Here is a 57,272-nt window from a genome sequence, read left to right on the forward strand (position 1 = left end):
ACTGTTCGATCAGACAAAACAGGCGAGATGCCCATGCCGGGTTACGGCCGATCGGGCCTGGAATCTAACGGGCTATCTCCGCCTGCCGTCACTATGCGCGTGACAGATCGACAGATACAGGAATCTCAATATGAGAGTCACATGTCGAGATTCCGGGTTCGCTCGCGAAGAGCGAGCGCCCCGGAATGACAGCGTGGTTCACTCATCAATAATCGCCACCGCCCTTGTCCAGCCCGCCGATGCCTTCTCGATCTTCACCGGGAAGCACGACACCATAAAGCCGGTCGACGGCAGTTGTTCGAGATTGTGCAGCTTCTCAAGATGGCAATAGCCGATGTGGCGGCCGGCCTTGTGGCCTTCCCAGATCAGGCTCGCATCTTTCGTCTCGGCATATTTCTTCGCTGTGTAGACAAACGGCGCATCCCAGCTCCAGCCATCAATGCCGGTGAGGCGCACGCCGCGCTCCAGCAAATACATGGTGGCCTCATAGCCCATGCCGCAGCCGGAGATGACGTAATCCTGCTGACCGTATTTGACGCCGGCAGATGTGTTGACGACGACGATCTCCAGCGGGCTCAGCGTATGGCCGATGCGCTTGAGCTCGTCCTCGACGTCCTTGGCCGTCGCGACATAGCCGTCCGGAAAATGCCGGAAGTCGAGCTTCACGCCCGGCTGGAAACACCATTCCAGCGGTACTTCGTCGATGGTCCATGAGCGTTCGCCGCGATTCATGGTGGGATGGAAGTGATAGGGCGCGTCGAGATGCGTGCCGTTGTGAGTCGAGAGCTGCACCAGCTCCACCGCCCAGCCCTCGCCGTCCGGCAGATCCTCGGCCTTCAGCCCGTCGAAGAACTGCAGCATCCGCGGCAGGCCCTGCTGGTGATCGACATAATTGATGGTGGGATGATTGCCCGGCGGATCGGCGGGAACGTCGTTCTGCAGGGGAACGGAGATATCGATGAGTTTGCGGGCCATGGCGTTTCCTCGGGGTTTCTTATTTCTGTTCGTCATTCCGGGTTCGCTCGCAAGAGCGAGCGCCCCGGAATGACAGTATGAGGTGGATGCGTAGCAACGTGACGACGCTGCCTCACACGTCCTGCCGCACCACCTTGTTCTTCAAGACGCCGATCTTCTCGACCTCGAGTTCGATCTCGTCATTGTGTTCGAGATACCAGCCGAGTTCGAGGCCGCAGCCGTTGCCGACGGTGCCGGAGCCGATGAATTCGCCGGGCATCAGCGTCTCGTCCTGCGTCACATGGGCGATGATCTCCTCGAAGGAGAACAGCATGCCCTCGCTGGTCGAGGACGAGCGCACCTTGCCGTTGACGCGGCATTCCATCTTCAGTCTGTAGGGATCGCCGATCTCGTCGGGGGTGACGATCCACGGGCCCAGCACATTGCCGCCATCGAAACTCTTGCCCTTGGCCGGACCGAGGCGACCTTCCATCTCGAGCCGCTGCGCATCGCGTGCCGAGAAATCATTGAAGATGGTGTAGCCGAAGATGTGATCCTTCGCCTTGGCCGCAGAAATATTCGCGCCCCTGGTCTTGGTGACGATGCCGAATTCGAGTTCGTAGTCCATCACCTTGCTGTAGCGCGGCCACTTCACCGTCGTATTCGTACCGCGCACGCTGAAGCGGTTGGTGATGTAGTAGATCGGCTGGCGGCGATAGACTTCGGGCAATTCGCCGAGCGGCTCGGCTTCCAGCCGCGCCAGTTCTTCCATGTCACCCTTCGCACGGGCAGCCAGTTTCAACTGGCCGCGCGGCGACTGCCGGATATGCAGCGGAAACGACATGCCATCGCGCATCTGCCGTGGCTCGGGCAATGGCGCGAGAATGTCTGTGCCTGCGACGTTCACGGACAGCGAGGCGTCACTCCCGTGTTTCTCGAAGGCACTGCGCGCCGCATCGAGTGCAGCCTCACCTGCATCGATCAACGCCAGCATCGAGTCGAAGGCCGGATTGCCGCCGTCGCGGGCCGCGGCGCTGGCGAGATCGAACAGTCTGCCGTCATTGGCGTGAACGATACCGACCCTGGCTTGGCCATCCTGCTGACCGCCGGCACGAAATGTCGCGAGCTTCACTGGCGTCTCCCACTTGCTTGTTCTTCGATAAAATATATGATCAAAAAAAATATCGATAAACAAGAGGCGATCGCAAAGATTGTCACGATCGAAAAATGCTCGGGTGAGGGAGACGACCATGACCAAGTGGACGGTGGCAGCCCTATTGGCCACGCTCGCAGTGACGGGCACCGCGCATGCCCAGACCAAGCTTCAGATAGGTTGCACTGCAACAACGGACTGCGCCTCGGCGATGGTCGCGGTCGATGAAGGCATCTTCAAGAAGCACGGGCTCGATGCCGAAATGATCCCCATCGGCATCAACTCCAATATCCCGGCGGCCATTCTGTCCGGCTCGATCCAGATCGGCGGCCCGACCTCCACCGTCTTCCTGCAGGCTGCCGACGGCGGCCTCGATCTCGTCGCGGTTGCCGGTGCAACGGTGATGAGCCCGACATCGAACGCCAATATCACCGCCTTCGTGCGTAACGGCATCACGATCAAGGAGCCAAAGGATTTCATCGGCAAGAAGGTCGGCGCACCGGGCCTCGGTGCGTTTCTTCACGTGCTGTTCGTCAAATGGCTGGTCGACAAGGGTGTCGATCCCAGGAAGGTCAATTTCGTCGAAGTGACCTTCCCGACCATGCCGGACATCATCAAGTCCGGCGGTGTCGATGCCGTGCTGACCGCCGAGCCGACGGTATCGCGCATGCTGGCCACCGGCAGCGGCAGCATCGGCGCACGCTATGCGTCGGAGCTCGAGCGCACGGAGCCGATCATCTTCTATGCGGCCTCGCGCGAATGGGCCGAGAAGAATCCCGACACCGTCAGGAAATTTCGTGCTGCCATCGCCGAAGGGGCGGCGATCGTGAACAGCGACAAAGACAAGACTTCGGCCGCAATCGCCAAATTCACCAAACAGACCATCGAACTGGTGAAGGCATCGCCGCCGAACAAATCGGAGCCGGTGCTGAAGCCCGAACAACTGGCATGGTGGATCGACGTCATGTCCTCGCAGAAAATGCTGGAGACCAGGCTCGATCTCAACAAACTGATTCTGAAATAGGTCGAACTGAATGGCGGGCCAGCCCCTTAGCAATACAATCGATGTATCCGGCTCGGATACGTTGAGCGAGCGTGCAGCGACACTGCTTCAGCATGACATCATTGCCGGCAATCTCGCGCCAGGCACGCGGCTTGGCATCGTCGATCTCGTGCAGCGTTACGAGATCGGCGCCACGCCGATGCGCGAAGGACTGTCGCGCCTGATCTCACGCGGCCTGATTATCGGCATCGGCCAGCGCGGTTTTCGCGTCGCCGACATCAGCCGAGAGGATCTGGCCGACATCACACGGATGCGGAGCGTGGTGGAGATGGAGGCGCTGCGGCTGGCCATCGAACATGGCGACGATGCCTGGGAGGCTGGCATCCTCGGCGCGCTTCACCAGATGCGCAGGCATATCGACCGGACCGGCGATGAATTCCGCGAAGGCGCGCCGGATTTCGACAAACTCCATAAGGGATTTCACACCGCATTGCTGGCGGCCTGCAATTCGAAGCGCCTGCTCTCGGCGCATTCGGAGCTTTACGATCAGGCCTATCGCTACCGCAGGGTGATGATGCGCGGCTTCGACAGCGGCAGCCGCTTTGTCGCAGCCCATCAGCTTCTGGCCGATCGCGTGCTTGCGCGCGAAACCGGTCCTGCGCAGGCCATGCTGACGTCGCATCTGCACTCGACGCTCGCTTTCGTCTATCCGCCCGGACAGGGAGATTGAGTGCGATGACATCCATTGCCCTCCGCAAGGACATCCCGTCGGCCGAGCTCGAAAAGTCGCAGATCGCGTTTTCCCATGTCACGCTGGATCTCGGCGGCAAGACGATCATCGAAAACGTCAGCCTCGACGTGAAGCCCGGCGAATTCCTCTGCATCATCGGCGCCTCCGGCTGTGGCAAGACCACGGCGCTGCGCCTCGCGGCCGGCCTGTACCAACCGACATCCGGACATGTCAGCTTCGACGGCGAACCCATGCGCGCGCCGCGGCGCGATGTCGCCATCGTGTTCCAGGATTACGGCAAGGCGCTGCTGCCATGGCGCACCGCCGCCGGAAATGTCGCGCTGGCGCTGGAAACCATCGGCATGCCCAAGGCCCAGCGCCCGGCGCGCATCGACGAACTGTTGAAGAAGGTCGGCCTGCCTAATCACGCCGCGAAATATCCTGCCGAGATGTCCGGCGGCATGCAGCAGCGGCTGCAGATCGCACGATGTCTGGCGCAGGAACCGAAAGCACTGCTGATGGACGAGCCGTTCGGCGCGCTCGATGCCATGACGCGGCAGGGTCTGCAGGACGAGGTCCTGTCACTGCTCGATGCCAGCAAGGCCACGGTGATCTTCGTCACTCATGATCTCGAAGAAGCCATTTATCTGGGCGACCGCGTGGTCGGCCTGCTGCCGCATCCCGGCCGTATCGGCATCGATCTTCCGATAAACCTGCCGCGCCCCCGCGATCAGTTGACCACGCGCGAGAACCCGGAATTCCTGCGCCTGCGCCGCGAATTGTTCGATTTCATCAAGGCATCGGAAGCATGAGATCCGAACGCCTGAAAGCGGCGATCCTTCCGATGAGCCTGCTCATCATTCTGGAAGCCTGGGCACGCTCCGTCGATATCCACAGCGACGCGCTGGCGCCACCGAGCGCCGTGGTGCTGGCGCTGTTTCAGGCGTTCGGCGACGGCTCCATCCTGGCGGCGACGCGCGACACGCTGGCTTCGGCCTTTGCCGGCCTCGTGGTCGGCGGCGCCATCGGATTGTTCTTCGGAATTGCACTCGGTATCTTCCAGCCGCTGGATCGGCTGATGGAAGTCACCATCGAATCCCTGCGGCCGATCCCTTCCATCGCGCTGCTGCCGATCGCGCTGATCGCGCTCGGATTCGGCTATCGCATGGAAATTGTGATCGTCGCTTTTGCCTGTGTCTGGCCAATCCTCATTCTCAGCCGCGCTGCGGTGCGCAGCATCGAGCCGCGACTGATCGAAGTCTCCCGCGCGCTGCGGCTGTCGCCAAGCGACCGCGTCCGCAAGATCATCATTCCCGCCGCACTGCCGCGCATCTTTCTCGCCTTCCGCCTCGCCGCAGGCATCGCGCTGATCGTTGCCGTCACGGTTGAAATCGCGATCAATCCCATCGGGCTCGGCGCCGGAATCATGATTGCGCAGCAAGCATTGCGGCCGGACCTGATGCTCGCTTATCTGCTGTGGATCGGCCTGATCGGCTATGCGCTCAATGCCGGATTGCTGGCAGCGCAGCAGCATCTGTTTGGCCCCGCAGCGCTGGCGGGAGAGGTCCGATGAACTGGGCACTCACCCTCTGGCGCCTTGCCAGCTTCGCCGTTGCTGCAGGCCTGATCGCGCTGTGGCAGTTGATCGCCAATCTGAAACTGGTCTCGCCGGTGTTCCTGCCCGGCCCCGACCGGGCCTGGGCCGCGCTGATGCGCGGCTTCAGCAACGGCACGTTGCTGGACAAGACAATCGGCACCCTCGAACACATGTTCTATGGCTGGCTGGTGGCATCGGTCGTCGGCATCGCACTCGGCGCCATGATCGGCTCGTCCAGGGCGATGCGCAGCTATGTCGCCCCGTCGCTGGAGTTCCTGCGGCCACTGCCCGTATCGGCGATCATTCCCGTCGCCATCGCTCTGTTCGGGCTGACCCAGGGCATGGCGCTGTTCGTCATCGCTTTCGGCGCGATCTGGCCGATGCTGCTTGCGACCGTTCACGGCTTCGGCGCAGTAGAGCCGCGTCTCTATGAGGTCGCGCGCTCGCTGCACATGTCGCGCCTCGCGGTGATCTTCAAGATAGCTCTGCCATCTGCGAGCCCCGACATCATCTCCGGCATGCGTCTGAGCCTGACCGTGTCGCTGATCCTGGCGGTGGTCTGCGAAATCCTCGCGGGGCTCGACGGCCTCGGCCATTGGGTGCTGCTCTCGGCACGCGCGTTTCGCTCGGCAGATCTATTTGCCGGCGTGATCCTGCTCGGCGTGATCGGCTATGTGACTGCGCTGGCGATGTCGATGATCGAGCAGCGACTGCTACGGTGGCGGACGAGCGGGCATTAGGCCACACCTTTGTCATTCCGGGGACGGATCGACGCCGCAGGCGGCGGGACGGAGCCCGGAATCCCGATGTGTTCATCGCCCTCTTAGGTCCGGGGTGGAGAGAGGTGAAGAACACGTCGAGATTCCCCGCCACTCCAACTGGAGTGGCTGAGGTTCGCTCGCAAGAGCGAGCGCCCCGGAATGACGAGCTATTTCGCAAACACCTTCGAGATTGCCGCCTGCGCGTCGCTTTGAATCTGCTTGAGGTGATCCGCGCTGCGGAAACTCTCCGCATAAATCTTGTAAACGTCCTCGGTGCCGGACGGCCGCGCAGCGAACCAACCATTGGCGGTCGAGACCTTGATGCCGCCGAAGGACTGATCGTTGCCGGCCGCCTTGCTCTCGGTCTTGGTCACCGCATCGCCGGCGAGCTCGGTCATGCCGATCTGCTCCGGCGTGACTTTCTTCAGCACATTCTTCTGCTCGGGCGTGGCCGCGGCGTCGATGCGCTCGTAATAGGGCACGCCGAATTCCTGCGTGAGCTTCTCGAAGCGCTGGCTCGGATTTTCCTTGGTCACCGCGGTGATCTCCGCAGAGAGCAGGCCCAAGATAAGTCCGTCCTTGTCGGTGGTCCACACCGTGCCGTCCTTGCGCAGGAACGACGCGCCGGCGCTTTCCTCGCCACCGAAGCCGAACGAGCCGTCAACGAGACCGCTCACGAACCATTTGAAGCCGACCGGCGTCTCGACCAGTTTGCGGCCGAGCTTGTCCACCACCCGGTCGATGATGGCGCTGGAGACGATGGTCTTGCCGACCGCCGCATCCTTGCGCCAGTGCGGCCGGTGCGCGAACAGATAGTCGATGGACGCCGCGAGATAGTGGTTCGGATTCATCAAGCCGCCGGTGCGGGTGACGATGCCGTGGCGGTCGGCATCGGTGTCGTTGGCGAAAGCGACATCGAACCGGTCGCGCATGCCGATGAGTTTGGCCATCGCATAGGGCGATGAACAGTCCATGCGGATCTTGCCGTCCCAGTCCAGCGTCATGAAGCGAAAGGTCGGATCGATCGCGGTATTCACAATCGTTGCGTCCAGTTTGTACCGCTCGATGATCGGCTGCCAGTAATGTACGCCCGCGCCGCCGAGCGGATCGATGCCGATCTTGACGCCTGATGCGCGGATCGCCTCCATGTCGACGACATCGGCGAGGTCGGTCACATAGGGCGTGATGAAATCGTAGCGCTTCACGAATTCGGATTTGCGCGCACGCGCGATCGGGATGCGCTTGACGCCGGCCATGTCGTTCTCGAGGAAGCCGTTGGCAGCTTTCTCCATGATGCCGGTGATGTCGGTATCAGCCGGGCCGCCATTGGGCGGATTATATTTGAAGCCGCCATCTTCCGGCGGGTTGTGCGACGGCGTGACCACGACGCCATCGGCCAGACCGGACGAGCGGCCCTTGTTGTAGGTGAGGATGGCGTGGGAGATCACCGGCGTCGGCGTATAACCGTCGTCCTGGTCAATCCGCACATGCACGCCATTGGCGGCGAAGACTTCCAGCGCACTGACCAGCGCCGGTTCAGCCAGCGCATGGGTGTCGATGCCGATGAACAGCGGACCGTCGATGCCGGCGCCCTTGCGGTAATCGCAGATCGCCTGGCTGACCGCGAGGATGTGGTTCTCGTTGAAGGAATTGTGGAGAGCGGAGCCGCGATGGCCGGAGGTCCCGAAGGCGACGCGCTGGGCGGGGATGGACGGATCCGGCTTGCCGGCGAAATAGGCCGTCACCAGCCGCGGCACGTTGACCAGCAGGGATGGATCGATGGTTTTGCCGGCCAGCGGACTCACATGAGCAGCCATTTGTTCTCCTTCGCACACCAAGAGCCCTAAAGCGGCGCAACCGTCGCCGGGGTCAGGACTCATGGCATGTTTTGAAAGACAAATCAGCTGTTTGCGAGGCGCCGAGCGGTCCGCTGCAGGCTCAGGATTGCCCGAAGGTCCGGCGCGAGACCCAGGCCAGCGGCAGGGCGAAGCAGACGAACATCGTGACCACGGCGGCGGCGACCAGCATACTGTCGAAAGGCATATCTCTTCTCCTTGAGTGACGGAGAAGAGTGTGAGCGCGGCAGGACACGCTCTCCTTGAGCTGCATCAAAATGCAGCGCCGCATTACGCCGCGGCGAGCTGATCCAGCCGGTCGGTGGACAGCAGCCGTACGCCATCGGGCACCACGACAACGGTCTTTTCCTTGGCGAGCTTGGTCAGGGTGCGGCTGACAGTTTCGATGGTCAGGCCGAGATAGTCAGCAATGTCCTGCCGGCTCATAGGCAGCGGAACGTTGACCGACTTCGAGCCGATGCGGCCATAGCGCGCCTGCAAATTCAGCAGGAAGGCGGCCACCTTCTCGTCGGCGGTGCGGCGGCCGAGCAGCAGCATCTGGTCCTGCGCGAGCGAGAGCTCATGGCCGGCAAATTCATGCAGGCGACGCAAGAGATGCGGCTTGCCATCGACATAGCTGAGAAACTGGGCGCGGGAGAAACGGCAGACGCGCACCGACGTCACGGCCTCGGCGGCGACGCCGTAGCGGTCCATCAGCGCAAGTCCGAGGAAGTCACCGGGCAGCGCGAAGCCGACGATCTGGCGACGGCCATCAGGTAGCGACTTGTAGAGCCGGACGATGCCTTCGGTCACGTTGAACACGCTACCGGCCAACGCGCCCTGATCGAACAGCATGGCCTTGGCCGGGAAATTCTTGACCTGGCTGAGGCGATCGAGCTCGTCGAGTTCCGCCGGTTCCAATGCGCCGCAGACGCTGAACAGGCGCACCTTGCAATCGTCGCAGCCGTTGGTGCTGCGGCCATGCCTGCAGTCGCGCTCTCCGGCACAGATCTCGGCCGCTGGTTCCGCGAAGGTCATGGCACTGTCCATTTCTGGTTTGGTCACATGTGGCAGGTCTTGAAAATCACTCTACACCATTTGACATGGATCAATCGTGGACGCTTTGACCCATATCAATGCCGGACCAGCCCATCCCCGCCAATTTTGCAGGCCATGCGGGAATCCGGCGATGAATGAGGAATATCAGGCGCAACCAATGACTTGGGCAGACGCCCGAGCCGCCTATCCGCTCGTCTATTTGCATGATGCCAGCGTTACACTGGATGCATGGCTGGATTTCGTGCGCCGGCGAACCGATGCCGACGGCGGCGACAACGGGCTGATCGTGATCCGCGACCGGCGCGATATCGTCCATGCGCTGTTTGTCTATCGGGTCGATCTCGACCTGCGCGGCTGCAACCAGCTCTGTATCGCGCAGCTGATCGTGGCCCAGATCCCCGGCTCGCAGATCGACCATGCCGTGGTCGCCTCGACCAGCCAGGTCGCGGCATCACTGGGCTGCCCGAGCATCGTGATCGAGCAGCCGTTCCAACTGATGCCGGGCGTCACGTCGCGGACGCCGACAGCAGCGTAGGGTTAGCACTCATACGGCAGAATCGATCCTTTGCCTTCGCATCGCGAATGCATGCCGTTCCCAGGGTCAAAGGATGAAGTCGCTTGCCTTCAGACTCACCACATTGACATGGACCTGAAAGTCGGCGCTGCCGTCGCCGTTGACGTCGCCTTGCAGCAGGTGATCGGCATAGCGCAACTGTCCCGCGATGTGCCCGAAGGCGGCGCCGCCGATAAAGGCAAAGGCCTGCTGGCCCGCAGCATTGCTATCGGCATCGACCGCCGAAAGATCGATCCGGTCCCCGGTGCCGAAATCCGTGATCCGATCCATCACGCCGGGCGTGCTGTCAGTGACCGCCGTGAATACGAAGCGATCGGCTCCGGCGCCACCGGCAAGAACATCGGCACCCGCACCGCCGGCGAGGATATCCTCGCCCGCATTGCCCCAGAGCTGATCGTTGCCGGCACCGCCATGCAGAATGTCATTGCCCGCGCCGCCGGTCAGCGCGTCGTTCCCTTCGCCACCATCCAGCGTGTCATTGCCGTCTCGGCCGTCGAGAACGTCCTTGCCGCCGCCGCCTGATAACATGTTGGCCGCGCCATCGCCGTTCAACGTGTCATCGAAGCGGCTACCAATGACGATCTCGATCGAACTGAAACTGTCACCGGCGGCATCGCTACCGCTGCCCGTACCGAGCGTCAGATCGACATGAATACCGGCAGACGATGTCTCGTAGCGCACGGTATCGATGCCGGACGCACCCGCGAAAGCATCGCCGCCCTTGCCGCCGACGAAAATGTCGTTGCCCTCACCACCCCACATGCGGTCGTCGTCATCGCTACCGAACAGAAAATCATTGCCGGCATCGCCGTAAAGAAAGTCGTTGCCGCCATCGCCATGCAGGACGTCGTTTCCCGCCGCACCATGAATCGTGTCCCGACCGTCACCGCCGTGAATGATATCGTTATCCGCCGTGCCGGGCAGCACGTCAGCGCCCGGCGTACCATTGGTGATCGTGTTGAACGACATGATGCGGCCGTGGATGTCATCGGACCCGAGGGACGGCACATAGGCTGTCCACGTCGCAAATAATTCTCCATTCTCCAACGAGATCAGGCTGGGCAGCGCGTCGACATTGTCAGTCGCAGAATTGACCACGAAATCCGGTCCGGTCACCGATCCATCGGCATTCACGATATGACCGAGAATGCCGTTGGTCCCGGCGCTGAAATCGCTGCCCTCCCAAATCACCAGCGCGCGGCCGTCAGGCAAGGCGGTTACCACAGGAGAATTGGCATAAGCGTCGTTCGACGCGTTGATGATGATGTCCGATACACCCACGGACCCATCGGCATTCAGAATCCGGCCATGCACATCGTTTGAAAATGTACCGACCTGCTGCTGCGTCCATGTGAGCAGGATACGCCCATCCGCGAGTTCGGCGGCGGACACGCCGCTCTGGTCCGTGCTGGATAGAGGCAGCAGCGAGAAGTCCGGCGACGTCGATGTTCCGTCGCTGTTGACAAAACGGCCCTCGACATGGGCGCCGGCATCCGGGGAGAGGTCGGTCCAGAACGCCAGCGCGCGCCCATCCGCAAGCGCGATCGCATTCCCACCGAGCTGACTGCCGGCGAGATCGCTATTGACGATGAAGTCGGCGCCCTCAGGCGTACCATGCGCATCGAGGATGCGACCACGAATCTCGAGCGGATACGGATTCGTGCCGCCAGAAGAGTCCTCGTTCGAGGTCCAGGTCAGTAGGATGTGCCCATCGGCCAGCGTCTTGGCATTCGGGCCGGGCTGCCCCAGCGCCGTCGGCGTCGTATTGACGATGACGTCGGGGCCGCTCACGCCATCGGCAGTGACGATGCGTGTATGGATGTCGGAAGCCGTGTCGGATGCGAACTCGCCCCAGGAGACCAGAGCGGAACCATCAGCAAGCGTGACGATTGTCGGCAAGATGATGTTGCGCGGCGAGACGGTTGCGATGACGAAATCGGATTCCGCTGGCACACCTTCCGCATCGAATACGCGACCGCGCAATTCGAAGCCGCTGGTGAAGCCATCCGCATCTCTCAGCTCTGAACCCCAGACGACCATCATGCGGCCATCAGGCAGCGTGGTCTGTGCCGAATAGGCCTGACCGAAGTCAGTCGTGCTGTTGATGGGAAATTCAGGTCCGACAAACGCCATGATGCAGCCCCCAATTCATTTCGCCGGAGCGTGAATCTTTAATCGGACGAATCTGGGGCTGATATTTGTCGGGCTCGCGTTGTTCGCCCTCGCATTGAATCAATTGCATCCCATCACATGCGTTCGGCGCGGCTGCCTTGTCCCAATGCAACGCGCACGCTTGCGATCACGTCGATCGCCCGCTCTGTCTCATCGCACATCGCGATATCCTGTTTCCCACACGGAGTTTGAATCACGCGCAACGCGGACGGCTGTGCGCGCGCGTGGTCATATCATTCTTGCAGCGATCTCCTTCGATCGGCGGACTGACGGCGATGCCGGAGCCCTGCTAACCATCTGGTGCGACCTGAACGGCGTGCCGAAAGCGCAGCAGAGCGACGTCGTGCAAGCCGATTGCGACGTCATTCGGCTTGAGTCGGTTTCAAATCGATAAACTCGATTGCAAGCATCAATAATATTCGTTTGTCAAAATTCATGGCGGTCCTAGGCTCGAACGAACCCGAAGAGCGATGCCGCCCCTCGATGATGCAGGAGCCGACCATGAAAACGATCATCCACCCCGACGTATCGGTCGCTCTCGCGCTGTTCGCCTTTGCTGCGGCGATCATCGCACGCCTGACAGTCACCAAGCGTTCCCGGCATAGCGCCGATCAGATCGCGGCCATCGTTGCGACATCGGGATATCCGTCCGGCGCCTAGCCGCGCCTGAGCAGTATCACGTCCGCCTTGCTGGACGTTTTGGTGCCCTCGCTTGCCCTGCAGGCGCGGGCTTTTTGTTGGCCGCGTCACGCGCGAGGCGATGCATGAGTGCGACCGCTTCGGCGATGATCGCATCGTCGCGATCGCCGGGATAGACGACAAAGGCTGGCATCGAAAATTCCGGCGCATCGACGACGGCATGCAGCCGACCAGCCTTCAGCTGGGGTGCAACGATACGGCGCGGAAAATATCCGGAACCGCCATTCTCCAGCACATGCTGCAGCCCGAGCCAGCCGATATTGGCAGTGAGCGATGGCCCGGCGAAATCCGGAAACAGCGCCATGTGGCGCGCATAGAATTCCGGACCCCAATCGATATAGACGTAACCTGGCTGCGGCTCCGGCGCACTGTGCGAGCTGGTCGAGACCAGAATGAGCTGTTCATCGAACAACTGCTCGACCTTGAGACCGGGCCGGCTCTGCGGCGTATACATGACGCCGATATCGATCCGGCCTTCGACGAGGCCCTGCATCAATTCGGGTTCGAGGGCACTCTCGGCGCGGATCGCGATATCCGGATGTTTCGCGCGCATCAGCGGCAGCCAGTGCAGCAGATGCTCCTCCCACAGCCCGATGCGACCGCCGACGGTCAGCGTACCGCTGAAGCCTTTCGCAATGCCGACGTCCTGCCGCGCATGTTCCACCGTTCGCACGAGCGTGGACGCGTGTTTCTGAAACTGGCGGCCGGCTGGCGTCAGCGTCGCCCCGGCCTTGTTGCGGACGAACAGCGTCACGCGCAGCAACTGCTCCAGTGTCTGGATCCGCGCGCTAACCGTGGACTGTGTGACATGCAGCTTCTCCGCCGCAGTCACGAAATTCCCGGCGCTCACAACCGCAAGGAATGTTCTGGCCAGTTCGGTGTCCATGCGAGCGCTCCCCGGCTACGCGCCCTCGTCGAGCGCGACCATCTCGCGCTTCCGACGCAGTGCAGGCAACAGCGGCGCAATCAGAAGCACCACTGCCAGCAGCAAACAGGCCGCCGAGATCGGCCGCTCGATGAAGGTCATGAGATTGCCCTGCGACAGGATCAATGACTTGCGCAGATTGTTCTCCAGCAGCGGACCAAGCACAAAGGCCAGCACCAGCGGCGCGGGCTCATAGCCGAACTTGCGCATGAAGTAGCCGATCACGCCGAAGCCGATCATGACATAGACGTCGAACACATTGTTGCTGCTGCAATAGACACCAATGATCGTGAACAGGATGATCAGCGGGAACAGCACATTGTACGGCAGCTTCAGCAGCTTCACCCACATGCCGATCAGTGGCAGGTTCAGCACCAGCAGCATGAGGTTGCCGATATACATGCTGGCAACGATGCCCCAGAACAGGCCGGGGTTCTGCGTGATCAGCAGCGGGCCGGGCTGCAACCCGTGAATGACGAAAGCGCCGAGCAGCAGCGCCATCACGACGTTGGGCGGGATGCCGAGGGTCATCAAGGGAATGAACGCACCGCCTGCTGCCGCATTGTTCGCGGCCTCAGGTCCGGCAACGCCTTCGATCGCGCCATGGCCGAAGCGCTCCGGATGTTTCGACAGCCGCTTCTCCAGCGCATAGGACGCGAATGACGCCACCACGGCACCCCCGCCCGGCAGGATTCCGAGGAAGAAGCCGAGGATGGTGCCACGTCCGATCGGCCCGGCGCTGGCCTTCCAGTCTTCCTTGTTGGGCAGAAGCTGCGTGATCTTGGCATTGATGATGTCGCGCTTGATCACCTGCTCGGTGTTGAGCAGCACCTCGCCGAGCCCGAACAGACCCATCACCACGGGCACCAGGCCGATGCCGTCGATCAGTTCGATCCGGCCGAAGGTCAGCCGCGGCTGCGCGGTGATGCTGTCGAGGCCGATGAGGCCAAGCACGATGCCGATACAGGCCATCAGCAGCGCCTTGGCCATCGAGCCTTGTGTCAGGAAGGTCAGCACCACGAGACCGAGCACCATCAGGCTGGCATATTCCGCGGGACCGAACGCAATGGCGACCGAGGCGAGTGACGGCGCCACCAGCATCAGCATCACCAGCGCGAAAGTGCCGGCGATGAAGGAGCCGAGCGCGGAAATGCCGAGCGCCGGGCCGGCACGGCCCTGCTTCGCCATCTGGTGACCGTCGATACAGGTGACGACGGAGGCGGCCTCGCCGGGAATGTTAACCAGGATCGACGTGGTCGAGCCGCCATACATCGAGCCGTAATAGATGCCGGCCATCATGATGATGCCGGACTCCGGCGTGCCGGACAGCGTCACCGGCAGTAGCAGCGACATCGCCGAGATCGGCCCGATGCCGGGCAGCACGCCGACCAGCGTGCCGATGAAGACGCCGATGAAGCAGTAGAGAATATTGACGGGCTGCAGCGCGACGCCGAAGCCGTGCATGACATTGACGAGAACATCCATGATCTGTGTTTCCCGTCAGCCGATTTCAAACATGCCCGAAGGCAACTGGATCAGCAGGCCGCGCTTCAGCACCCACCACACACCAACAGGCGCCAGCACCGCGAGCGGAATCGCCAGCGTCCAGCGCACGGGATCGATCACGCGCAACAGCAGCAGCATCAACGGAATGGTCGAGATCAGGAAACCCAGCGGTTCGAGCGCGAAAGCATAGGCCGAGAGGATGACGATGATCGCGCCCGGCTTGCCCCAGCTTGCGCCTTCCCATCGCGAGCCAAAGGTCGGTCCGCCTTCGGTTACCGAAGCGAGAATGATGGTGACGGCGAAAGCGCACATCAGCAGGCCAATATAGAACAGCATGAAGCCGGAGCCGGGATCGTTGATGGTGCCGAGCTTCAGCTTGAGGCCTGAGCGAATGACGAACACGCCAAGCGCAATGCCGAGCACGCCGGTCCAGAGTTCTGAATTGTTGAGCCGGAATGGCGGGCGGGTTTGGTCAGTCATCGTTTCTGTCCCGGGACATCGACATGAAATGAAGGCGCATGCGATGGACCCCATCGCATGCGCCTGACGTCGTTATTCGACGATCAATTCGGCTTCTTGCCCAACCCAATTCCCTCGATCACCTTGCGCTCGGAATTGGTGACCTCGACCACGAACTTCTTGTAGTCCTCGGTGTTCTTGTAGTTCGGCACCATGTCGTATTTCGCCAGCGTCGCGATGACGGCGGGATCCTCGATGGCCTTCTTGAAGGCGTCATGCAGCTTTGCGACGATCTTCGGATCCATGCCCTTCGGCCCGGCGATGCCGAACGGCGAGTCATAGACCATCGGATAGCCGCTTTCCTTCAGCGTCGGCGCGTCCGGGAAATTCGGCGACCGCTTGTCGGTCCACACCATCAACAGACGCAGCTTGCCGGCATCAACCAGCGGCCGCCAGCCGGTGGAATCCGCCTGCAGCATGGTGTGATTGCCGAGCACCGCAGCGTTGGTTTCAGCGCCGCCCTTGAACGGCACCTGCGTCAGCTTGATGCCGGCCATGGCGGCGATCTGCTCCATGCCGACATGCAGCGACGTGCCGGTGCCCGGCGTCGCATAGGTCACCTTGCCGGGATTGGCCTTGGCAAAATCGACCACGTCCTTCCAGGTCTTGAACTGCGACTCCGCATTCGTGGTGATTCCGAACGTGTAGCCGGTGAGATGGATGATGTAGGAGAAATCCTTGTCCGGATTCCACGACACGTCCTGCATCAGCGGCAGGCGGAACACGGTGATTGGAATCTGCGAGATGGTGTAGCCATCCGGCTTCGCGGCGGCTGCCATGGTGGCCGGGCCTACCGTGCCGCCACCGCCACCCTTGTTGTCGACGGCGATCGGCTGACCGAGATGTTTCGATGCCGCGTCCGCAATCGCGCGCATCGAGATGTCGGTGGAGCCACCGGCGGGCCATGGCACGATCAGTGTGATCGGCTTGGTCGGATAGTCCTGCGCCCGGGCTGCACCACCGAACATGGTGGCGGCCGCGGCGAGCGCGACAGCAGCGGACAAGGCAAGGCGATTGCGTTGCAACATGTGTTTCTCCCTCTGCGATTCCGGAGGTGATGCCCGGACCGGCTGTATTTTTATTGTCGTTCAGTCTAGCCCGGAACAAACCCAAGAAAAGGACATGTTTCGAACCAGGCTGCGAACGCGTCTTGCGTCTTTGGCAATCAACGATGATTTCACCGCCGCCGCAATTCGCAATCAGGATGAGCCATGCGACATTCCGTCTGCACGCGGAGATCGCCCGGCTAACATATTGATCGCGGCGGACAAGAAATTCCGCCTGCAAAAATAACTGAGAAAATTTTGTCTGTGATGTCGGATCGCGGCGGGCCCACGCGTCCTATGCGCGACAGTCACCAAAGAGAACACCCAGAGCGTATACCCACAGGAGCCATCCGATGAGCAAAATGATCTTCGTCAACCTGCCGGTCAGCGACCTGCCCCGCGCGGTCGCCTTCTATGAAGCGGTCGGCGCGACCAAAAACCCGCAATTCTCCGACGACACCGCCGCCTGCATGGTGTTCTCCGACACCATCCACGCGATGCTGCTGACGCACGACAAATATCGCCAGTTCACATCGAAGAAGATCGTCGACGCGAAGACGTCGAGCGAAGTGCTGATCTGCGTCTCCGCCGACAGCCGCGACGAGGTCGATGGTCTCGTGAAGAAGGCCGTAGGTGCGGGCGGCAGCGCCGATCCGACACCCACACAGGATTTCGGCTTCATGTATGGCCGCAGCTATGAGGACCCCGACGGTCACATCTGGGAAGTGATGTGGATGGACATGGCCGCCGCGCAATCTGCGATGGCGACCTGAACGATACGCCGGCGAGAAAGGACACGACGATGTCGAAGATTTCACCCTGCATCTGGTACGTGAACGAGGCCGAAGCGGCCGCCAGATTCTACTGCTCACTGTTGCCCAATTCGTCCGTCGATCGCGTGCAGCGCGCCCCGATCGACTATCCCGGCGGCAAGGCCGGCGACGTGCTGGTGGTCGGCTTTACCTTGGCGGGCCAGAGCTTCATCGGCCTGAACGGCGGCAGCCCCGCCACGTTCAGCACTGCCGTGTCCTTCACGATCCATTGCGACGATCAGGCCGAAGTGGACCGGCTGTGGGACACCCTCCTGGCCCATGGCGGCAAGGCAAATGCCTGCGGCTGGCTGAATGATCGCTGGGGCGTGCCGTGGCAGATCGTGCCGAACGGCTTTACTGAAATGCTTGCCAGCGAGAATGGCGAGGGCGCCAAGCGCGCCATGACCGCCATGATGGGCATGGTGAAACTCGATCTGGCCGCCCTGAAGAAGGCCTTCGACGGCGGCTGAAGCCGGTCCTAAGTGCCTGATCGGGCGACGATAGCGGCCCGGCCCCAAAATCGGCGGCCGGGTGGCAGGAACATCGATTTCAGGCAGTGATTTCAGACGTCGCCTTGCTTGACATCGAGTCCCCCGACTTCTTATATGCCGCGCATTCGCCGGGGGACAATTTGTCCCCTCCGGATGCCGTGGCGGGGTAGCTCAGTTGGTTAGAGCACGGGAATCATAATCCTGGGGTCGGTGGTTCGAGTCCACTCCTCGCTACCAAATTTTCTGGCTACCAAATCTTGCAGACATGTTGCCAAGGCCTTGCATACGTCGCGAGGCCTTTTTCATGCCCGCACTGTTTTCCCACCTGCAACAGGGATCCGCTCGGCTGCGTGCTCAGCTCTGAGGCAGATATAACTGCCACGACACGCCAAACTTGTCCGTCACCCAGGCGAATCTCGGGCTGAACGGATAGGCATCGAGCGGCATCATCACCTGGCCGCCCTCCGACAGACCGGCGAACAGCCGGTCGACTTCCGCGGCATTGTCACAATCGACGAACAGCGACATCGACGGTGTAAAGGTGAAACCGTGCTTTGCCGGACTATCGATGCACATGAAGGACTGCCCCTTGATGGTGAAATGCGCCTGATGGATAGAGCCCTCGGGGCCGGGCTCGCCCGCGCCATAGCGCGTCAACTGGGTGATGGCCGCATCGCCGAACAGCGAGACATAGAAATTCATCGCCTCTTCGGCGCGGCCTTCGAACATCAGGAAGGTCTTGATGGACTGCACCATCGCTCCACTCCATTGCTGAACTGCGGCATTTCAACATGAAAACGTGCGCCATGAAGCGGGCTCTTTGACGCACTGGAACCTGCGACGAGAGTTATGCCTAGTTGCCGCCTGCCATGCGCCGCTCGCTACGATGCAGCGTCTTCGCCCTCGTGCAGTTCCGAGAAGATCTGCTTGTCCTGGAGAATGATTTCAGCGGTCTGCCTGTAATGCGCGGTGAGTAGATCCACGGCACGGTCCGCGTCACCGCTCAAAACAGCAGTCATGATCGCCTGATGCTCGTCGGTCACATGGCGTGACGGGAAAGCCTTGCGGATTGACAGGCGCCGATAGCGGTAGAGCTGGTCGGCGAGTTGTCCGCAGAACGCGATCAGGGACTGCGAACCGCAATTCCCGATCAAGGTGCGGTGATAGACGCGGTGCAGTCGCTCCCATTCCGGATTGTCTTCGAAGTGTTCGGCATTGAGCGAGCGCGGGGTTCGCCCGAGGCGATGTTGCGCGAGCAAAAGCTGCTCCTCCCATTGCGGCGTCGAGGCCGCCATGGATTCCCGCAGCGCCAGACTCTCGACCCAGCAGCGGGTCTTGGTGAGTTCGGCCAGTTCGCTGCGGCTGATATCTGCGACATAGAATCCGCGCTGCTCGCGGCACTCGACCAGACCATCGGCGGTCAGCCGGTTGAGCGCCTCGCGTAGCGGCGTCTGACCGGTCTGATACAGCTCGGTCAGGAAACGCATCTGGAGTTTCCGGCTCGGCTCGAGCCGCCCGGACAACAGATCCTCCCGCAGCCGGTCATAAACCGTGCTGGCCTGGGTCGAGGGCGGCGGTGGCGAAGCCAATTCCAGTGATGCTGTGTCCACGCTCTTAGATCCCGGAATCATCTGTCAGTCGACTTTAGTTTCTATACACTTTTTCAGATTTTATAAAAATCTATAAATTTCTGTTGTCTGAGCAAGTTTCTATAGGATATGAGTTTCCCAAGGTCCTGAGAGACGCTGGCCGGGAGGCGCGACAATGTTTGGCAAGGCTGCGCAAGCGTTTGATACATCAACAGTTTTCGCAGCTGCCCAGCCGGGCATTGCCCGATCACAGTGCCTATGAGCGCCATCTCCCCATGCAGCTGCGGGATCGATGTCCACGCGCATGTCGTGCCCTCCTCCTTCCCGTCCTACCTGGGCGCGGCGATGCCAGCCGACTGGCCGTCGATGGCGGATGCCAAACCCTGCCACAAGCATGTGATGATGGCCGGCCGCATCTATCGCACGGTGTCGGATCGCTGCTGGGATGTCGCCAAGCGCGTCGCGGATATGGCGGAGATGGGACTCGGCGTGCAGGCCATTTCGCCGATGCCGGAGCTGCTGTCCTATTGGATGGCGCCCGAACCGGCCGGTGACCTGCTGCGCTACATCAACGACCAGATGGCCGAGATGATCGCGCATTCCGGTGGCCGCCTCGTCGCCCTCGGCGCGGTACCGCTGCAGGACATCGACCGCGCCATTGCCGAGCTGCATCGGCTGAAGCACGAACTCAGCTTTGCGGGCATCGAGATCGGCAGCAACATCAACGGCAAGCCGATCGGGTCTCCCGACTTCGATGGATTCTTCGCCCAGGTCGAGAAGCTCGACATGGCGGTGTTCGTCCACGCCTTGCGACCATGCGGCATGGACCGCCTCGTCGGTCCGGCGCAATTGCAGCAGGTGCTGGCCTATCCGACCGATGTCGGCCTCGCTGCCGCATCGGTGATCACCTCGAACCTCTTGCTGCGCCACCCGCGCCTGCGCATGGCGTTCAGCCACGGCGGCGGCACGCTCGCGTCGCTGCTGCCGCGGCTTCAAGAGGGATATCAGGTGTTCCCGGTATTGCAGGAGAGCATCCAGGAATCGCCGACCCTGCAGGCACGCCGGCTCTATTACGACGCGCTGGTCTATGACGACCCGACGCTGCTGCATCTGATCGCCAAGTTCGGCGCGACGCAGATCATGCTCGGCACAGACTACCCGTTCGCATTTCATGATCGCACTCCGGTGGCGCGCGCCACATCGGCCATCAGCGACGAGGCCACGCGCAATCTCGTCCTTCATGCCAATGCAAGACGTTTCCTCGGCCTTGACGAGCAGGCTCCGCAATGACCCATTTCCCGATCACCGCCCTGCGCAGCGTCGATCTCGACACGCCCGATCTGCTGCAATCCGAGCAGTTCTACATATCCGTCTGGGGTCTCGAGCTCGTGACGCGCCATGACGGCGTCAGCTATCTGCGCGCCAGCAGCAGCGATCACCATGTCGTCGCCTTGCGGCAGGGCGATCGCCCTGCGCTGAGGGCCATCACATTCCGACTGCATTCGGATGCGGAATTCGAAACGATCTCCGCAGCATCGGTGAAACACGGCGCCACGCTGCTCTCAGGCCCGGCTCCGAATCTGGGGCCCGATGGCGGAACGATCATGAGCATCCGCGCGCCCGGTGGCGGCGTGCTGCGCTTCGTTCATGGCGACCTGCAACATGCCGAAGCGCCGTCATCGACCAGCCGGCCGACACGTCTCGCGCATGTCAACATCAACAGCACCGACGTCGATGATCTCGCCGCGTTCTACGAGCAGGCGCTCGGCTTCCGGCTGACCGACCGCTCGAAGATCATGGCCTTCGTCCGCTGCAACAGCGACCACCACGCCATCGTCATCGCCGACGCTGCCGTGAACGGGCTCAATCACGTCGCCTTCCTGATGCCGGACATCGAAGCGGTGATGCGGGGCTCGGGTCGCATGATCGATGCCGGATTTCCCATTGCCTGGGGCGTCGGCCGCCACGGCCCCGGCGACAATGTGTTTGCCTATTTCATCGATCCGGTCGGGATCGTCATCGAATACACCGCCGAAGTTCTGCAGATCGACGACAGCTATGTCGTGCGCGGCCCGTCGGAATGGGTCTGGCCACCCGGCCGCACCGATCACTGGGGCATCGCACCGCCGAAAGCCGATTACGTCAAGACGGCACAGACCGCGGTTCCTTATGCCGACGGGAGTACCGCGTGACGGTTTCATCTGAGCAGACACGGAATGATTTTCAGGTTGTCCTGATCGGTCACGGCCCATCGGGCGCCGTCGCGGCCAGCCTTCTTGGCGACCTTGGCATCCGCACGCTGGCGATCGACCGTCAGCGCGACGTCTATGACAAGCCGCGTGCGATCGCGATCGATCATGAGATCCTGCGCCTGCTCGACAATATCGGCGCTGCCGAACGCGTGCTGCCTTACGTTGCTCCGTTCCCCGCCTCCCAGCATTTCGGCGCCAAAGGGCAGCTGATCCGCCGCATCGACATGGTCGCGGAGCCCTATCCGCTCGGCTACACGCCCAGCATGGTGTTCACCCAGCCGCCGGTCGAGGCTGCCTTGCGCGAACATGCTGCGGCCTATGACAGCGTCGAGGTCGAGCTGGGCACCGAACTGCTCGGCTTCGAGCAATCGACCGATCGTGTGACACTGCATTTACGCGACGATCGCGGCACAACGCGCGCCGTCACCGCCGACTACGTCATCGCTTGCGACGGCGCCTCCAGCAGCACGCGGCAGCAACTCGGCATCGCATTTGAGGATCTCGTCTTCGATGAGCCCTGGCTTGTCGTCGATCTCCAGGTCAACGACGCCTCCCTCAGCAAGCTGCCGCAGACTGCGGCGCAATTCTGCGATCCGTCGCGGCCCACGACCTTCATCATCGGCCCCGGCAACCATCGTCGCTTCGAGATCATGCTGCTGCCGGGCGAAGATCCGCGCGAGATGGAAACGGCCGCGCAGGTCTGGCGATTGCTCGCGCGCTGGATTACGCCCGATGATGCCACGCTGTGGCGCGCTGTGAGCTACCGGTTTCATGCGCTCGTCGCGAAGGAATGGCGGCTTGGCCGCATCTTCCTCGCCGGCGATGCCGCGCATCAGCAGCCGCCGTTCATCGGCCAGGGCATGTGCCAGGGCATCCGGGATGTCGGCAATCTAATCTGGAAGCTCGACCGCGTACTCCGCGGGCAATCCAATGCAAAACTGCTCGGCAGCTACGGCGAGGAGCGCGGCGAGCATGTGCGCCAGCTCACTTCCCGCATCAAGGCCATCGGCCATGTGATCTGCGAACGCGATCCCGACGCCGCAGCAGCACGCGACGAGCGCATTCTTGCGGAGGGTGGCGGCCAACCCCGCACCATCACCCGTCAGGAAATCGTGCCGCCATTGCAGACTGGTTTATTGGCGTTCCCGCTTCATGCTGCGCATGGCACGTTGTTTCCACAGCCCTGGATCAGGACTGCAGAAGGACGGCGCCGTCTCGATAGCGTCGCCGGCACCGGATGGCGGCTTGTGCTCGATATGCGCAACGAACTGGAGCTCAGTCCCGATCTGCAAGCGATCATGACTCAGCTGGACATCAGGCCAATTCGCATCGGTCCCGCCACCGATGACGTACTTACTGAAGAGGACGGCGTTCTCGCCGCCTGGTTCGACCGTCACGACTGCCGCGCCGCAATCGTACGGCCCGACCACTACGTCTTCGGCATCGCTAGCGAGACCAGTGCACTCGACGCGCTGCTCACCGATCTTGCGGAGCGGCTCCAATGATCACGCCGGCCGCACAGCGTCACCACACCAGCATTCCCCACGGACACGCAGCTTCCAGAACGAGGACATCACGATGAAATTGGCAAGTTTTCAGATCGGCAGAAAACCCACCTGGGGCGTGATCGAGGGCGATGACGCGCTCGACATCGGCGCGATTCTTGGAGAGCGCTATCCCGATCTCAAATCCGTCATCGCAGCCAACGCGCTGTCCGCGGTGCGTGATGCAGCCGGCAAGGCCAAGCGTATCCCGACCGCCGACATCACCTGGCTGCCGGTGATTCCGAACCCGGACAAGATCCTCTGCATCGGCCTGAACTATGAGATGCACCGCAAGGAAACCGGACGCGCCGAAGTCGACAATCCCACGGTGTTCGGCCGCTTTGCCAACAGCCAGACCGGTCATCTCACCAATATCATCCGGCCGAAGGTCTCGACCCACCTCGACTTCGAAGGCGAACTCGCAATCATTATCGGCAAGCCTGGACGCCACATCACGCAGGCCGATGCGTGGAGCCATATCGCCGGCTATGCCTGTTACAATGAAGGCAGCGTGCGCGATTTCCAGCGTCACACCCATCAGTTCACGCCCGGCAAGAATTTTCCGGAGACCGGCGGCTTCGGCCCCTGGATGATGACGCCGGACGAACTCGGCGATGTTGCGCCGCTGCGGCTGCAGACCCGCGTCAATGGCCAGGTCGTGCAGGACGCCACCATCGATCAGATGATCTTCGATATCCCGCGTCAGATTGAATACTGCTCGTCCTTTACCCGCCTTGAGCCGGGCGACGTGATCGCCACCGGCACGCCGGGCGGCGTCGGCGCCAAGCGCACGCCTCCGCTTTGGCTGAAGCCGGGCGATATCGTCGAGGTCGAGATCGATCGGCTCGGCGTGCTGCGCAACGGCGTGGCCGACGAGGCCTGACGCAAGCGGCAGCCCGCGCCACCAGCGCCGCGGGCTGCTTCTCACGACAAAGACCCGCTCGTTCAAAAAGAGCGCCTCAACAAGCGATCAGAAATCGCAGGCCATCCATTTCAGGAGGAAGTCCATGCTCACATTGTCCCGTCGTATCTTGTTGACCGGCAGCATTCTTTGCCTCTCGCTGCCCGCCTATGCGCAATCCTGGCCGCAAAAGCCGGTGACGATCGTGGTGCCGCAGGCGGCGGGCAACAGCCCGGACGTGCTGTGCCGCATCGTCGCCGAAAAACTCTCCCGCGCGCTCGGACAACAATTCATCGTTGAGAACCGCCCGGGCGCCGCGAACCTCGTCGGCGCACAGACGGTCGCGCGCGCCGCGCCCGACGGCTACACATTCCTGTTCGCGACGTCGGCGGCGCTGGTCACAAATCCCTATACGTTCAAGAAACTGCCCTACGACCCCGTGAAGGATTTCGTGCCGGTGGCAATGGTGGCGCGAAGCAATCACGTCCTGCTCGTCAATCCCGACGTGAAGGCAAAGACGCTGACGGAATTGATCGCGCTCGAAAAATCCGCTCCCGGCTCCCTGAGCATGGCGGTCGACGGCGCGCGTAACATTTCCGGCCTGATCGCACAGACCATCAACAAGCAGGCGGGCACCAGTTTCGTGCTGGTGCCCTACAATACGATCACCAACGCGATCCAGGACAGCCTGACCGGACGCACCCAGGTGACGATCCAGTCGGCATCGGTGGCCGAATCCTTCATCAAGGCTGGCACGTTGCGCGCACTCGCCATCGCCGGCAACAAGCGCGTCGATTCACTGCCGGATGTGCCCGCGATCACCGAGACGTTGAAGGGCGCGGATCTGCAAGGCTGGTTCATGATGATGGCCCCGACCGGGACACCTGCCGAGATCGTCGACAAACTCAGTGCCGAGATTGCGCAGGCACTGAAATCGCCGGATGTGCAGGAGCGCGCGCCTGTCCTCGGCTTCGATGTCGCCTCCGGTGACGTCGTCACGCCCGCAGGCGCGAAGCGCTTTTTCGACGCCGAGCTTGTCGCCACAGGCAAGACGATTCAGGAACTCGGCATTCAGCCTGAATAACTGCGGTCCTGCGCTTGGTGCCGAACAACGGCATTTCAACATGAAAACGCCCGCTGTGAAGCGGGCGCTTTGACGCATTCGGTTGTGACGAATTCGGCTCGAACGAAGCTTACGCCTCGTTGCCGCCTTCCTGACGCGATGCTTCGAACAGGAACCAGGTGCGGCGCTCGGTGTCGTCGATGTAGTTTTCCAGCAGGCTGGCGCTGGCGACGTCCTTGGCGTCATCGCAAACCTCGTGGGCCTTGCGCATCGCCGCTGCCATCTTCTTGTTGTCGTTCATCAGCTCGCGCAGCATCTCCACTGGCGGCACATAGGCCTCATCATTGTCCTTGATGGTCTGCAGCTTGGCGACTTCGCCGATCGAGCGCAGCGTGCGTCCGCCGATCTTGCGCACGCGCTCCGCCAACGGGTCTGTCGTCGCAAAAATCTGGTCGGACTGCTCGTCGAGCATCAGGTGATAGTCGCGGAAATGGCGCCCGCTGAGATGCCAATGGAAATTCTTAGTCTTCAGGTAGAGCGCGAAAGCGTCGGCGAGCAACCCGTTCAACGCCTTGGCCACCTTCTCCACGGCATCGGCTGAGAGGTCAGTCGGGGTATTCATTTCGGCAGCGATTTTCGGTGTCTTGGTGCTCACGTTACTTACCTTCCCGTGTCGGATGATTTGATGGCTGGAGGGTTGTCGTCAGGGCGGAAGATTTCAGGAAAAATCAGAGTGGTCTTGACGGAAAGCACTGCAAATTTCCGAAAATTGCGGTTCTTGAAGGAAAGGCGGTTTCCCACGCGCCTGAAAACGCTCTAGACCGTCTCAACGCATCACAAATATAGGGGTTCCCGACACGGGAACAACAATCGGGCCGGGCAGACGATGGAAGATTGGATCGATTATTACGATTCCACGCATACGATTTATGCGAGCAAGCTGCATCGTGACGTGCATTTCGAGGTCATCGCTCGCGATATCATGGGCTACATCGCCTCTCAGGATGCCGTCGTGCTCGACTATGCCTGCGGCGAAGCACTCTCGGCCGCCAAAGTGGCCAATGCCTGCAGCAAGCTGATCCTGGCAGAGCCCGCGCCCGGCGTCCGCGGCCGGCTGGTCGCCCGCTTCGCACCCAACACCAAAATCCGGGTCCGTTCGCTGGAAGAGTTGCGCAATATGACGGCGCAGTCGATCGACCTGGCTGTCATGAATTCGGTGGCTCAGTACATGACAGGCCCCGAACTCGACGATGCCTTTGCAATCATCAAGCGGCTCCTGGCGCCCGGTGGCAAGCTCGTGGTCGGCGACATCCTGCAGCCCGATGTCGGCATGGCGACCGATGTCATGGCGCTGCTGAAGCTCGCCCGGGAACACGGCTTTCTCTGGGATGCTTTCGTCGGCCTCGTGCGCACGGCCCTCTCGGACTACCGCCAGTTACGCACCAAGGTCGGCCTGCAGCGCTACAGCGAGGCGGAGATGCTGGCCAAGCTGACCGCGGCCGGATTCCGGGCGTCGCGGGCGCCGGTCAATATCGGCCATAATTCCTCGCGCATGACCTTCGTCGCCCATCACACATTCTGAGGCATCGGCTCGGGCAAACGGACGATTAAGGTTAACAGAAGGTTTACAAAACTTGAGGTGGATCGCCACCCCGTGATCGGTAACATTGTGCTCGGCCCGGTGGCGGAAATGTCTACGCGGGAGCGATGCATCGCTCTTTATCCTGGTTCAAGTCCAGGCTGGGCCTCCAACCTTTCAGACATTCACCAGTGCGTCGGCGCTGTCAGGCTTCGGTGAATTCCAGCACCGGAAGCTGCAGGCGCTCGGCATCGCGCTCGGCCGATGCGAGCACCGCATCCAGCAAACCCGGAAACCTGCTCTCGAGATCTTCGCGGCGCAGTTTCATCAACCGCGCCGTCCCCACCGCGCGCGTTTCCATCAGGCCGGCCTCGCGCAGTTTCGCAAAATGATAGGCGAGATTGGACTTGCCGCTGAGGCCGTAAAAGTCGCCGCAGCGCAATTCGCCGACCTCTTTCTCGCGTTTGGCCAGATTGTAGACGATCGCCAGCCGGATCGGATCGCTCAGGCAATCCATCACGCCAGGCAATTCGATCTGTTCGCGCGTGGGATGCAGGAGAATGCGGCTCATGGCTCCTCAATACTGATTCCGACCGGCCGCTGCAATGTTCAATATTTCTTGAACCATTTGACATTTTGCACCGCCGCATCAATAGTTCAACAGACCTTGAACTAAGGATGTGGCGATGAGCGTTTTCTGGCTGGCCCTGGCGGCATTTGCGATTGGGACAGAAGCCTTTGTGATTGCTGGACTTCTTCCGATCATGGCAGCGGACCTGAATGTCACGTTGGCGGCCACGGGACAATTGGTCACCGTTTACGCCATCACCTATGCCATCGGCTCGCCGATCCTGGCTGTGCTGTTCAGCAATTTTGACCGCCGCGCCGTCGTCTCGCTGGCGCTGGTCTGCTTCATCGTCGGAAATCTTTTGGCGGCCGTTGCGACCACATTCGGCACTCTCCTGCTATCGCGCATGCTAATGGCCGTCGGCGCCGGACTGTGCATGCCGACCGCCATGGCCGTCGCAATCGCGATCGCTGCACCGGAACGCCGTGGCCGCGCCGCGTCGCTGGTAATCTCCGGCCTGACGGTGGCGACGGTTCTGGGCGTGCCGCTCGGAACCTGGGTCGGCAGTCATTTTGGCTGGCGGTCGACATTCGTGATGGTCGCAGCGCTTGGCGCCGTCGCATTGGCCGGGCTGCTGCTGGGATTGCCCCGCGGTTTACCACGCACTGCTGCCACACTCGGTCAGAGGCTTGCCGTCGCGCGCCATCCCGAAGTGCTGAAAACCCTTGCTGTGACCTGCATGTGGGGCCTCGGAGGCTTTACCTCATTCACCTACCTGGCTGTGCCGCTGCACCGACTTGGCTTTGACGCCAACGGAATCAGCCTGGCACTGCTGGTCTTTGGCGTCGCCGCGGCCATCGGAAACACCCTGGGCGGCACGATGTCCGACCGTATCGGGCCGCTCCGGACCTCGACGCTGGGCCTGATCGGCATGATGCTGTCACTGACGCTGCAATCGGTGGCCCTGACATTCGCGCCGCCCGCCACTGCGGGCGTGCTGTTTCTGGTCTTCATTTTTACCCAGGGCATTGCCGGCTGGATGTTCTACCCAGGACAGGTCGCGCATCTCGTGCGCGTCACGCCGGAAGCCTCGGTCATCGCGCTCTCGTTGAACGCCTCCGCCATGTATATCGGCTTTGCCGCCGGCAGTGCGTTGGGCGGCGTGGTGCTGTCGACATTGAGCTCCAGCCACCTCGGCTGGATCGGCGGCTGCGCCGAGGCGGCAGCCCTCGCGCTCGTCCTCGCTGGACACCTTCTGAAGCGTCCGAAACCGGCCCAAATTGCCGGTTGATGGCACCTTCAAAAGCCTTCCCCGCCCCGTTATAGTGGTCTAAAGACAGCCGCGCGCGAGGATCGGCCCATGGCTCCCCTGAGGGGTCAATGGCTGGTTTGGCGCCCGGGCCCGAGGGACGCGCGTATGCGCGCCCTTTTTTTGTGCCGATTTGTCACCACCGCGAGTTTAAATGCCAAAACGCACCGACATATCCACCATCCTGATCATCGGCGCCGGTCCTATCGTGATCGGCCAGGCCTGCGAGTTCGACTATTCGGGCACCCAGGCCGTCAAGACGCTCAAGGAAGAGGGCTACCGGATCGTTCTGGTCAATTCCAATCCGGCCACCATCATGACGGACCCGGAGCTGGCGGACGCGACCTATATCGAGCCGATTACACCCGAGATCGTCGCCAAGATCATTGAGAAGGAGCGCGGCGACCGCTCCAAGGGTTTTGCGCTGCTGCCGACCATGGGCGGCCAGACCGCGCTGAACTGCGCGCTGTCGCTGCGCCAGCAGGGCACGCTGGAGAAGTTCGACGTCGAGATGATCGGCGCCACCGCCGAAGCGATCGACAAGGCCGAAGACCGCCAGCTGTTTCGCGAGGCGATGACGAAAATCGGGCTGGAGACGCCGAAGTCGCGGCTCGCCAACGCATCCGCGCTGAAGAAACAGTATCGCGAGCAGCATCAGGCCGAAAAAGCCAAGCTGACGGGCGACGCGCTCGCCGAGCACGAGCGGCAGTGGGTGCTGCATGAAGGCGACCGTCGCAAGCGCTATCAGGAACATGCTCTCGGCCAGGCGCTGATGGCGCTGTCCGAAATTGGTTTGCCCGCGATCATCCGCCCGTCCTTCACCATGGGCGGCACCGGCGGCGGCATTGCCTATAACCGCGAAGAATTCCTCGACATCATCGAGCGCGGCCTCGACGCGTCTCCGACCAACGAAGTGCTGATCGAAGAGTCAGTGCTCGGCTGGAAAGAGTACGAGATGGAAGTCGTCCGCGACAAAAAGGACAACTGCATCATCATCTGCTCGATCGAGAATCTCGATCCGATGGGCGTGCATACCGGTGACTCCATCACCGTCGCGCCGGCGCTGACATTGACCGACAAGGAATACCAGATCATGCGCGACGCCTCGCTGGCGGTGCTGCGCGAGATCGGCGTCGAGACCGGCGGCTCCAACGTGCAGTTCGGCGTCAATCCTGCCGACGGCCGCATGGTCGTGATCGAAATGAATCCGCGCGTGTCGCGCTCGTCGGCGCTGGCCTCGAAAGCCACCGGTTTCCCGATCGCCAAGGTCGCGGCGAAGCTTGCCGTCGGCTATACGCTGGATGAAATCGCCAACGACATTACCGGCGGCGCGACGCCTGCGTCGTTCGAGCCGACCATCGACTATGTCGTCACCAAGATTCCCCGTTTCGCCTTCGAGAAATTCCCGGGCGCATCGCGCACGCTGACGACGTCGATGAAGTCGGTCGGCGAAGTGATGGCCATCGGCCGCACATTCCAGGAGTCGCTGCAGAAGGCGCTGCGCGGACTTGAGACCGGCCTGACCGGTCTCGACGAAATCGAGATCGAGGATCTCGGCCGCGGCGACGACAAGAACGCCATCCGCGCTGCACTCGGCACGCCGACGCCGGACCGTCTGTTGCAGGTTGGCCAGGCCATGCGTCTGGGCTGGACCGACGAGGAAATCTTCAACTCCTGCAAGATCGATCCGTGGTTCCTCGCCGAGATGCGCGGCATCGTCGAAATGGAAGCCAAGGTGAAGGCCAGTGGCCTGCCCGCCAACGCCTTCGGCATGCGGACGCTAAAGGCCATGGGCTTCTCCGACGCGCGCCTCGCGGTGCTCGCCGGCAAGACCGAGGCCGACGTCAAGGCACTGCGCCGCTCGCTCGACGTGCGCCCGGTGTTCAAGCGCATCGACACCTGCGCCGCCGAATTCGCCTCGCCGACCGCCTACATGTATTCGACCTATGAGTCGTCCTTCGCCGGCAGCTTCGCCGACGAGAGTCAGCCGTCGGACAAGAACAAGGTTATCATTCTTGGCGGCGGCCCGAACCGTATCGGCCAGGGCATCGAGTTCGACTATTGCTGCTGTCACGCCTGCTTCGCGCTCGCCGACGCCGGCTACGAGACCATCATGGTCAACTGCAATCCGGAAACCGTGTCGACCGACTACGACACCGCGGATCGCCTGTATTTCGAGCCGCTGACCGCCGAAGACGTGCTCGAGATCATCGACACCGAACGTCAGAACGGCACGCTGCATGGCGTGATCGTGCAGTTCGGCGGCCAGACCCCGCTGAAGCTCGCGCGCGCGCTGGAAGCCGCCGACGTGCCGATCCTCGGTACCTCGCCAGATGCCATCGATCTTGCCGAAGATCGCGATCGCTTCAAGCGCATCCTCGACAAGCTCAAACTGAAGCAGCCGAAGAACGGCATCGCCTATTCGGTCGAACAGGCCCGCCTCGTCGCAGCCGATCTCGGCCTGCCGCTGGTGGTGCGTCCGTCTTATGTGCTTGGCGGCCGCGCGATGCAGATCATTCGCGAGGAAAACCAGCTCGGCGACTATCTGCTCGGTACGCTGCCGGAGCTGGTGCCCGGCGACGTCAAGGCGCGCTATCCGAACGACAAGACCGGCCAGATCAACACGGTGCTTGGCACCAATCCGCTGCTGTTCGATCGCTATCTGTCGGATGCCATCGAAGTCGACGTCGACTGCCTCTGCGATGGCAAGGACACCTTCATTGTCGGCATCATGGAGCATATCGAGGAAGCCGGCATTCACTCCGGCGACTCGGCCTGCTCGCTGCCGCCGCATTCGCTCGACGACGACATGATCGCCGAACTCGAACGCCAGACCCGCGACATGGCGCTCGGCCTCGACGTGGTCGGACTGATGAACGTGCAGTTCGCGGTCAAGGATCGCGACATCTACGTGCTCGAAGTCAATCCGCGCGCGTCGCGCACCGTGCCTTTCGTTGCCAAGGTGATGGGCATGCCGGTGGCCAAGATCGCCGCGCGTATCATGGCCGGCGAGAAGCTCGCCGACTTCAATCTGAAGAAGCGCAAGCTCGACCATGTCGGCGTCAAGGAATCGGTCTTCCCGTTCGCACGTTTCCCCGGCGTCGATACTGTGCTCGGTCCGGAGATGCGCTCCACCGGCGAAGTGATGGGCATCGACCGCTCGTTCGAAATCGCCTTCGCCAAGAGCCAGCTCGGCGGCGGCACCCGCGTTCCGCGCAGTGGCACCGTGTTCGTGTCCGTGCGCGAAAGCGACAAGACGCGCATTCTCGATGCCGTGAAGCTGCTCTCGTCGAACGGCTTCAAGGTGCTCGCGACGTCGGGGACCCAGCGCTTCCTGGTCGACAACGGCGTCCCCGCCGAGAAGATCAACAAGGTGCTGGAAGGCCGGCCGCACATCGTCGATGCCATCACCAATGGCGAGATTCAGCTGGTTCTGAACACCACCGACGGGCCGCAGGCCCTAGCCGACAGCCGCTCGCTGCGGCGGGCTGCCCTCTTGCATAAAGTACCGTATTACACCACTCTTTCGGGTGCCGTTGCGGCCGCGCAGGGCGTCCGGGCCTATCTGGGCGGGGACCTTGAGGTCCGCACATTGCAGAGTTACTTTTCCGAAGCCTGAATTCGGGCGGACTGCAGGTCCGACGAGATCAGCTAGGCAAGGCACGACCGGAACTCACCGGTCGCGTCTTTGTTTTGTTTCGGCGCTCGAAGCCGGCGTCTGAACTGGCTGCAAGCGCAGCCAAGCCGACATCTTGCAGAACGAATGGTTTCATGCGCGCCGCCGCGTTCCGCATGACGTTAGAGGACGAAGAGAATGGTTGAGAAGGTCCCGATGACAGCAGGTGGCTACGCTGCGCTGGAGGTCGAGCTGAAGGAACGTCAGTCGGTGCACCGTCCGCGGATCATCGAGCAGATCGCCGAAGCGCGCTCCCATGGCGACCTCTCGGAAAATGCCGAGTATCACGCCGCCAAGGAAGAGCAGTCGCATAATGAAGGCCGCATCAGCGATATCGAAGACAAGCTCGCCCGCGCCGATATCATCGATATCTCGAAGCTGTCCGGCGACACCATCAAGTTCGGCGCGACCGTGACGCTGATCGATGAAGACACCGAGAAGAAGGCGGTCTGGCAGATCGTCGGCGAGCCCGAGGCTGATGCCAAGAAAGGTCGCATCTCGATTACCTCGCCACTGGCGCGTGCGCTGATCGGCAAGAGCAAAGGCGCATCGGTCGAAGTCGTCGCTCCCGGCGGGGCCAAGGCCTATGAGATCACCAAGGTCGAGTGGCGCTGATCGACAGCGCTCAACGCGAAACAAGAAAGCCGCGCATCATGCGCGGCTTTCTTTATTGTCCCCTGATTGCGGTATCCAGCCATCGCTACTCACGGAAACTTCTGGAATACTTCCACAGCTCACGTGTTTTCACACGAGAGTGACCAGCATTTTGCATTGCAGTAATGCTAGAAACGATGGTCATCACAGGGGGACTAATGACATGGACCAAACGCTAGCCAAATTTCAGCCTGTTGCACTCAGCCTTTTCCGCTTCATCACCGGCCTGCTGCTGCTGCAGTATGGCATCGCCAAGATCTTCAAATTTCCGGTTCTGCCCTATTTCGCGAATATTCCGCCGTTGATCCAGGTCGCGGCAACGCTTGAACTCGTCGGCGGTGCGCTGCTGCTGCTCGGCCTGTTCACGCGCCCAGTTGCGTTCATCCTCGCCGGTGAAATGGCTTTCGCTTACTTCCTCGGCCACATGTTTAAAGGCGCGGATCCGGTTTTCCTGCCGCTGCTGAACGGCGGCACCGCTGCCATCCTGTTCTGCTTCTCCTGCCTCTATCTTGCGACGTCAGGCGGAGGCCCGATCAGCCTCGACGCGATACTGCGCAAGAAGAGCTAAGCTCGACATCACGACAGTAAAAAAAGGGCGCTCACCGCAAGGTGGGCGCCCTTTGCTTTTAGCGCTCGCTGCTAATCCGCAGCCCTCAGCTCGAGCGGCACGGCGGCTGCGTATTTCGAATTCTGCAGAACCAGAGACGTGCGGACGTTGCGGACATGCGGTGCCGCCGTGAGATGGCCGACGAAATCCTGGAAGGTCGCCATGTCGGGCGCCACGCATTTCAGGATGAAGTCGATCTCGCCCGACAGCATCCAGCACTCCCGCACCAACGGCTCCTTGCGGACGAAATCCTCGAACGCCTTGAGATCGGCATCGGCTTGGCTCGACAGGTGGACCGAAGCGAACACAGTAACGTCGAAACCGAGCAATCGGGGATCCAGCAACCCGCGATAGCCCTGGATATAGCCAGCCTCTTCCAGGGTCCGGACCCGCCGCAGACAGGGCGGCGGCGAGATGCCGACCCGCTTGGCCAGTTCCACATTGGTGATTCGGCCATCGGCCTGGATTTCACTGAGAATTTTGAGGTCGATGTCGTCTAGGCTTTTCGGCACGCGGCGCGGATCCTGGCTGGTATTCAAAGAAACCGTTTGAACTCTCTTAGCGCAGGAGCCGCAACTTGCGCAATTTTATTGCGCGTGCATCGCAGAAATTAAGCGTCTCCGGGGGAAAAATTGCCGGGACGAATTGCAATTCTTGCATGGCTCGCCAGATATTCTACACTAGCAGACAAGACTTTCGACGCCGCAGCGACGTGTTCGCCGGCACATTTCGCCTCAGCAATGACCAATTTCCCTTCAGAAAGGGACTCGACCATGGCCGCCCCCATCCATGCCAAAGTCGTCATCATCGGCTCAGGCCCGGCTGGCTACACTGCCGCTATCTACGCCGCACGCGCGATGCTCGAGCCCGTCCTGATCCAGGGGATTCAGCCCGGTGGCCAGCTCACCATCACCACGGATGTCGAAAACTATCCGGGCTTTGCCGACGTCATTCAGGGCCCCTGGCTGATGGAGCAGATGGAGAAGCAGGCTCAACACGTCGGTACCAAGATCGTCACCGATCTGGTCAGTGACATGGATCTGAGCCAGCGTCCGTTCCGCCTGACCTGCGACAGCGGCGACGTCTATCTGGCCGAAACCGTGATCCTAGCCACCGGCGCGCAGGCGCGGTGGCTAGGCATCCCGTCGGAAGAGAAATTCCAGGGCGGCGGCGTATCCGCCTGCGCCACCTGCGACGGATTCTTCTATCGCAACAAGGAAGTGATCGTAGTCGGCGGCGGCAACACGGCCGTCGAGGAAGCTTTGTTCCTGACCAATTTCGCCTCGCAGGTCACCATCGTGCATCGCCGCGACCATTTCCGTGCCGAACGCATCCTGCAGGAGCGATTGTTCAAGCACCCGAAGATCAAGGTGGTCTGGGACTCGGCGCTCGATGAGATCTGCGGCACCGAGGGCCCGGCCAAAGTTACCCATGTGCGCCTGAAAAACGTCAAGACCGGCACCATCACCAAGGTGCCGGCGGACGGCGTCTTCATTGCCATCGGCCACGCACCTGCGACCGAACTCATCAAGGGCCAGATCAAGCTGAAGCCCTCGGGCTATGTCGAAGTGACGGCGAATTCCACCGCAACCTCGATGCCCGGCGTCTTCGCCGCCGGCGACGTGGCGGACGAAACCTATCGGCAGGCGGTCACCGCCGCGGGCATGGGCTGCATGGCCGCCCTCGAAGCTGAACGCTATCTCGCCGCGCATGCTCATGACCGCGCAGCGGCCGAATGATGATCAAACGAACCCGCGACGGATTTACAGATATGGACTGGGACAAGCTGAAGGTGTTTCACGCGGCGGCGGAAGCGGGGAGCTTCACGCATGCAGGCGAGCAACTGGGCCTGTCGCAATCGGCAGTCTCACGACAGGTGAGCGCGCTCGAGCAGGAACTGGCGGTCTCGCTATTCCACCGCCACGCTCGCGGCCTGATCCTCACCGAACAGGGCGACCTGCTATTCCGTACCGCCCATGACGTGTTCATGCAGCTCCAGGCGGCCCGCGCGAAGCTGACCGACAGCCGCGAGCGGCCGAGCGGCGACCTCAAGGTGACCACAACCCCGGGCGTCGGCATCAACTGGCTGATCCCGCGCCTTGGCGAGTTCACCGCACTCTATCCGGAAATCCGCATTTCGCTGATCGTCACCGACGAGGAACTCGACCTGTCGATGCGCGAGGCCGATGTGGCCATCCGCACCCGCAAGCCGACCCAGCCGGACCTGATCCAGCGCAAGCTGTTCGCCATGGGATTCCACGCTTATTGCTCGCCGGAATACATCAAGCATTTCGGCACCCCGCGCACCCTCGACGAACTCGACGGGCACCGCATCATCATGCTCAGCGACGCCCAGGTGTCCCCGCACCTGCAAAACCGCAGCTGGCTGATCGATGCCGGGCGCAACGGCTCCGGCCCGCGCGAAGCCTACTTCAAGGTCAACAATATTCTGGGCCTGATGCGCGCCTGCCAGCAGGGCTTGGGCATTGCAGCATTGCCGGACTACCTGGTCGAAGAAAACGATCGTCTGGTTCAGCTCTTCAGCGAGTCGGACTCGATTCAACTCGACACTTATTTTGTCTATCCCGAAGAGTTGAAGACGGTCGCCCGTGTGCAGGTGTTCCGAGACTTCATCGTCAGCAAGGCACAGCGCTGGCCGTCCTAACCCGCAATATTTCAGGGCAGATATGCCCACGCTTCCCAGCATGTCAGACATGCCAAGTGATGCGTTGCTGCATGCCACCTTCAGGGATCATACTTCTCAGACGCTGAGATTTTGCGCTGCGCATTTGTCCCCCTCCTCCAGTGGTGCGGAGTCTCAGTAATCCCTCTTGGAAGGTGATTGTGTCGGCCTCTCGAGGCCAATACCTCAGAGCCGGACTCGTTTGAGTCCGGCTTTTTTTTGCGCCCGCGAATTGTCAGTCCAGCTTCACTTTCGCCAGCCGGAGCGCATTCCCGATCACGCTCACCGAGGACAGCGCCATCGCGGCAGCGCCGATCATCGGCGACAGCAGAATGCCGAAAATCGGATACAGCACACCGGCCGCGACCGGCACGCCCGCTGCATTGTAGATGAACGCAAATGTCAGGTTCTGGCGGATATTGCTCATCACAGCCTTTGATAATTCGCGCGCACGCACCAACCCCATCAGATCGCCGGTCAGCAACGTCACGCCAGCACTCTCGATCGCGACATCGGTCCCCGTTCCCATGGCGATGCCGACATCCGCAGCAGCCAGCGCAGGTGCATCGTTGACGCCGTCGCCAACCATGGCGACCCGGCGGCCTTCGCCGCGCAAACGCGTGACCACGTCACTCTTGCGCTCCGGCAACACACCCGCCTCGACCTCATCGATACCCAGTGTCTTTGCGACGGCTTTAGCCGTCGTCGCATTGTCGCCGGTGAGCATGACGATCCGCAGGCCGTCGGCGCGCAGCTTCTTCAACGCATCCTGCGCCGATGGCTTTACGGGATCGGCAATCGCCATCACGCCGGCGACGCTGCCATTAATGGCAACGAAGATGGCAGTCGCACCGTTCTGCCGCGCCAGCTCGGCGACGCCGTCGGAGCGCGTCGTATCCACCTTCAATTCGCTCATCAGCATCGCATTGCCGAGCGCAACGCGCTTGCCATTGACCACACCCGACGCGCCTTTGCCGGATGGCGAGGCGAAGTCACCGGCATCGCTCAGCACAACATTGCGTTGCTTTGCTTCATTGACGATGGCTTGCGCCAGCGGATGTTCGCTGGAACGTTCGATACTTGCAGCAAGTTGCAGAATGTCGCTTTCGTTGAAACCTTCTGCTGGCAAGATGCTCACCAGTTTCGGCTTGCCTTCCGTCAGCGTACCGGTCTTGTCGATCACAATGGTATCAATGCTTTCCAGGCGCTCCAGCGCCTGCGCGTCGCGCACCAGAATACCGGCATGGGCGCCGCGGCCGACGCCGACCATGATAGACATGGGCGTTGCGAGACCGAGCGCACAGGGGCACGCGATGATCAGCACGGTGACCGCAGCAACAAGCGCAAACGAGAGCCGCGGCTCTGGCCCGAATGTCGCCCAGGCGATGAATGCAATCACCGCCGCGGCGAGCACGGCCGGCACGAACCAGCCGGCGACACGATCCGCGAGACGCTGGATCGGCGCGCGCGAGCGCTGCGCCTTGGCGACCATGTCGACGATGCGCGACAGCATCGTATCGCGGCCGATCTTGTCGGCCCGCAGCACGAGACCGCCGCTCTGGTTGACGGTGCCACCGATGACGCGCGCGCCTTCGGCCTTACTCACCGGCATGGACTCGCCGGTAACCATGGATTCATCCACCGACGAACGCCCCTCGGTGACGACACCGTCGACTGGAATTTTCTCGCCCGGCCGCACGCGCAATAAATCACCGATGGCAATAACATCGAGAGCGACGTCCTCATCACCGTCCTTGCCGATGCGTCGCGCGGTCTTCGGCGCAAGGCCGAGCAGCGCGCGGATCGCACCTGACGTCTGATTGCGCGCGCGCAGCTCAAGCACCTGTCCGAGCAAAACGAGCACTGTGATGACAGCAGCGGCTTCGAAATAGACCGCCACTGCACCGTGATAGTCACGGAACGCGTCAGGAAACAGACCGGGCGCGAAGGTGGCCACAACGCTGTAGATCCACGCCACACCGGTGCCCATCGCGATCAGCGTGAACATGTTGAGATTGCGCGTTACCACCGAGCGCCAGCCGCGTTCGAAGAACGGCGCGCCGGCCCACAGCACCACGGGCGTCGCCAGCACCAACGAGATCCAGTTCGACGTTGTCGGCGATACCAGCTGCATCAGGCCGAGATGCGCGCCCATCTCCAGCACGAACACCGGCAATGTCAGCGCCAGCGCAATCCAGAAGCGCCGGGTCATGTCGATCAGTTCAGGATCTGGCTTATCGTCGAGCGAGACCTGCTCCGGCTCCAGAGCCATGCCGCAGATTGGACAGCTCCCGGGTCCTTCCTGACGGATCTCCGGGTGCATCGGGCAAGTATAGATCGTGCCGGCCGGCGCCGGCGGGGCGGGCTCCTTCGGCTGAAGAAAGCTCTCGGGATCGGCGTTGAAGCGCTCGCGGCAGCGCGCGCTGCAGAAGAAATACTCATGGCCTTGATAGATCAGGCGGTTCTTGGCGATCGCGGGATCGACAGTCATGCCGCAGACCGGATCGAGCACTTTGGCCGGCGCAGCCTCGGCGTGATGGCGACCATGCGAACAGCATGCGCCATGCGTGTGACCGGCATGGGCATCGTGCCCCGTATGCGTGTGAGTTGTCTCTGCCACCGTAACCTCGCCTCTTGAAACATATACCCTATGGGGGTATATGAACCTCATGCGCACCGAGATCAAGACGTCCTGTTTAAAACGCCTCAAACGGATCGAGGGCCAGGTCCGTGGTCTTGCCGGCATGGTCGAGGCCGACCGCTATTGCATCGACGTGGTCACGCAGATCGCCGCGGCCCGCGCAGCCTTGCGGCGGGTCGAAGAGGAGATCCTGCGAGATCATGTTGCGCATTGCGTGGAGCATGCGATCTCGTCAGGCGACAAGGCCGATCAACGCCGCAAGATCGCCGAGTTGATGGACGTGGTCAGTCGCGTCGATCGATGACGGCTCACATCAACGATACGTCAGGCCGTTCGCGACAGGGTTGATCGTTGGTTATCGTTTTTGCGCGGCAAAAGTGCAGCACGCAGCAGAGCTGCCGCATGGGTAGATAGGAATGCGCGAAAAGATACCAGTTTGCACTTCCGTAAGCATGCTGAGCGATAAAGCGGGGATGCGGTATGCTCATCCGCCAGGCGGTATTTACGTCTCCTTACGCAATTCCCCCTAGCTTCGCCCGCAATCGCGGCATTCCCGCCGTTGCGGTATCGGTTCATGTTGAAGGTCTATAATTGCATTGCGACGGCCCACGATCTGAGACTCGTGGTGCTCGCAGCCCTCATCTGCGCGCTTGCATCCTTCGCTGCGGTCAACCTGTTGCGCCACGCTCGCGGATCGAGCGGCCAGATGCGTGGCATATGGTTGATGGTGTCCGCGATCTCCATCGGGTTCGGAATTTGGGCAACGCACTTCGTTGCGATGCTGGCCTTCTCGCCGGGAATTCCAAGCGGCTACAATATCATTCTGACCCTCCTGTCGCTGGTCGCGGCGATCCTGCTGACCGGCGCTGGACTCGCGGTATCATTGCTGCCGAACTGGCGGCACGGACCATTGCTTGGTGGCGCCATCGTCGCCGGCGGCATCGCCGCGATGCATTACACCGGCATGGCAGCACTCGAAATCCCCGGGATTATCCTGTGGGATCCGGTGCTCGTCATCGTATCGATCTTGCTTGGTGCGCTGATTGGCGCGGCGGCTCTTCCCGTGGCTCTCTATGGCACCGAGGAGAAATGGAAAATCAGCGGCGCCGTGCTGTTGACGCTGGCGATCTGCAGCCACCATTTCACCGCGATGGGCGCGGTCTCGATCATCCCCGACCCCACCGTAGAAGTTTCCCAACTGGCCGTGCCCGCCGGATGGCTCGCAACCGGTGTCGCGCTCGCAAGCTTTGCCATCATCGGAATGGCGCTGGCCGGCATCATACTCGATATCCGTGACCGCCGACGCTCGGAGCTTGAGGCCGACCGTATGCTCGGCCTTGCCAATGCCGCGGTCGAGGGCCTGCTGGTCTGTGACGGCAGCGAAGTCGTCACCGTCAATACCAGCTTCGCGACTCTCGCAGGCTCATCCGCTACGAAGTTCGTCGGCACCAGGCTGGAAAGCTGTTTTCCGGAAGACATCTCGCGCAGGAAATTGCTCACTCACCCGAACCAGCCGATCGAAGCCAGTTTGCGCCATCGCGATGGCTCGGTGATTCCCGTCGAGGTGATCTTGCGGCCGATCGATTTCGCCGGACGGCCACATCAGGTGATCGCCGTTCGCGACCTGCGGGCGCGCAAGAAAGCAGAACAGCACATCCGCTATCTCGCCCAACACGACGCACTGACATCGCTGCCCAACCGCGGCCATTTCAACGAACGGATCGATCAGGAAATCACGGCACTGACAGACGGCAAGAAGCTCGCCGTGCTCTACCTCGATCTCGACCGCTTCAAGGAAGTCAACGACCTGTTCGGCCATGCCGCCGGCGACAAGGTGCTGCAGACCGCAGCGTCACGTATCACGGCAATGCTCAGAAAAGGGCAGATGATGGCCCGCCTCGGCGGCGATGAATTCGCCATTCTGTTGCCGGGTCTGGCAAATGCCGACGCAGCGGGACGCCTCGCCGAGGAAATCCTCCAAACGCTGCGCGCCAGGGACGCAGCGGATAGCGACGGCATCTCGAGCAGCATCGGCATCGCAGTTTGTCCCGACGATGCCATGGATCCAGAGACGCTTCTTAACCATGCGGACACTGCGCTTTATCGAGCCAAGACTGAGGGCCGCGCCACCTATCGTTTCTTCGAGGCCGAAATGGGCGAAGCGGTTCGCGATCGGCGAATGCTCGAGCACGATTTGCGTCACGCCATCGCCGGCAATCAGATGAAGCTGGCTTATCAGCCGCAAGAAGACATTCAGAACGGAACGGTCATCGGCTTCGAGGCGCTGCTGCGTTGGGCGCATCCGGTACGCGGCAACGTGCCGCCCGATATCTTCATTCCCGTTGCCGAGGAGACCGGCGCGATTCTCGACATTGGCGAATGGGTGCTGCGCACCGCCTGCCAGGAAGCCGCGAGCTGGAAGCAGCCACTCACCATCGCCGTCAACGTATCCGCAGTGCAGATCTATCACGACAATTTCGTCGCAATCGTCCATGAGATCCTGCTGGAAACGGGCTTACCCGCGCACCGGCTCGAACTGGAGATCACGGAAACGGCCCTGATCCGCGATTTCGATCGCGCGCTCTCCACCCTGCGCAGGATCAAGGCGCTTGGCGTTCACATCGCAATGGATGATTTCGGCACCGGCTATTCGTCACTGTCGAACTTGCGTGCCTTTCCATTCGACAAGATCAAGATCGACGGCTCGTTCATCAAATCGGTCAACACCAACAGCCAGGCAGCGGCGATCGTGCGGGCGGTGCTCGGTCTCGGTCGCGGATTGGGACTTCCCGTGCTGGCCGAAGGCGTTGAGACCGAAGCGGAACTTCAGTTCTTGCGCGATGAGAGTTGCGACGAGGTCCAAGGCTATCTGCTCGGACGGCCCGCTCATATCGAGCATTTCCTGGACATCACCCAGGGCAAGACAACGACAACAGCCACAGCGACGATCGTTAAAGACTTAGCTGCCACGGCATAGCCGCAAACGACAAAAAACGCGCGAAGATCTCGCGCGCTTTTTCTGGGGTCAAAAGAGCAGAACGGCTATCAGGCCGCCTGCTTGTGCATCGCGCCGGTCGCCGATCCGTTGCCGCGAATAGCCTTGATCGAACGTTCGATCGCCGCCCACAGCTTCCCGATCTCGCTGGCTGCGCGACCTTCTGCCTGATATTCGCGGGCGCCTTCGCCGTTGCCAAGTGCGAGCAGGAGATCTGCACGGTTGGTGATCTGACCGGACCACACCGGAGCCTTGAACTTGGCGAGCGCTTCGCGGGCGATCGTCACGATACGGCTTTCGGAATCGTCACGGCGTGCCGGCGCACCGTTGATGACAACCGCATAGGGCTTGCGGGCCGAGCGGCAGCTCTGAATCGTAGCCTGCACCGCGTCGACGTCGAACACGCCGGGACGCGCAGGAATGATCACCATGGTTGCGTTCTTGATGGCATCGTCGACCACAGCCGATGTATTCGGCGGCGTGTCGATGAACACCCATTCAAAACCGTCACGCTTCGCTGCGGCAACCATTTCGGTCACGCTGCGATTTGCGATCTTCAGCGGCGGTTCATTTGTGCCCCGCAGCTTGTGCCACAGCGTCAACGAACCCTGCGGATCCGCGTCGATGAGCAAGCAAGGCTTCGTTGATTTATGAACTTGAGCAGCAAGATGTGCAGCCAGGGTACTCTTCCCCGAGCCGCCTTTACGCGATGCGAAAACTATGACGTTCATATGTTGGCCTCCAGATTGACCCCAGGAGGCGAAAATGAATCAGTCTGCTGATTCGTTAAAGTCATATTTACGCGTAATTCAAGGATATGTGCCTGATTTGTTTGGAATGTTGGTTTTTGAGTCACACAGTGCGGCGCAACAGGCCCAAAATGAGTCACATGTAGTACGCATGTCGCCACTTTGTCGCACTCTGGTATCAAGTCAGACGCTCAAATCTTGCTATCAGCGCCGTTGGAACGAGTTGAGTCCGGGCCTTCGATAGCAATGCCCTTCGCGCGCTGACGTTCGATCCATTTTCGCTCAAGCCAACCGAGAAACTGCGCCACCGGCTTTTCCAGCGGCGGAATATCCTGCGCGATGAGGATGAGTCCGAGCGGCAACATCCAGAGGCCGAGCACAGGAAGAATGCTGAAAATCCCGCCGATAATCAGCAAAATGCCAAGCGGGAATCGAATGAGCTTCGATGAGGGCTTGCGCAACCAACCTACAAATCGAGCCGGTCGGGGCGGAAGTTTGGTTTCGAACCAGGCCAAATGCCGATTGAGTTCGGCCTTGTAGTCGATATTGGTTTCGCTGCTCAAAATGACGCTCCTCGTGGTCTGGAGATGTTGCTTCGTGGCGTGATACCAACGTGTCAGTTTGTCACGGGTTCACTTTTTTGCCACGATCGACGGCGTCACGGTGCAGCGACTCGGCGAGATCACGCCGTTCTGCACGCTGACTAAACTTCCGTTCACGTGAAAGCGGAGCCTGATCAGCTCGGGCGAGTCGGTTTTTTCGCCCTTCGCGACTTGACCGCGGGTTTGCGCGCGCTGGCCGGCGTTGCCCGAAAGAATTGCGCGCAGCCCGGGCTCAATTGCGCCCGCTTCTGGACCATGCAGGCCGTCACGCGATCGACGTCCGGAATGGCTGAGCTGCAGAGCCGAAAGGCGTCGCCGGTGCAAAGCTGTTGCTGATCCTCGGTATAGGCTTGCGACGGCGTCGCCAAGAACGACGCACCGATCATGACTGACATGGCAAGCCACCCGCTCAGAATCCCTGGACGTACCGACATTAGTCCCCCTTGGTTGCACATTATCGTGGGAGTGTCGGAGACGATTGCCAGCTTGGCAAGGCGGACGTGACTGGGATCGGGCTTGCCTTCGCGCCTGCCCTGTAGTTTCTCCCGAACATTGCGGCGCCGTTGCCCCGTCGCGACCTCGTGCGAGAGACGGTCCAAGATGAACAGTGAGACAAAAGCGATACTCCGAACCTGCGCGGGCGGTTCACGATCATGAACTGGACTCGTATTGGCATTATCGGCTTCGTGGGATTGTGCGGCTGGGCGGCATGGCCCAAAGGAAATGACGCGACGCCGCCGCGCCCACTACTGATCAGGGCAGCATTGAAGCAGGTCGATGATCCCGTCATCATCCTCGGCGACAGCATCGTCAAACGCGCAACCTTCCCCCGTGCCGTCTGCGGTCGGCCGGTCGTCAATGCCGGAATCGACGGATCGACGACATCGAGCGGTCTCGATGCCATGCTGACAAAAGCACTTGGCGGGAAGCAGGCCGCCATGGTCGTCGTCTCCCTCGGACTCAACGATGCTGCGGTCCCTGTGAACGCGGACTCATACAGGACCAACTATCTCGCTTTGCTCGCGACGCTGAAATCCACGGCGCCACGAATGGCCATAGCGACCGTGACGCCTGTTGAAGCTGGCAAGTCCGATAGCGCGCGCATCAACGATCGGGCGATCGACAGCTACAACGCGTTGCTGCCAAGCATCGCCGGCAATGCTGGCGCGAGCCTTGTCACCATCCCGTCCATGCCGGCGAAATACACAACCGATGGCATTCACCTGAATGATGCCGGCTATGCGATCTGGACCAAGGCGGTTCTCGGCGGGGTCAGCGAGGTCCTCTGCAAAGGCAAGTAGCAGCGCAAGCGATCAACGCAGGAAACCGCATCAGGCCTCGTTGACGCCAACGCCGCGCTTGTCGAGCAGCAATTGCCCTTTCGACGTGATCGCAAATTTCTGCCCCGCTGCCGGCTTGGCTTGATCGATCACCTCGACAAGCCCTTGGGCAATCAGCCCGTCAAGCACGGCACGTTTTTCGGCATTGAGATCGAGCGCGGAGGCGCGCGCGATGTCGCACATCATCGCAATAGCAGTATTGCTGATATCAGCGTCGATCATGATTGCCTCCCTGTCGTTCAGGAGCCAACGGAACGATGGCAATCGAGTTCCATGACCGGCCTGGCGGAAGCACGCGGCCATTTGGGACGTCGAGGTGCCGGAAGGCGGCCTGTTCGTGCCCAAGCCCTACAGCCCCGAGCAGATCGCGGGCACGCTGAATGATCTGACCGGCGCGCCGGCATTGCCGGCCCGACCCAAGCGGTCAGACATTGTCGCAGCCCAAAGCAACGGCCACGCTCGAATCGCCTAAATGATTGATTTGTATGGTACAGTTGGGTGGTCTCGAACCACCGACCTCCTGCTCCACAAACAGGCGCTCTAACCAACTGAGCTACAACTGCATCCTGACCGGCCCCAAAATCAGGGGGTCCCGAACAGGCGGGAAACTAGGTGCAACGCATCACTTTGGCAAGGCCGCGATGATGATTTTTGGCGCAAACAAAAGCCCGGGCTTGCGGCCCGGGCTTTCGATTATTTGGCGGTGCGATCGGCTCAGGCAGCCGGTTGGAACAGCTTCGAAGCGCCTGTCTTGATCGGTTCGGCGGTCTCGGTGGCGATCTTCTGGCCGAGTTCGGCCAGCTGTTTGGTCTGACCGGTGAAGGTTTCAACCTGGCTGCGCGCAAAAGCGGTCCACAGCTCCATCGCCTGCGACGGCGACTTCACGCCGATCAGCGACTGGGCGAAGTCGAAGCCCGCATTGGTGTTGGTCTTGGCAATGTCGAGCAGCTTGGCCGAATATTCGGCAGCGCCCTTGGTGGCCGTGCCGAACACAGCTTCAACCGTGCTGTTATGAGTTTCGGCAGCGTCCTTGAACTTGGCATAACCCTCGCGCGCCTGCGAGACGCCCTTTTCGGCGAACGCGCGGACCTGCTCCGGCACCTGGAACGGGATAACGGAAGATGAGAACGGATCGGTCGATTCGGCCATAGCGTGCATCCTTCGTGGTGGGGGGGTGAAATCAATAAACCCGTGGCGGCTGCGGAAGGCACCAGTGCCTTTCATCAGCTGGCGGGAAACAGACCGGCAGCGCCATCAGCGATGCGTCATTGTGGTTACCGCAATATCATGTCGGAATTGTGCGACGCAACAGAATATTGCACCGCAGAATCGCATAAGACCCGGATCGAATGCGCGCCCACGTCATGGAACTCGCTGAATATCAATCACTGATTGCATAGCGGAGAGCGCAGGGGTCGGTCAGCTCTTGGGCTTGGCGGCGTCCATGGCAGCGCGGCTCATGATCTGGCCCATTTCGCTGGCCTGCTCTGCCAGCGACTTCATCTGCGACTGCACGTATTCGCTATGGAGCCGCATGACGTCGCCGAGATCCTTGGCGTGCAGCAACTGCTGGGCATAATCCAGCGACGCGGCGACGTTCTTCTCGGCATAGGCGATGGCCTTGGTGCTGACATCCTTGGCGCCGGCGCGCACGGTCTCACCGCGGTTTTCGATCGACGACGCCGTGCTCTGGGCGCTGGCCAGAAACTTCTCGAATGCCTGCTTGGCCTGGTCGAAGCTGGCTTCGGCCATTGCGCGCATTTCCTTCGGAATTTCGAATTGGTCGGTCATGTCCCGCTCCATTTTGCATTGACGAAGCCGTCCACGGCCCCGTCTCCCGTGTCGCCCACTGCAATCTAGCCGAGCTTGGCATCGCCGATGTGACGCGGCGTCCCGTCCTCGTCCGATCCCATCGTGGACCTTTGTTTTTGTTTTGCAACTGCCAACGCATGGCCCTGCCCCTCCGTTCGGCAGAATGCCGAACCCTCGGAGCGGATTAACGTTATTGCTGCTTTGGCCTGCTGGAATGGGCGGGGGACGTGGACCTGCGCGCCTGCGCGGGCGATACTAACGAATTATTAAGGATGTCATCGTTTGGCCCGCAATCTGTGACGCGGATACCGGACGGACGCCCAACGAGTCAGTCATGAAGTGCCGATGAACAATGCGGATTTTCAGTTGCGGGGTGTTGGCGATGCACGGCTGGCCGTACACGCCACCAGCAACCAGCCGGTTTGGCTGTGGTCGCGCGACGGCACCCGTGTGCTGTGGGCCAATCCGGTCGGCGCGCGACTGTTCGGGGCCCGTAACGCAGCGGACCTGTTTGCCAGGACTTTCGGCCCCGCCGATACCCATCGCCGCCAGATAGCCCAGCTCGGCTCACGGCTACCGGCCAGTGGCGCGATGCGGCTGGAGCGCCTGCGCGGCTTCGGCGCGGCGCTGGGGAGCCTGATGACGTGCGCCTGCTCGCAGCTTGAATTTCCCGATGGCGGCAGCGGCATTCTCGTTGTCGCAGCGGAGCCGCTCGGTGGCCGCGGCATGCCGCTGGTCGAACGGCTGCAAAATCTCGTCGAGGGGATCGACACTCCGATCGCCGCCTTTGCACGCGACGGCCTGTTCGTCGGCGCCAACGAAATGGCTCGGGCGCTGCTTGGTTTTCGCAATCTCTCCGATGCCGGCCTCGATCACGCGCGCGACGGCGCGCTAAAGGACGGCCGCATCGAAACGCCTATCGGCTTTGGCCGCATGGTACTGCAGCGCGTGGGCAGCGGCGCCGATGTCGGACTCGTGGCGCTGATCGCGCCGGGCGCTGTGCATCCGGCACCGAGCGAAGAAGAACTTGAGGCTCCCACAAGACCCGAAGCCGGCGTTGAACCGCAGAGCGCCCTTGCAGAGCCGAGCGACCTGTTTATCGAATTCGATGAGGCCACCGAAGCGGCTGACCTCAACAAACAGACCGTCGACATCGACGCTCCGATTGAGCCTGACACCACCGATACCCATCGCGACACGCATCTCGAAGACATTATTGCTGAAACCATTGCACATGCCGACACGCCGGCGGAGGCTCACGAGCCGTCGCCCTATATCGAGCCCGTCGCTGACGAACCAGTGCCCGTTGCCCTGCCCGAAATCGAATCGCGCACGACACCGCTCCGTTTCGTATGGCAGATCGATGCGGAGAAGCGCTTCACACTGAACTCTGACGAGTTCATCCACCTGATCGGCCCGCGCACAGCGGCAAGCTTTGGCCGCAAGTGGAACGATCTCACAGCCGAATTCAATCTCGATCCCGATAGCCACGTCGTCAAGGCGATGGCCACGCAGCAGACATGGAGTGGCATCACGCTGCTCTGGCCGGTGGATGGCGGTGGCCGCCTGCCTGTCGAACTCTCTGGCCTGCCGCTGTTCGATCGCGAGCGCAATTTCACCGGCTATCGCGGTTTCGCTGTTTGCCGCGACCTCGATGGAATGACGCGGCTCGCCGAGCAACGTCGACATGATCACATCGGCGATCCACCGCCCCGACCATTATCCGCCGATGTCGCGCAGGCGGGCCCTGTCGGCGACAGTCTCGATGAACCGATTGCCCTCACCACCAACCCGATACCAGAACAGACACCACCGCCAACCACCCCGGACAGCACCGTGCAACCACCCGAGAACGTCGTGCCATTTCGACCAGGCGATCCCAGATCGCCGGCACTGACGCCTGTCGAGAACAGCGCCTTCAACGAGCTTGCGCGGCAATTGTCGGCGCGGCTTGAGTCGGAAACGGGACTGATCACGAGCACGAACACACCCGAAGCGGACAGCGAGACGGACGATGCACCGACGGCTGCCCAGACCTTGTCTCAGCCAACTGAGGCGGCGTCACAGGCTGCCTGGCTGACAACGCCACCGGCTGCACCGCGCGGCGAGATGATGCGCGACAAGATGCTGCTCGACCTGATGCCGGTCGGCGTCCTGATCTATCGCCTCGATCGCCTGCTGTTCGCCAATCCCGCCTTCCTCGCCCGAATGAACTATCCGAGCCTGAACGCACTGGAAGAAGCGGGTGGCCTCGATGCGCTCTATGTCGGAGCTGATGTCTCTTCTGCGGCCAGCACCTCCGATGACGGCACCGCCGTCACGATTTCAGGCGGTGACCAGTCCGGCAACACAGTGCCCGCCGAAGCGCGCCTTTACACGATTTCATGGGACAACGAGCCGGCGCATGCGCTGATTTTCTCTCCGCCCAAGGCAGAGCTTGTCGCCGCCCCTGTTACGATCGCTGCGCCCGTTGCGGACGCGCCCTTGCCCGCCGGCCATATCGATGCCGAAGATCTGGCCACGATCCTCGATACCACGGCCGAAGGCGTCATCATGTTCGATGCCGAAGGCAACATCAATTCCTGCAACCGCAGCGCCGAGGCGCTGTTCGGCTATAGCGGCGAATTACTGACGCAGCGGAATCTGACCGACCTCTTCGCAGCAGAAAGCCGCCGGGTGGTGCAGGACTATCTCGCAAGCGTCAAGGAATCCGGCGTGGCCAGCCTGATGGATCATGGCCGTGAGGCCCTCGGCCAGGTGCGCGCGGGCGGCCTCGTGTCGCTGTCGATGACCATCGGCCGCACGCGCACGGATGGACCGAACTTCTTTGCCGTGTTCCGCGACCTGACGCAGACGAAGAAGACCGAAACCGAACTGCTGAATGCACGCCGCCAGGCCGACCGCGCTGCGACCGCTAAGGCGGATGTTCTGGCGCGGATCAGCCACGAGGTCCGTACACCGCTGAATGCCATCATCGGCTTCGCGGAAGTGATGGTCGACCAGCGCTTCGGCCCGCTCGGCAACGAGCGCTATGTCGAATACATGAAAGACATTCGCGCCTCGGGTGAACGCGTCATCGCGATCGTCAACGATCTGCTCGATCTGTCACGCATCGAGACCGGCAAGATTGACCTCGCTTTCACCACGCAGAACCTTAACGAGATGGTCGAGCAATGCGTCGCGGTGATGCAGCCGCAAGCCAATCGCGGCCGCATCATCATCCGTACCTCGCTGGCCCATCTGCTTCCCACGGTGGTTGCCGACGCCCGCGCGCTACGACAGATCACGCTGAATCTGATCGGCAACTCGATCCATCTCGCCAATGCCGGCGGTCAGGTGATCGTCTCCACCGCATTGTCGGACTTCGGTGAGATCGTGCTGCGCGTCCGCGACACCGGTCACGGCCTCAATGACAACGAACTCGCCGCCGCGATGGAGCCGTTCCGTAGCTCGACGCCGGCGGACTCTTCAGAGAGTTCGGGTGTCAGCCTGTCGCTGACCAAGGCGCTGGTCGAAGCCAACAACGCGCGCTTCCAGATCAAGACCGCGCCGAGCTCGGGCACGCTGATCGAGGTGGCATTTTCGAATGCAGCGGTGAAGGCCTGAGTGGCCTTCTCCGATTTAGCGACTGAGCGCCATCGCCGCGTCGGAACGGCGCGGCTTGCGATAGCCGATCAGCAGCGGACCGAATGAGACAGCGAAGCCGATAAAGGCCGCGACCCACGTCAATGCTGCAACATGGAGCAGCGGCGGACTGTAAGCCGGCTCGATCACGGCGCCGATCCGCGCCAGTGCCGCCACGATGACGGCAGCATAGATCATCAGCGTCGTGCGTGAGGCGTGCAGTGCCTGGCCAGTATGCCCCAGTGTTGCCCGGCTCATGACAGCCAGCGTCATCACGCCGGCCGCACCTGCCATCCATGCATGCAAGCCGGCGCTGGGCACTACCCATCCTGCTGCCGCTGCGGCATTCAGCAGGAAACCCAGCGGCACGAAAGCGTAACCAATATGCAGGATCAGCAACAGTCCCTCGCGCCAAGTACGATCGCCGGCCCAGCGCGCCAGACGTATCATGTGCAGCAAGCCGACCAGCGCGAGAGCCGCTCCCGTTGGTTCGCCAAAGGGCCGCGCGATCCACAGCACCAGCGCGGCGGCACTGACGGCGATGACGATCATATCGAAACGCGCAAACGGCACTGGCAGCCGACCAGGATTCTCGCGTACCAGCCAGTTGCGGGTGAAGCTCGGAATGATCCGGCCGCCGATCAGCGAGATCAGCAACACAACGACCGCGACGCCGATCCGGATGCTGATGTCTGCGACGCCAGCAAGATGAGCTTCAACATGAAAGGCGATGTTGCCGACCAGCAGGAAGGCGACTATGCCGACCACTGGCAGATTACGCCAGTTGCGGCCCGCCGCGATCTCGCGGGTTGCAGCGGCGGCGACCAGCGTCAGGAAACTCACATCGACCAGCATCGCTATGAGCCAGCCGGTATAGGCCGAAAACGTCAGACAAATCCGTCCCGCGATCCAGAGGACGACCAGCCCGAGCAATGGCAAGCCGCGGATCGGCAACCGGCCGGTCCAGTTCGGAATGGCTGTGAACAAAAAGCCGGTGACCACGGCCGACATGAAGCCGAACAGCATCTCGTGAATGTGCCAATCGCGCGGCGCAAAACCGGTGGCCAGCGCCAGCCGGCCATGGAAGGCCGGCACCCAGACCAGAATTCCCAAGCCGGCATAATACGCACCGAGCAGGAAAAAGGGGCGGAAGCCGGCCGAGAGCAACGGCCAATCGGCGATGGAGCGAACACGAAGAAGCGTCATCGTTACTCTCCCGTTTGGGGCGTGTTACTTTGCAGCGACTTTCTCGAACAACGTCGCGAACACTGTCTTGGCCTTGCCGGGATGGGTCACGGCCTTGGCTTCGGCCGCATTGGTTGGCGCACCGACCACCACCAGTCCTACCATGCCCATGCCGTAATGTGGCGCGCATTTCACGCCGTAGACGCCGGGCTTGTCGAAGGTCACCACGAGGTCCTGGCTCATCTTGCCAACGAAGGGCGTCGCATCGGCGGGCAGCATGCCTTTGACCGATTCAACGCTGTGCGCCTTGTCGGTCGACACGAATTTCACGGTATCACCGGGCTGCACATTGACCAGTGCGGGCTCGAACACCATTGCGGTCCCGTCGGCGCCCTTGTTGAGCATTTTGACCTCGACCTCCGCAGCGCCAGCGGCGCCTGTCAGAGCGAAAAGGATGGCAGCGGTTGCAAGCATGAAAGCCTTGCGCATCGTATTTCTCCGTAAACTCCGGTCATTTCAGCCGGATGCGCCAAATTAGGCCTGCCGCCCGGCCTCGACATTGCGCCAGCGCAAACTTCCACTTGATCGACGCCCGCAATCACGGTCTAGAAGTGTCCGGAACGGGAACTTGACGGAGAACACATGTCGGCGGTCGACAGCTCCATGGTCGCGCATCTGCCGCTGTTCGAGAGTCTCTACACCGCAGCCTGCGAGGCGATCCTGCGCGAGACGCATTCGATCCGCGTCCCGAAGAACAAAGTGATTTTCGAGCAGGGCGAGGACGTCCATTCGTTCTATCTGCTGCTCCATGGCCATATCCGCGCGACCAAGATGACGCCCGCCGGCGAACAGGTGATCGTGCGCTACGTCGCGACCGGCGAGATCTTCGGGATCGGTCAGGCCATGGGGCTGACGACTTATCCGGCAACCGCAACGGCGGTGGATGACAGCGTGGTTCTGGTGTGGCCCACCACGATCTGGACGCGGCTGGTTGCCGACTATCCCGCCCTCGCCGCCAATACGCTCAAGACCGTCGGTAGCCGACTGCAGGAGGCTCATACGCGTGTGGTCGAGATGTCGACCCAGCAGGTCGAGCAGCGCGTTGCTCACGCCCTGCTCCGGCTGATCAACCAATCAGGCCGCAAGACCGCGCAAGGCGTCGAGATCGATTTCCAGCTGAGCCGGCAGGATATCGCTGAAATGACCGGCGCCACGGTCTTCACCGTGAGCCGCACGCTCAGCACCTGGGAATAGCGCGGGCTGATCGAAAGCAGCCGGCAGCGCATCGTGCTGCGCGAACCCGAGACATTGCGTGCGCTCGCCGACGCTCTTCCAGGTGATGATGCGTAGCGCGGTTACGCCGCTTCGAACTGCCTGACCTCGTTCGACACTCCTCCGAGTGGGATCGAGACGGCAGCCCTGACACCCTGAGCGTCGTCGCGGTTTGCGATATCGAGGCTGAAGCCGTTACGATCCGCCGCCGTCCGGGCAATCGCCAATCCGAGCCCGGTGCCATCGATATCCATCGGAGCCGCGCGGAAGAAGCGGTCATAGAGATATGGCACGGCGGATTCCGGTATTCCACATCCGCTGTCGATCACCTCGATGACGAAATCCGTGCCTCGGCGCACAGCCTTGATGCTGACCGCGCCGCCGGCACGCGTGTAACGCACCGCATTGTCGAGCAGGTTCGAGACGATCAGCCGGAGATCGGCGGCACGAACATTCAATTCATCACGCGTCCCCGGTGCGATCGCGAGTGAGACGCCCTTGGCGTCGGCGATGGACACGAAGCCGGACACTACCAGCCGCACGAAGGCCTCGGCATCGACGACCTCAGCTTCGCTTTCGATGCCGGCATCGGCGCGAACCATGGTCATCAACTGGTTGACTGAATAAGATGCCCTTCGAATCCCGTCGAGCAGATCCTGCGCGATCTCACGTTCAGGCGCATTGAGTTCACGCGATCGCAGATTGTCGATCTGGATCTGGAGGGCCGCGAGCGGAGTCCGCAATTCATGTGCCGCGTCGGACACGAAGCGACGCTGGGTCTCCAGCGCAGTCTGATGTCGCTCGATCAGGGAATTCATGGCTGTCACAAGCGGAGCGACCTCGACCGGAACGCCTTTCAGACTTAGCGCGTCCTTCGCATCGGCGCTGCGCTGGCCGATATCAGCCGACAGTGTTCCAAGCCCTGACAATACGCGCTTCACGGCCCACCAGATCATCAGCCACGCAATCGGGATGGCAACGATCAGCGGCACGGCAGCGCCGGCGGCCGCATAGGCGGCAACTTCCTCACGCGCACTCCAGCGCTGCGCGACCTGGATCGCATGCGTCGCGTCGCGCGACGTGAACACGCGCCAGCGCTCTCCGCCCGCAGTCACGTCGGCATAGCCGAGTTCCGACTGAGACGGGATATCGACCGAGGGGCCCGAACGATGAATGGGCTGCTTTGCCTGATCCCAGATCTGGATCACCAGCTGGTCTTCCAGTTCGGCATCGATCCGCGGCTCGATATCATGCCGGAACACCATACCCGCCGTAAGCGCGACCTCGTGTAGAGCGTTGTCCTGGAAGCTGTTCACTTCGTATTTGACGAAATAATAGGATGTGATGGCCGCAGCAACGCCGACGAAGATGAGCAGTCCCGTGACGTAAGTCATCACGGTCTTTCGCAACGACGTCATCCGCCCTCCTTGGTCACCATCCAGCCCGCACCGCGGACATTGCGGACAATGTCCTTGTCAAATTTTTTGCGCAGTCCGTGGATCAGCACGTCGACTGCGTTGCTCTGGACTTCCTCGCCCCAACCGTAGATCCGGCTCTCGATCTGGCTGCGCGACAGGATTTGCCCGGGGCGTTCCATCAAAGCCTGCAGTACCGCAAATTCGCGCACCGACAGCAGATGCTTGATATCGCGGAATGTCGCCACCTGCGTCGATGGATCCAGCGTGATCTCCGCGGACGTCATCAGCGACACCACGCGACCATTGGCGCGGCGCGTGACTGCGCGTATGCGCGCGAGCAGTACCGGCAGTTCAAACGGCTTGACGATGTAATCGTCTGCGCCGAGATCGAGACCCGCCACCATGTCGGACACGCCATCCCGCGCGGTGATGATAAGGGCCGGCGTGGTCATGCCGGCTTTTCTTTTCGCCTTGAGCACGTCCAGGCCGGACATCTTGGGCAGCCCAATGTCGATCAGAGCGACCGCATATTCCGACCGGTCCATCGCGGCGAAGCCATCGCGGCCATTGCGCGCCCAGTCGACGCTCATGCCATTCTCGCTCAGGCCGCGCACCAGCGCCTTGCCGAACATGGCATCGTCTTCGATCAGTAGAACGCGCATCATTCAATCTCGTGCCTGCGGGACATTCGGAAAGCCAGTCAGTCAGACAACATCGGAGGCATCCCGATATTCCCTTATCCCAGGTGTCGGTGACTGCGGCGCTTACGCGCATTGCAGCGCTTGTCCAGTGACCAATCGTTTGGCGCAGGCGGGACGCCGCACCTCATTTAGAACGATTACAAATTATCCCGACGCCCCTTGGTGCGCAGATCACACACCTTGGGCATATCCCTCGAAGTTCGATTGATTCTAAACGCCATCTAATTCGCGCCTAATACTCCGAATTGCAGATGTGTCCAAGTGTTTCCAGGGAAACACAAGGACCGCCGGCATCTGCATGAGCGGAGAATATTTCAGGGGCGTAGTAATGACTTCCAGGACTTCTATCGGGGGGCGCGACACAGCGGCGCGCAAAGCTTTTCTGATTTCGACGAGCGCGGCGGCCATCATCACGGCGGGATTTTGCATCGCAGAGCCGGCGATTGCACAGAATGCGAATTCCGGCGCATCGACATTGCCGCCGGTACAGATCGACGCTCCCAGCGCGCCGCGCGTACGCCGTGCCCAGCCGCAACGCGCCGCATCCGGCCGCGTCGCACGGACACATACCGTTGCGCCGCAGCCGGTTCGCCAGCCGCTCAGCGTCAACCCTCAGGACGCACAGTCCGGCCAGGTCGGCTACATCACTCGCAATATTTCGAGCGGCACCAGAACCAACACCGCGCTCCTCAACGTGCCGCAATCAGTCACGGTGCTGACGAAGGAATTCATCCGGGATCAGGATTTCCGCAGCATCGGCGAAGCGGTTCGCTATGTGCCGGGCGTCGTGCCGCATCAGGGCGAAGGCAATCGCGATGACGTCGTCATCCGCGGGCAGCGCACCAATGCCGACTTCTTCATCGACGGTATTCGCGACGACGTGCAGTATTTCCGCGATCTCTATAACACCCAGCGCATCGAGGTCCTGAAGGGACCGAATGCCATGATCTTCGGCCGCGGCGGCGGCGGCGGCGTCATCAATCGCGTGCAGAAGGAAGCCGACGGCGTTTCGATCCGTGAGGTAACTGTTCAGGGCGGATCGTTCGACAACAAGCGCGTGACGATCGATACCGGCGGCGCCGTGAACGAGAATGTCGCGGCGCGCATCAACGCGATGTATGAGAATTCCGGAACCTATCGCGACTACGGCCACCTCGAGCGTTATGGCATCAATCCGACCGTGACGATTCGCGGCGAGGATACCAAGGTCAAGCTCAGCTACGAATATCTGCATGACGACCGCACCGCGGATCGCGGCATCCCGGCACAGGGCACTGTGCCAGCGCCCACGAATGCACGCCCGACCGTGCCGTTCGCGACCAATGCTTCGACCTTCTTCGGCAATCCGGACCAGAGCTATTCGAAGCAGGACGTCCACATTGCCAACGCCTTCATCGACCACGATTTCAATAATGGCCTGACGGTCAAGAACTCGTCACGCTATGCGAACTACGACAAGTTCTACCAGAACGTTTTCCCGACCACGGGAACGTTCGTCACCCCCGGCGGCACCGCGTCCATCTCGGCCTACAACAACCTGGCTCAGCGCGAGAACCTGTTCAATCAGACCGACTGGACCTACAAGACCAATACCGGTCCCGTGCTGCACACGATCGTATTCGGTACCGAGTTCGGACGGCAGAACACTTTCAGCCTTCGCAACACCGGCCAGATCAACGGCGGCGCGACCTTGGTCGTTCCCGCGTCCAGCCCGACCACCTTTGCCCCGTGGTCGTTCATCCACAACAACGCCTCCGACAACAACTCCTATGCGACGCTCGATATCGCATCGGTCTATATTCAGGACCAGATCGAGGTCAGCCGTTACCTGCAGTTCATCGGCGGCGTTCGTTACGATCGCTTCGACCTCACCTCGCAGAACCTCAATCCGGGCGGCACCGTAGACAGCCGTGTCGACAACCTTGTCTCGCCGCGCGCCGGCGTGATTATCAAGCCGGTCGACAACGTCTCGGTCTATGGCAGCTACAGCATTTCGTATCTGCCTAGCGCCGGCGACCAGTTCAGCTCGCTGACGCCATCGCTCGCCATCACCGTGCCGGAGAAGTTCATCAACAATGAAGTCGGCGTGAAGTGGGACATCACCCCACGGCTGCAGGCCTCCGCGGCAATCTACGACCTCGACCGCGAAAATCAGCGCTTCATTCAGAACGGTCTGGTCGTCGCATTCGGAAAAACCAACACCAAAGGCGCCGAGCTCAGCCTGACCGGTTATGTCACCGATCAGTGGCAAGTCACCGGCGGCTACGCCTACACCGATGCGCGCATCGTCGATGCCAGCTCCGCCACGATCGTCCCAGGCAACCGCGTCGGCCTGGTGCCGCTCAACACCTTCACCATGTGGAACAAATATCAGTTCAACGACATGTGGGGTGCCGGCCTCGGTGTCATCCATTACGACGACTTCTTCGCCACGTCGGATGATACTGTGAAGCTGAAAGCCTTCACCCGCGTCGATGCCGCCGTCTACTTCCGGCTCGACAAGACGTGGCGTGCCCAGCTGAACATCGAGAACCTGTTCGATACCAGCTACTACGCCACCGCCGATGCGGCCAACAACATCACGCCCGGCTCGCCGCGCGCGTTCCGGGCATCGGTGACGGCGAACTTCTAAGAGCTCTAGAGATCGGGCCGCAGGTAAGCCGTTGCTTATC

General features: G+C 61.5%; 52 protein-coding genes, 2 tRNA genes and 1 pseudogene. 29 read left to right on the forward strand and 26 right to left on the reverse strand.

Features of this window, described 5'->3' with window-relative positions; all coding sequences use genetic code 11:
• Nucleotides 1-198 precede the first annotated feature (198 nt).
• Both A4A58_RS00005 and A4A58_RS00010 read right to left on the reverse strand, forming a co-directional pair.
• Entirely contained in the window at nt 199-975 is a 777-nt protein-coding gene (locus A4A58_RS00005; protein ID WP_068728664.1) for a cyclase family protein, read from the reverse strand.
• Nucleotides 976-1,087: 112 nt separating this feature from the next.
• Nucleotides 1,088-2,086 (reverse strand): fumarylacetoacetate hydrolase family protein, encoded by a 999-nt coding sequence (locus A4A58_RS00010; protein ID WP_068730333.1) that lies wholly within the window; start codon nt 2,084-2,086, stop codon nt 1,088-1,090.
• A gap of 118 nt (nt 2,087-2,204) precedes the next feature.
• Here A4A58_RS00010 and A4A58_RS00015 point away from each other — a divergent pair, with 118 nt between their 5' ends.
• The 5 genes from A4A58_RS00015 to A4A58_RS00035 are packed head-to-tail and all read left to right on the forward strand — an operon-like array spanning nt 2,205 to nt 6,177.
• A complete protein-coding gene (locus tag A4A58_RS00015) occupies nt 2,205-3,131 on the forward strand; it encodes an ABC transporter substrate-binding protein (RefSeq protein WP_068728669.1) in 927 nt (308 codons plus the stop codon).
• 10 nt (nt 3,132-3,141) lie between these two features.
• Entirely contained in the window at nt 3,142-3,840 is a 699-nt protein-coding gene (locus A4A58_RS00020) for a GntR family transcriptional regulator (RefSeq protein ID WP_068728671.1), read from the forward strand.
• 5 nt (nt 3,841-3,845) lie between these two features.
• Nucleotides 3,846-4,652 carry an ABC transporter ATP-binding protein gene (locus A4A58_RS00025; protein WP_068728674.1) on the forward strand — a complete coding sequence of 269 codons (807 nt, stop codon included), beginning with the start codon at nt 3,846-3,848 and terminating at the stop codon, nt 4,650-4,652.
• Nucleotides 4,649-5,413: an ABC transporter permease gene (locus A4A58_RS00030; protein ID WP_068728678.1), complete on the forward strand. Its 765-nt coding sequence runs from the start codon at nt 4,649-4,651 to the stop codon at nt 5,411-5,413. Before A4A58_RS00025 ends, A4A58_RS00030 begins: the two co-directional genes overlap by 4 nt.
• Nucleotides 5,410-6,177 carry an ABC transporter permease gene (locus A4A58_RS00035; protein WP_068728680.1) on the forward strand — a complete coding sequence of 256 codons (768 nt, stop codon included), beginning with the start codon at nt 5,410-5,412 and terminating at the stop codon, nt 6,175-6,177. The genes A4A58_RS00030 and A4A58_RS00035 overlap by 4 nt, the downstream gene beginning before the upstream one ends.
• Before the next feature lie 188 nt (nt 6,178-6,365).
• Here A4A58_RS00035 and pgm read toward each other — a convergent pair whose 3' ends face one another.
• Both pgm and A4A58_RS00045 read right to left on the reverse strand, forming a co-directional pair.
• Nucleotides 6,366-8,015 (reverse strand): phosphoglucomutase (alpha-D-glucose-1,6-bisphosphate-dependent), encoded by a 1,650-nt coding sequence (gene pgm, locus A4A58_RS00040; protein WP_068728683.1) that lies wholly within the window; start codon nt 8,013-8,015, stop codon nt 6,366-6,368.
• Nucleotides 8,016-8,324: 309 nt separating this feature from the next.
• Entirely contained in the window at nt 8,325-9,071 is a 747-nt protein-coding gene (locus A4A58_RS00045; protein WP_068730334.1) for a Crp/Fnr family transcriptional regulator, read from the reverse strand.
• Nucleotides 9,072-9,249: 178 nt separating this feature from the next.
• Between A4A58_RS00045 and A4A58_RS00050 the strand changes: the two genes are divergently transcribed.
• Nucleotides 9,250-9,627, forward strand: coding sequence for a hypothetical protein (locus tag A4A58_RS00050; protein WP_139069761.1), 378 nt, complete (start codon nt 9,250-9,252; stop codon nt 9,625-9,627).
• A 66-nt stretch (nt 9,628-9,693) separates the two neighbouring features.
• On the opposite strand, the gene A4A58_RS00055 is transcribed toward A4A58_RS00050, so the two are convergent.
• Nucleotides 9,694-11,799 carry a calcium-binding protein gene (locus tag A4A58_RS00055; protein ID WP_068728689.1) on the reverse strand — a complete coding sequence of 702 codons (2,106 nt, stop codon included), beginning with the start codon at nt 11,797-11,799 and terminating at the stop codon, nt 9,694-9,696.
• A 540-nt stretch (nt 11,800-12,339) separates the two neighbouring features.
• Between A4A58_RS00055 and A4A58_RS30650 the strand changes: the two genes are divergently transcribed.
• The gene (locus A4A58_RS30650) at nt 12,340-12,498 is read left to right on the forward strand and encodes a hypothetical protein (RefSeq protein WP_158005626.1); all 159 of its coding nucleotides are present in this window, start codon (nt 12,340-12,342) and stop codon (nt 12,496-12,498) included.
• Nucleotides 12,499-12,514: 16 nt separating this feature from the next.
• On the opposite strand, the gene A4A58_RS00070 is transcribed toward A4A58_RS30650, so the two are convergent.
• The 4 genes from A4A58_RS00070 to A4A58_RS00085 all read right to left on the reverse strand — a co-directional run bounded on the left by A4A58_RS00070 (nt 12,515) and on the right by A4A58_RS00085 (nt 16,455).
• The gene (locus A4A58_RS00070; protein ID WP_068728697.1) at nt 12,515-13,423 is read right to left on the reverse strand and encodes a LysR family transcriptional regulator; all 909 of its coding nucleotides are present in this window, start codon (nt 13,421-13,423) and stop codon (nt 12,515-12,517) included.
• 15 nt (nt 13,424-13,438) lie between these two features.
• A complete protein-coding gene (locus tag A4A58_RS00075; protein WP_068728699.1) occupies nt 13,439-14,947 on the reverse strand; it encodes a tripartite tricarboxylate transporter permease in 1,509 nt (502 codons plus the stop codon).
• A gap of 15 nt (nt 14,948-14,962) precedes the next feature.
• On the reverse strand, nt 14,963-15,448 hold the full coding sequence (locus tag A4A58_RS00080; RefSeq protein WP_068728701.1) for a tripartite tricarboxylate transporter TctB family protein: 486 nt from the start codon (nt 15,446-15,448) through the stop codon (nt 14,963-14,965).
• An 83-nt stretch (nt 15,449-15,531) separates the two neighbouring features.
• Entirely contained in the window at nt 15,532-16,455 is a 924-nt protein-coding gene (locus A4A58_RS00085) for a tripartite tricarboxylate transporter substrate binding protein (RefSeq protein ID WP_068730335.1), read from the reverse strand.
• A 431-nt stretch (nt 16,456-16,886) separates the two neighbouring features.
• On the opposite strand from A4A58_RS00085, the gene A4A58_RS00095 reads away from it, so the two are divergent.
• From A4A58_RS00095 to A4A58_RS00105, 3 genes are all read left to right on the forward strand, one after another.
• Nucleotides 16,887-17,306: a VOC family protein gene (locus A4A58_RS00095; RefSeq protein WP_068728704.1), complete on the forward strand. Its 420-nt coding sequence runs from the start codon at nt 16,887-16,889 to the stop codon at nt 17,304-17,306.
• Between the two features lie 29 nt (nt 17,307-17,335).
• Complete coding sequence (locus tag A4A58_RS00100) at nt 17,336-17,815, forward strand: VOC family protein (RefSeq protein ID WP_068730336.1); 480 nt, start codon at nt 17,336-17,338, stop codon at nt 17,813-17,815.
• A 181-nt stretch (nt 17,816-17,996) separates the two neighbouring features.
• Nucleotides 17,997-18,073 (forward strand) — tRNA-Met (locus A4A58_RS00105).
• Nucleotides 18,074-18,190: 117 nt separating this feature from the next.
• Here A4A58_RS00105 and A4A58_RS00110 read toward each other — a convergent pair.
• Entirely contained in the window at nt 18,191-18,592 is a 402-nt protein-coding gene (locus A4A58_RS00110) for a VOC family protein (RefSeq protein ID WP_068728706.1), read from the reverse strand.
• Between the two features lie 125 nt (nt 18,593-18,717).
• On the reverse strand, nt 18,718-19,446 hold the full coding sequence (locus A4A58_RS00115; RefSeq protein ID WP_244499611.1) for a GntR family transcriptional regulator: 729 nt from the start codon (nt 19,444-19,446) through the stop codon (nt 18,718-18,720).
• 237 nt (nt 19,447-19,683) lie between these two features.
• Between A4A58_RS00115 and A4A58_RS00125 the strand changes: the two genes are divergently transcribed.
• From A4A58_RS00125 to A4A58_RS00145, 5 genes are all read left to right on the forward strand, one after another.
• Entirely contained in the window at nt 19,684-20,715 is a 1,032-nt protein-coding gene (locus tag A4A58_RS00125; protein WP_068728712.1) for an amidohydrolase family protein, read from the forward strand.
• Nucleotides 20,712-21,617 (forward strand): VOC family protein, encoded by a 906-nt coding sequence (locus tag A4A58_RS00130; protein ID WP_068728713.1) that lies wholly within the window; start codon nt 20,712-20,714, stop codon nt 21,615-21,617. Before A4A58_RS00125 ends, A4A58_RS00130 begins: the two co-directional genes overlap by 4 nt.
• Entirely contained in the window at nt 21,614-23,182 is a 1,569-nt protein-coding gene (locus tag A4A58_RS00135; RefSeq protein ID WP_068728715.1) for a bifunctional 3-(3-hydroxy-phenyl)propionate/3-hydroxycinnamic acid hydroxylase, read from the forward strand. The genes A4A58_RS00130 and A4A58_RS00135 overlap by 4 nt, the downstream gene beginning before the upstream one ends.
• Nucleotides 23,183-23,255: 73 nt before the next feature.
• Entirely contained in the window at nt 23,256-24,104 is an 849-nt protein-coding gene (locus tag A4A58_RS00140) for a fumarylacetoacetate hydrolase family protein (RefSeq protein ID WP_068728717.1), read from the forward strand.
• A 124-nt stretch (nt 24,105-24,228) separates the two neighbouring features.
• Entirely contained in the window at nt 24,229-25,206 is a 978-nt protein-coding gene (locus A4A58_RS00145; RefSeq protein ID WP_068728722.1) for a Bug family tripartite tricarboxylate transporter substrate binding protein, read from the forward strand.
• 109 nt (nt 25,207-25,315) lie between these two features.
• On the opposite strand, the gene A4A58_RS00150 is transcribed toward A4A58_RS00145, so the two are convergent.
• Nucleotides 25,316-25,807: a Dps family protein gene (locus tag A4A58_RS00150; protein ID WP_068730337.1), complete on the reverse strand. Its 492-nt coding sequence runs from the start codon at nt 25,805-25,807 to the stop codon at nt 25,316-25,318.
• 264 nt (nt 25,808-26,071) lie between these two features.
• On the opposite strand from A4A58_RS00150, the gene A4A58_RS00155 reads away from it, so the two are divergent.
• A complete protein-coding gene (locus tag A4A58_RS00155) occupies nt 26,072-26,767 on the forward strand; it encodes a class I SAM-dependent methyltransferase (RefSeq protein WP_068728724.1) in 696 nt (231 codons plus the stop codon).
• A 202-nt stretch (nt 26,768-26,969) separates the two neighbouring features.
• Here A4A58_RS00155 and A4A58_RS00160 read toward each other — a convergent pair whose 3' ends face one another.
• On the reverse strand, nt 26,970-27,335 hold the full coding sequence (locus A4A58_RS00160; RefSeq protein ID WP_068728725.1) for an ArsR/SmtB family transcription factor: 366 nt from the start codon (nt 27,333-27,335) through the stop codon (nt 26,970-26,972).
• A 115-nt stretch (nt 27,336-27,450) separates the two neighbouring features.
• On the opposite strand from A4A58_RS00160, the gene A4A58_RS00165 reads away from it, so the two are divergent.
• The 4 genes from A4A58_RS00165 (at nt 27,451) to A4A58_RS00180 (ending at nt 33,539) form a co-directional block, all read left to right on the forward strand.
• The gene (locus A4A58_RS00165) at nt 27,451-28,623 is read left to right on the forward strand and encodes an MFS transporter (RefSeq protein ID WP_068730338.1); all 1,173 of its coding nucleotides are present in this window, start codon (nt 27,451-27,453) and stop codon (nt 28,621-28,623) included.
• 172 nt (nt 28,624-28,795) lie between these two features.
• Nucleotides 28,796-32,260: a carbamoyl-phosphate synthase large subunit gene (gene carB / locus A4A58_RS00170; protein ID WP_068728726.1), complete on the forward strand. Its 3,465-nt coding sequence runs from the start codon at nt 28,796-28,798 to the stop codon at nt 32,258-32,260.
• Nucleotides 32,261-32,455: 195 nt separating this feature from the next.
• Complete coding sequence (greA, locus tag A4A58_RS00175; RefSeq protein WP_068728727.1) at nt 32,456-32,932, forward strand: transcription elongation factor GreA; 477 nt, start codon at nt 32,456-32,458, stop codon at nt 32,930-32,932.
• 202 nt (nt 32,933-33,134) lie between these two features.
• The gene (locus A4A58_RS00180; protein WP_068728729.1) at nt 33,135-33,539 is read left to right on the forward strand and encodes a DoxX family protein; all 405 of its coding nucleotides are present in this window, start codon (nt 33,135-33,137) and stop codon (nt 33,537-33,539) included.
• 71 nt (nt 33,540-33,610) lie between these two features.
• Here A4A58_RS00180 and A4A58_RS00185 read toward each other — a convergent pair whose 3' ends face one another.
• Nucleotides 33,611-34,090: an Lrp/AsnC family transcriptional regulator gene (locus tag A4A58_RS00185; protein WP_068730339.1), complete on the reverse strand. Its 480-nt coding sequence runs from the start codon at nt 34,088-34,090 to the stop codon at nt 33,611-33,613.
• Between the two features lie 261 nt (nt 34,091-34,351).
• Between A4A58_RS00185 and trxB the strand changes: the two genes are divergently transcribed.
• Nucleotides 34,352-35,317 (forward strand): thioredoxin-disulfide reductase, encoded by a 966-nt coding sequence (gene trxB, locus A4A58_RS00190; protein WP_068728731.1) that lies wholly within the window; start codon nt 34,352-34,354, stop codon nt 35,315-35,317.
• A 32-nt stretch (nt 35,318-35,349) separates the two neighbouring features.
• Nucleotides 35,350-36,243: a LysR family transcriptional regulator gene (locus tag A4A58_RS00195; RefSeq protein ID WP_068728732.1), complete on the forward strand. Its 894-nt coding sequence runs from the start codon at nt 35,350-35,352 to the stop codon at nt 36,241-36,243.
• A 253-nt stretch (nt 36,244-36,496) separates the two neighbouring features.
• Here A4A58_RS00195 and A4A58_RS00200 read toward each other — a convergent pair whose 3' ends face one another.
• Complete coding sequence (locus tag A4A58_RS00200; RefSeq protein ID WP_081421639.1) at nt 36,497-38,932, reverse strand: heavy metal translocating P-type ATPase; 2,436 nt, start codon at nt 38,930-38,932, stop codon at nt 36,497-36,499.
• Between A4A58_RS00200 and A4A58_RS00205 the strand changes: the two genes are divergently transcribed.
• Nucleotides 38,931-39,206: a metal-sensitive transcriptional regulator gene (locus A4A58_RS00205; RefSeq protein WP_068730340.1), complete on the forward strand. Its 276-nt coding sequence runs from the start codon at nt 38,931-38,933 to the stop codon at nt 39,204-39,206. The genes A4A58_RS00200 and A4A58_RS00205 overlap by 2 nt on opposite strands.
• Before the next feature lie 270 nt (nt 39,207-39,476).
• Nucleotides 39,477-41,879, forward strand: coding sequence for an EAL domain-containing protein (locus A4A58_RS00210; protein WP_068728736.1), 2,403 nt, complete (start codon nt 39,477-39,479; stop codon nt 41,877-41,879).
• A 68-nt stretch (nt 41,880-41,947) separates the two neighbouring features.
• Here the strand turns inward: A4A58_RS00210 and A4A58_RS00215 are convergent, their stop codons facing one another.
• The 3 genes from A4A58_RS00215 to A4A58_RS00225 form a co-directional block, all read right to left on the reverse strand.
• Entirely contained in the window at nt 41,948-42,628 is a 681-nt protein-coding gene (locus tag A4A58_RS00215) for a ParA family protein (protein ID WP_068728738.1), read from the reverse strand.
• Between the two features lie 209 nt (nt 42,629-42,837).
• Nucleotides 42,838-43,209 (reverse strand): hypothetical protein, encoded by a 372-nt coding sequence (locus tag A4A58_RS00220; RefSeq protein WP_244499613.1) that lies wholly within the window; start codon nt 43,207-43,209, stop codon nt 42,838-42,840.
• Between the two features lie 173 nt (nt 43,210-43,382).
• Complete coding sequence (locus A4A58_RS00225; RefSeq protein ID WP_081421640.1) at nt 43,383-43,643, reverse strand: hypothetical protein; 261 nt, start codon at nt 43,641-43,643, stop codon at nt 43,383-43,385.
• 258 nt (nt 43,644-43,901) lie between these two features.
• Between A4A58_RS00225 and A4A58_RS00230 the strand changes: the two genes are divergently transcribed.
• Nucleotides 43,902-44,549, forward strand: a complete 648-nt coding sequence (locus A4A58_RS00230) for an SGNH/GDSL hydrolase family protein (protein ID WP_068728742.1) — start codon at nt 43,902-43,904, stop codon at nt 44,547-44,549.
• Between the two features lie 30 nt (nt 44,550-44,579).
• Here A4A58_RS00230 and A4A58_RS00235 read toward each other — a convergent pair whose 3' ends face one another.
• Nucleotides 44,580-44,810 (reverse strand): hypothetical protein, encoded by a 231-nt coding sequence (locus A4A58_RS00235; protein WP_068728744.1) that lies wholly within the window; start codon nt 44,808-44,810, stop codon nt 44,580-44,582.
• Nucleotides 44,811-44,904: 94 nt separating this feature from the next.
• Between A4A58_RS00235 and A4A58_RS30655 the strand changes: the two genes are divergently transcribed.
• Nucleotides 44,905-45,060: a hypothetical protein gene (locus tag A4A58_RS30655; RefSeq protein ID WP_158005627.1), complete on the forward strand. Its 156-nt coding sequence runs from the start codon at nt 44,905-44,907 to the stop codon at nt 45,058-45,060.
• A 14-nt stretch (nt 45,061-45,074) separates the two neighbouring features.
• Here the strand turns inward: A4A58_RS30655 and A4A58_RS00240 are convergent.
• The 3 genes from A4A58_RS00240 to A4A58_RS00250 all read right to left on the reverse strand — a co-directional run bounded on the left by A4A58_RS00240 (nt 45,075) and on the right by A4A58_RS00250 (nt 46,379).
• Nucleotides 45,075-45,151: transfer RNA gene (locus A4A58_RS00240), tRNA-His, on the reverse strand.
• A gap of 151 nt (nt 45,152-45,302) precedes the next feature.
• The gene (locus tag A4A58_RS00245) at nt 45,303-45,737 is read right to left on the reverse strand and encodes a phasin (RefSeq protein ID WP_068728746.1); all 435 of its coding nucleotides are present in this window, start codon (nt 45,735-45,737) and stop codon (nt 45,303-45,305) included.
• Nucleotides 45,738-46,007: 270 nt separating this feature from the next.
• A complete protein-coding gene (locus A4A58_RS00250; RefSeq protein WP_115033036.1) occupies nt 46,008-46,379 on the reverse strand; it encodes a phasin in 372 nt (123 codons plus the stop codon).
• A 366-nt stretch (nt 46,380-46,745) separates the two neighbouring features.
• On the opposite strand from A4A58_RS00250, the gene A4A58_RS00255 reads away from it, so the two are divergent.
• Entirely contained in the window at nt 46,746-50,006 is a 3,261-nt protein-coding gene (locus tag A4A58_RS00255) for a PAS domain-containing protein (RefSeq protein ID WP_068728750.1), read from the forward strand.
• Nucleotides 50,007-50,021: 15 nt separating this feature from the next.
• Here the strand turns inward: A4A58_RS00255 and A4A58_RS00260 are convergent, their stop codons facing one another.
• The gene (locus A4A58_RS00260) at nt 50,022-51,230 is read right to left on the reverse strand and encodes an NnrS family protein (RefSeq protein WP_068728752.1); all 1,209 of its coding nucleotides are present in this window, start codon (nt 51,228-51,230) and stop codon (nt 50,022-50,024) included.
• A gap of 24 nt (nt 51,231-51,254) precedes the next feature.
• Nucleotides 51,255-51,698, reverse strand: a complete 444-nt coding sequence (locus A4A58_RS00265) for a pseudoazurin (RefSeq protein WP_068728754.1) — start codon at nt 51,696-51,698, stop codon at nt 51,255-51,257.
• Between the two features lie 153 nt (nt 51,699-51,851).
• Here A4A58_RS00265 and A4A58_RS00270 point away from each other — a divergent pair.
• Nucleotides 51,852-52,559 (forward strand): annotated as a pseudogene (locus A4A58_RS00270) (Crp/Fnr family transcriptional regulator).
• Nucleotides 52,560-52,564: 5 nt separating this feature from the next.
• Here the strand turns inward: A4A58_RS00270 and A4A58_RS00275 are convergent.
• The gene (locus tag A4A58_RS00275; RefSeq protein WP_068728756.1) at nt 52,565-53,899 is read right to left on the reverse strand and encodes an ATP-binding protein; all 1,335 of its coding nucleotides are present in this window, start codon (nt 53,897-53,899) and stop codon (nt 52,565-52,567) included.
• Nucleotides 53,896-54,561, reverse strand: coding sequence for a response regulator transcription factor (locus A4A58_RS00280; RefSeq protein WP_068730342.1), 666 nt, complete (start codon nt 54,559-54,561; stop codon nt 53,896-53,898). The genes A4A58_RS00275 and A4A58_RS00280 overlap by 4 nt, the downstream gene beginning before the upstream one ends.
• Before the next feature lie 367 nt (nt 54,562-54,928).
• Here A4A58_RS00280 and A4A58_RS00285 point away from each other — a divergent pair, with 367 nt between their 5' ends.
• Complete coding sequence (locus A4A58_RS00285) at nt 54,929-57,232, forward strand: TonB-dependent receptor (RefSeq protein ID WP_068728757.1); 2,304 nt, start codon at nt 54,929-54,931, stop codon at nt 57,230-57,232.
• Nucleotides 57,233-57,272: the final 40 nt, after the last annotated feature.

The organism is Tardiphaga robiniae (genome assembly GCF_001618955.1).
In the GTDB taxonomy this organism is placed as follows: domain Bacteria; phylum Pseudomonadota; class Alphaproteobacteria; order Rhizobiales; family Xanthobacteraceae; genus Tardiphaga; species Tardiphaga robiniae_A.

Bases quoted from the DNA above. Each gene is read 5' to 3' on its own strand.
- A4A58_RS00005 (WP_068728664.1), bottom strand. From the start codon at position 975: ATGGCCCGCAAACTCATCGATATCTCCGTTCCCCTGCAGAACGACGTT.
- A4A58_RS00015 (WP_068728669.1), top strand. From the start codon at position 2,205: ATGACCAAGTGGACGGTGGCAGCCCTATTGGCCACGCTCGCAGTGACG.
- A4A58_RS00020 (WP_068728671.1), top strand. From the start codon at position 3,142: ATGGCGGGCCAGCCCCTTAGCAATACAATCGATGTATCCGGCTCGGAT.
- A4A58_RS00025 (WP_068728674.1), top strand. From the start codon at position 3,846: ATGACATCCATTGCCCTCCGCAAGGACATCCCGTCGGCCGAGCTCGAA.
- A4A58_RS00030 (WP_068728678.1), top strand. From the start codon at position 4,649: ATGAGATCCGAACGCCTGAAAGCGGCGATCCTTCCGATGAGCCTGCTC.
- A4A58_RS00035 (WP_068728680.1), top strand. From the start codon at position 5,410: ATGAACTGGGCACTCACCCTCTGGCGCCTTGCCAGCTTCGCCGTTGCT.
- pgm (WP_068728683.1), bottom strand. From the start codon at position 8,015: ATGGCTGCTCATGTGAGTCCGCTGGCCGGCAAAACCATCGATCCATCC.
- A4A58_RS00045 (WP_068730334.1), bottom strand. From the start codon at position 9,071: ATGACCTTCGCGGAACCAGCGGCCGAGATCTGTGCCGGAGAGCGCGAC.
- A4A58_RS00050 (WP_139069761.1), top strand. From the start codon at position 9,250: ATGACTTGGGCAGACGCCCGAGCCGCCTATCCGCTCGTCTATTTGCAT.
- A4A58_RS00055 (WP_068728689.1), bottom strand. From the start codon at position 11,799: ATGGCGTTTGTCGGACCTGAATTTCCCATCAACAGCACGACTGACTTC.
- A4A58_RS30650 (WP_158005626.1), top strand. From the start codon at position 12,340: ATGAAAACGATCATCCACCCCGACGTATCGGTCGCTCTCGCGCTGTTC.
- A4A58_RS00070 (WP_068728697.1), bottom strand. From the start codon at position 13,423: ATGGACACCGAACTGGCCAGAACATTCCTTGCGGTTGTGAGCGCCGGG.
- A4A58_RS00075 (WP_068728699.1), bottom strand. From the start codon at position 14,947: ATGGATGTTCTCGTCAATGTCATGCACGGCTTCGGCGTCGCGCTGCAG.
- A4A58_RS00080 (WP_068728701.1), bottom strand. From the start codon at position 15,448: ATGACTGACCAAACCCGCCCGCCATTCCGGCTCAACAATTCAGAACTC.
- A4A58_RS00085 (WP_068730335.1), bottom strand. From the start codon at position 16,455: ATGTTCGGTGGTGCAGCCCGGGCGCAGGACTATCCGACCAAGCCGATC.
- A4A58_RS00095 (WP_068728704.1), top strand. From the start codon at position 16,887: ATGAGCAAAATGATCTTCGTCAACCTGCCGGTCAGCGACCTGCCCCGC.
- A4A58_RS00100 (WP_068730336.1), top strand. From the start codon at position 17,336: ATGTCGAAGATTTCACCCTGCATCTGGTACGTGAACGAGGCCGAAGCG.
- A4A58_RS00110 (WP_068728706.1), bottom strand. From the start codon at position 18,592: ATGGTGCAGTCCATCAAGACCTTCCTGATGTTCGAAGGCCGCGCCGAA.
- A4A58_RS00125 (WP_068728712.1), top strand. From the start codon at position 19,684: ATGAGCGCCATCTCCCCATGCAGCTGCGGGATCGATGTCCACGCGCAT.
- A4A58_RS00130 (WP_068728713.1), top strand. From the start codon at position 20,712: ATGACCCATTTCCCGATCACCGCCCTGCGCAGCGTCGATCTCGACACG.
- A4A58_RS00140 (WP_068728717.1), top strand. From the start codon at position 23,256: ATGAAATTGGCAAGTTTTCAGATCGGCAGAAAACCCACCTGGGGCGTG.
- A4A58_RS00145 (WP_068728722.1), top strand. From the start codon at position 24,229: ATGCTCACATTGTCCCGTCGTATCTTGTTGACCGGCAGCATTCTTTGC.
- A4A58_RS00150 (WP_068730337.1), bottom strand. From the start codon at position 25,807: ATGAATACCCCGACTGACCTCTCAGCCGATGCCGTGGAGAAGGTGGCC.
- A4A58_RS00155 (WP_068728724.1), top strand. From the start codon at position 26,072: ATGGAAGATTGGATCGATTATTACGATTCCACGCATACGATTTATGCG.
- A4A58_RS00160 (WP_068728725.1), bottom strand. From the start codon at position 27,335: ATGAGCCGCATTCTCCTGCATCCCACGCGCGAACAGATCGAATTGCCT.
- A4A58_RS00165 (WP_068730338.1), top strand. From the start codon at position 27,451: ATGAGCGTTTTCTGGCTGGCCCTGGCGGCATTTGCGATTGGGACAGAA.
- carB (WP_068728726.1), top strand. From the start codon at position 28,796: ATGCCAAAACGCACCGACATATCCACCATCCTGATCATCGGCGCCGGT.
- greA (WP_068728727.1), top strand. From the start codon at position 32,456: ATGGTTGAGAAGGTCCCGATGACAGCAGGTGGCTACGCTGCGCTGGAG.
- A4A58_RS00180 (WP_068728729.1), top strand. From the start codon at position 33,135: ATGGACCAAACGCTAGCCAAATTTCAGCCTGTTGCACTCAGCCTTTTC.
- trxB (WP_068728731.1), top strand. From the start codon at position 34,352: ATGGCCGCCCCCATCCATGCCAAAGTCGTCATCATCGGCTCAGGCCCG.
- A4A58_RS00195 (WP_068728732.1), top strand. From the start codon at position 35,350: ATGGACTGGGACAAGCTGAAGGTGTTTCACGCGGCGGCGGAAGCGGGG.
- A4A58_RS00205 (WP_068730340.1), top strand. From the start codon at position 38,931: ATGCGCACCGAGATCAAGACGTCCTGTTTAAAACGCCTCAAACGGATC.
- A4A58_RS00200 (WP_081421639.1), bottom strand. From the start codon at position 38,932: ATGAGGTTCATATACCCCCATAGGGTATATGTTTCAAGAGGCGAGGTT.
- A4A58_RS00210 (WP_068728736.1), top strand. From the start codon at position 39,477: ATGTTGAAGGTCTATAATTGCATTGCGACGGCCCACGATCTGAGACTC.
- A4A58_RS00215 (WP_068728738.1), bottom strand. From the start codon at position 42,628: ATGAACGTCATAGTTTTCGCATCGCGTAAAGGCGGCTCGGGGAAGAGT.
- A4A58_RS00225 (WP_081421640.1), bottom strand. From the start codon at position 43,643: ATGTCAGTCATGATCGGTGCGTCGTTCTTGGCGACGCCGTCGCAAGCC.
- A4A58_RS00230 (WP_068728742.1), top strand. From the start codon at position 43,902: ATGAACTGGACTCGTATTGGCATTATCGGCTTCGTGGGATTGTGCGGC.
- A4A58_RS00235 (WP_068728744.1), bottom strand. From the start codon at position 44,810: ATGATCGACGCTGATATCAGCAATACTGCTATTGCGATGATGTGCGAC.
- A4A58_RS00245 (WP_068728746.1), bottom strand. From the start codon at position 45,737: ATGGCCGAATCGACCGATCCGTTCTCATCTTCCGTTATCCCGTTCCAG.
- A4A58_RS00250 (WP_115033036.1), bottom strand. From the start codon at position 46,379: ATGACCGACCAATTCGAAATTCCGAAGGAAATGCGCGCAATGGCCGAA.
- A4A58_RS00255 (WP_068728750.1), top strand. From the start codon at position 46,746: ATGAACAATGCGGATTTTCAGTTGCGGGGTGTTGGCGATGCACGGCTG.
- A4A58_RS00260 (WP_068728752.1), bottom strand. From the start codon at position 51,230: ATGACGCTTCTTCGTGTTCGCTCCATCGCCGATTGGCCGTTGCTCTCG.
- A4A58_RS00265 (WP_068728754.1), bottom strand. From the start codon at position 51,698: ATGCGCAAGGCTTTCATGCTTGCAACCGCTGCCATCCTTTTCGCTCTG.
- A4A58_RS00275 (WP_068728756.1), bottom strand. From the start codon at position 53,899: ATGACGTCGTTGCGAAAGACCGTGATGACTTACGTCACGGGACTGCTC.
- A4A58_RS00280 (WP_068730342.1), bottom strand. From the start codon at position 54,561: ATGCGCGTTCTACTGATCGAAGACGATGCCATGTTCGGCAAGGCGCTG.
- A4A58_RS00285 (WP_068728757.1), top strand. From the start codon at position 54,929: ATGACTTCCAGGACTTCTATCGGGGGGCGCGACACAGCGGCGCGCAAA.